This window comes from Escherichia marmotae (assembly GCF_002900365.1).
Lineage (GTDB): Bacteria > Pseudomonadota > Gammaproteobacteria > Enterobacterales > Enterobacteriaceae > Escherichia > Escherichia marmotae.
This window is the reverse complement of the sequence record NZ_CP025979.1, coordinates 2,698,963-2,756,097: the sequence shown is the minus strand read 5'-3', so window position 1 is coordinate 2,756,097 and position 57,135 is coordinate 2,698,963. Positions and strand designations below refer to the sequence as shown.

The window sequence follows — 57,135 nt, the reverse complement described above, 5'->3', positions numbered from 1 at the left end:
AATACCCACCAGTGCGCCCTGAATTTGCGACATCGATTTTTCCGTCGCTTCTTTTGGCGGGAGATTATCCTCCATCATCACGCGCTCGACGTTCTCTACCACCACTATCGCATCATCGACGAGCAGCCCGATGGCAAGCACCATTCCAAACATTGTTAGTGTGTTGATGGAGTAACCAAAAGCGGCGAGGATGGCAAACGTCCCTAACAGCACTACGGGCACAGCAATGGTGGGGATCAGCGTTGCTCGCATATTCTGCAAGAACAGATACATCACCAGAAACACCAGGATAATGGCTTCAACCAGCGTTTTTACCACTTCGTGAATAGAAAGCTGGACGAATGGCGTGGTGTCATAAGGGTAGAGAACCTTCATTCCCTGCGGGAAGAATGGCTGTAATTCTGCCAGTTTCGCCTTAATGGCTTTCGCCGTATCGAGGGCGTTCGCGCCAGTGGCTAGTTTAATACCCAGACCCGCTGCCGGTTTACCGTTGATACGGGCGATGACGTTATAGTTTTCACCACCAAGCTCAACACGGGCGACATCTTTCAGGCGAACCACTGAACCGTCGCTGTTCACGCGCAGGGTGACTTTGCTGAACTCTTCCGGATTTTTTAACCGGGTCTGAGCAATAATCGAGGCGTTCAACTGTTGCCCAGGCAACGCTGGTGTTCCGCCCAGTTGCCCGGCAGCTATCTGATCGTTCTGCACTTTCAACTGGTTAATCACATCAACCGGTGTCAGTTTATATTTGTTTAGCAGGTCGGCGTCCAGCCAGATACGCATCGCATACTGTGCGCCAAAGAGTTGCACGTCACCAACGCCATTCAGGCGGCTAAGCGTATCTTTAACGTTAGAGGCCACATAGTCCGAGATATCGTCCTGAGTGGTACTGGGATTATCAGAGACAAAACCTGCCACCATCAAATAACTGCTACTGGACTTTTCAACGCTAATCCCCTGTTGTTGAACTTCCTGCGGCAGCAACGGCGTGGCAAGTTGGAGTTTGTTCTGCACCTGGACTTGCGCGATATCTGGATCTGTCCCTGACTGGAAAGTGAGGGTAATTGTTACGCTACCAGCGGAATCGCTGGTGGAGGACATATACATCAGATTATCGATACCATTCATATTCTGTTCGATAATCTGCGTCACCGTATCCTGTACGGTCTGTGCATCAGCATCCGGATAGTTTGCCGAAACAGAAACCGCAGGCGGCGCAATGGTTGGGTATTGGGCGATAGGTAATTGTAGGATCGCCAGTACGCCTGCCATCATCAGAATAATGGCCAGCACCCATGCAAATATCGGTCGTCGAATAAAAAAGTTTGCCATGTCTGATTGCCTTACTTCGACGCAGTATCTGCGGGGGTATCGGTCGTGGCTTTAACCTGTTCTCCCGGACGCGCTTTTTGCAGACCGCTGACAATGACTTGATCGCCAGATTTCAGCCCTTCGCTAATTAACCATTTATCGCCAATCGCCTGGCTGGCAACGACTGGACGCGCTTCAACCTGACTTTTCTCATTCACAATCAGCACGGTTGCATCGCCACGCGGTGTGCGGCTGACGCCTTGTTGCGGAATAAGAATGGCATCAGGTTGTACACCTTCATCAATCCGGGCGCGCACAAACATACCCGGCAGAAGCGTATGCTGTGGGTTAGGGAAAACCGCACGTAGGGTTATGGAACCAGTGCTTTCATCCACGGTCACATCGGAGAATTGCAGTGTGCCTTTCAGGGGATAAGTTTGACCGTTTTCCATGACCAGCTCTACGTTGCTGGTGGTGTTTTCCTTATGTAAATTTCCTTGCTCTACGGACTGCTTCAGTCTCATGAAATCGTTGCTTGATTGGGTCACATCGACGTAGATAGGATCGAGTTGCTGGACAGTCGCCAGTTCAGTCGTTTGCCCGTTAGTGACGAGAGCACCTTCGGTCACAGTCGATTTGCCGATACGTCCGCTAATTGGCGCGGTTACTTTGGTATAAGCGAGATTGATGCGGGCGCTTTCGACCGTGGCTTTTGCGGCAATCACGGCGGCATCGGCCTGGCGGGCATCAGCAATGGCCTGATCGTACTCCTGCTGACTGATGTATTTTGTGCCCACGAGCGGAACGTAACGTTTTACCGTCAAATGCGCGATGGAAGCGGCGGCTTCACTTTTCGCCAGTTCACCTTTCGCACTGTCATAACTTGCCTGATAGGTCGCTGGATCAATCTGGTACAGGGACTGACCTGCTTGCACATCGCTGCCTTCAGTGAAATTACGATTTAGTACGATCCCGTTAACCTGTGGGCGAACTTCGGCAATACGGAAAGCGTTGGTACGGCCAGGTAATTCAGTTTTAACTTCTAACGGGGCAGTTTTCACAACATGAACGGTAACCTGCGGTTCACCGACGTGAACTTTCTCTTCTCCCTTATCGTTGCAACCCGCGATTAACGCTGCGGAGATCATGATAAAGGGGGGCAGGAGGAAAAACCTGGCATATTTCGTCATTACTATTCCTCAAAAAAACAAAAGCGCGTTATTTGCCAGAAAAAGGCAACGCGTTAACTCGCAGAAATAAAAATACAGTTCGCTATCCTACAAATTATCGTCCGGCGATGTAATAAATAGTTATGAATACTGGCCTCTCAAGGCACATAAACACAAAAATAGATTCATGTTCTAATGTTTTGTTTTGATGTGAATTGAAGGGAGAGGAATTGTTTTGACGCAAATTGAAACGTACATTCATTAAATAAATGTATTCTACGTCAATAATGGATTTTGTTTATTTGACGATTTATAGCAGGTGAATTTTAGCCTCTCGTATAAATAAATATTGGGTGATACATTACCTTTCATTATTTCCTTTATGTCTAATGTATTTATTTCCTGAATAATTAATCATGGCAAAAAGAACCAAAGCTGAAGCTCTGAAGACCCGGCAAGAACTGATTGAAACCGCCATCGCCCAGTTTGCGCAGCATGGTGTAAGCAAGACGACGCTCAATGATATCGCTGACGCTGCCAACGTCACGCGTGGCGCTATCTACTGGCATTTCGAAAACAAGACCCAACTGTTTAATGAGATGTGGCTGCAACAGCCTTCATTGCGGGAGTTAATTCAGGAGCGGTTGACGGCAGGGGCAGAGCATAACCCGTTTCAGCAATTGCGTGAAAAACTGATTGTTGGCTTGCAATATATTGCCGAAATTCCACGCCAACAAGCATTACTGCAAATTTTATATCACAAATGTGAATTTAATGATGAGATGCTGGCAGAGGCCGTAATACGCGAGAAGATGGGTTTTAATCCGCAGATTCTGCGCGAAATATTGCAGGCATGTCAGCAACAAGGCTGTGTGGAAAATAATCTCGATTTAGATGTAGTGATGATTATTATTGAGGGTGCTTTCTGCGGAATTGTCAAAAACTGGTTAATGAATATGGCGGGTTACGATCTTTATAAACACGCACCCGCCTTAGTCGATAACGTATTAAGAATGTTCATACCAAATAAAAATGTAGCAAAACTAATTCATAAAACAAATGAATTAGATATCGTATAAGCTTACATTCTGTTGTAGAAATCCAGTTCATCACAGTTAACCAGTTTTAGAGGGTTAACCGAATTCATATTGCGGCATTTGTCTGTTTCTGTAGCCAACAGCTCAATCCATTGCATCAGTAAAGTATCAAACAGAAAAACGGAGACAGCGAAAACGACGAGCCACCAATACTTGCGAATCATTACCTGAGCCTGTGCATGTTTAACCAAGTCTGGCAGGAAATATACACGAAATGAATAATCTGAAAACCAGGCTTACACTTCCTTTACTTTGCAATGAGATCGGGGTCAACTTCGCTGACCCGGCATCGTTTTGACAGGTTGCCGGTCTTTCTTTTTTTTACTTTCGCCAGCTCTTCCACGGAGTAATGTGACGCGATACCCAGTCGTCGGAGCCCCATCTTGATGTACTCGCTGTTAATCTCAATACCAATGAATTTTCGCCCGGTTGTGACGGCGACCGCGCCGGTGGTAAAACTGCCCGCAAACGGGTCGAGAACGATATCTCCAGGGTTTGAAGAGGCGAGAATAATGCGTTTCAGCAATGCTTCCGGCTTTTGCGTCGGATGGTTTTCATATTCATCCATCAAATAACGCACGCGCGGAAAATCCCAGACGTTGCCCGGTACTTTTTGATTATTGTAAGGCTGCGGAGGATTTTTACGATAATCGATCAACGCGCGCTGCGATCCGGTTTTGGCTTCTACCAGAATAGCATCGCTGTTAAATGTGTAGTTCTTTGCGTCTTTCACCATCATCAGGATAGGTTCGTACATGGAGCCGTAGTGTTTCTTCGCCTGTACCCCAGAACTGTCATATGACCAGACGATGCGACTTTTGATGGTAAAAAGTTTGCGACACTGGATATCGATAAAGGGCATGTTTTCGGTGCTGTTCATGATGTACATGCAGCCCTGTTTTTTAAGGATGCGGTGGCACTCTGCAATCACTTCAAATAGCCAGTTAATAAACAGCTCTTCTTTCCATGCTTCGATCAGACCATCAAAATTTTTGCCGATGTTATAAGGCGGGTCTGCAAAGATCAGATCGATGCTCCCGGTGGGGATTTTTTTTAGCTCGGCTAATGCATCACCCTGAATGATCGTTTTTGTTTCATCGCCAAACCGGGTGGGTTCACATCCTGTTCTCATGGTCACTCCCTTTGTGACGCCTATAAAAAAGGCGCTTCCCCATGCCGAGTAGCGCCTTTTTAATCAAGCATTTAGCTAACCTGAATTAGTTCATGCCGTACTTTTTCAGTTTTTTACGCAGTGTACCACGGTTGATGCCCATCATCAGCGCAGCACGGGTCTGATTACCACGGGTGTATTGCATCACCATGTCCAACAGGGGCTGTTCTACTTCAGCCAGTACCAGCTCATAGAGGTCATTAACATCCTGACCATTCAGTTGAGCAAAATAGTTCTTCAGTGCCTGTTTAACCGAGTCACGCAGGGGTTTTTGGGTTACCTGATCCTGAGAGTTAACGGTAGAAACGGTCAGTACGTCAGAATTTACGCGTTGTTCGAACATAGTTCTGTCAGCTCTTTATTTCTGTTTACGCAAAATTTTCGAAGTATGCCTCCAACGCCTCCAGCTGTTCGCTGGCATCCTCAATGGCGTTGAATGTGCGCCGAAACTGGTCATTTGGAGCGTGTTCCTGGAGATACCAGGAAACGTGTTTACGTGCAATTCGGTAACCTTTCGCCGGACCATAAAAGTCATGCAGTTCCCGAACATGCGCGCAAAGCAAGCGCTTAACCTCTGCCAAAGGCAGCGGGGGCAGCAACTCCCCAGTGTCCAGATAATGCTGGATTTCCCGAAAGATCCAGGGTCTTCCCTGAGCTGCGCGGCCTATCATCAGGGCATCCGCCCCTGTATAGTCGAGCACAGCTCTGGCTTTAAGCGGGTCAGTAATGTCGCCATTCGCGATAACCGGAATGGAAACTTTCTGCTTAACTGCCCGAATACTGTCGTATTCAGCTTCTCCATTGAACAAACAGGCGCGTGTACGACCATGAATGGTCAGAGCCTGAATGCCACAGTCTTCAGCCAGTTGGGCAATCTCTTCGCAGTTACGGTGTTCCGGCGCCCAACCGGTGCGAATCTTCAGAGTGACAGGAACGTCCACTGCATTGACGACCTCGGTAAGGATCGATTTAACGACATCCGGGTACTGCAAGAGGGCTGAGCCTGCGAGCTTGCGATTCACTTTTTTAGCCGGGCAACCCATATTGATATCAATAATTTGGGCACCGCTTTCCACGTTAATACGTGCAGCATCCGCCATTTCTTTCGGATCGCTACCGGCAATTTGCACGGTGCGAATACCGGGTTCATCAATGTGCACCATCCGTAAACGAGATTTGTCGCTTTCCCAAACCTGAGGGTTAGAAGACATCATCTCGGATACTGTCAATCCGGCTCCCATCTCGTAGCACAACGTCCGAAAAGGTCTGTCTGTAATGCCAGCCATGGGCGCTGCGATCAGGCGATTTCTGAGCTGATATTGTCCGATGCGCATGAGTTAAGAAATGACCATACTGTGACTGCAAGGCGGCGTATATTACGCATTTTTTGCACGAGATGAAAGGCCAAACTTTGACCAATCCTCTGAGATGGATCAAAGAATTGCATTTAAAATGAACGCCGAGGAATAATTAGTCATAAAAATCATCACATTAGAAACAAGTGGCTAAAATTTGCACTCAAAGAAATTTGAGTAAGTTCTCAATTTTTCTTTATGAATGAAAATTCAGGGACGTTAATTTGCTCAGATAATCAGCAAATTAACGTGCCTTTTGTGATGTTGCTCGCACTTCGCGCTACACCACTATGCCGCATTGTGAAGGTTAATTCTTACGACCGGTAATGCGACACCACTCTTCTTTTTCCACAACCGGGTCGAGCGTGAAGCTATCGGCATACGCTTCACAAACGCTCTCTGCCTGGCTTGCCAGGATACCGGAAAGGCCCAGTAAACCGCCTGAAACCGGCAGGACGCTGATTAACGGTGCCAGTTCACGTAACGGGCCTGCGAGAATGTTAGCGACCACCACGTCGGCCTTCATTGCTTCAGGCTGATCTTTCGGGAGATAGAGTTCCAGTCGATCAGAAACACCATTACGTTCAGCATTGTCGCGGCTGGCCTGAATGGCCTGTGGGTCGATATCAATACCAATAGCTTTTGCTGCGCCCAACTTCAGCGCCGCGATAGCCAGAATGCCGGAACCACAGCCAAAGTCGATGACCGTTTTACCGGTTAAATCGAGGCTGTCGAGCCATTGCAGGCACAGAGAGGTGGTTGGATGAGTGCCCGTACCAAACGCCAGACCCGGATCTAACATCACGTTGACAGCATTTTCGTCTGGTACATCGCGCCAGCTTGGACAGATCCACAGACGTTCGCCAAAGCGCATCGGGTGGAAATTATCCATCCACTCGCGTTCCCAGTCTTTATCCTCCAGTTGCTCGATTTTATGCGCGAAGCCCGCGCCGAGTAGCGGATGGTTTTCCAGAATCGCCACAACTTCATTCATGTCTGTTTCTGCGTCAAACAGACCAATCACATCGGTGTCGCCCCACAGGCGAGTTTCGCCCGGCAGTGGCTCAAACACTGGCGTATCGTGGGTATCCTGAAAAGTGATAGAAACGGCACCGGCTTCCATCAGCGCATCGCTAAGATCTTCTGCATTCGCGCCGGTGGTGTTCAGTTTCAGTTGGATCCAAGGCATGGCAAAACTCTTTATTTATCAGTAGTCAAAACGGTAGCTTGCGGGACGGATGTACCGAAACGGTTTCCGACCAGGAAAGCCAGCAAACTTAGCAGTAACGAGGGCACGATAGGGTGGAAGCCCAGGTACTGAATATTCAGGGTTGCAAGTACGGCATACAGCACGCCGCCGACGATCATCGCGCTTAGCGCGCCTTTGGCGTTAGCGTGTTCCCAGTAAAGGCCCAGCACCAATGGCCACAGGAAGACGGCTTCAAGACCACCGAAGGCCAGCAAATTTAACCAGATGATCATTTCTGGCGGCTTCCAGGCGGCAAGCAGCAGCAACGCGCCGAGAACCAACGTAATCACCGCCGACATCCGCTTCAGACGCGTCTCGTTTTGCATTTGTTCCGGACGGATATTCAGATAGAGATCTTTAATGATCGTAGCGGAACTTTGCAGCAATTGGGCATTGATCGTCGACATAATCGCGGCCATTGGGGCGGCAAGGAAGATCCCGGCAGCAAACGGCGGCAACACTTTTACCATCAACGTTGGGATCACCAGATCCGGCACGGTGAGATCAGGGGTCACCGCGCGGCCTAACGCGCCAGCCAGATGCATACCAAACATCAGGATCGCCACCACAATTGTACCGATGATGATCCCCCGATGTACCGCTTTGCTGTCTTTATAAGAGATACAGCGCACCGCGGTATGCGGCAGGCCAATCACCCCAAAGCACACCAGAACCCAGAACGAAGTCATGAAGGCAGGCGACAGAATATCATCAGCGCCTTGTGGTGTTACCAGTTGCGGATCAATGGATTGTAGCGTCTCTACTGCGTTGCTTAAGCCGCCAGCAGCATGGACCACGCCGACCAGTAGCACAATGGTGCCAATCAGCATCACCAGCCCTTGCATAGTGTCGTTCAGCACACTGGCGCGAAAGCCACCAAAGGCGGTATACAACGCAATGCTGATGCCGAAAATCAGCAGGCCGGTTTCATAAGGAATGCCAGCAGCGGTTTCCAGTAGACGCGCACCGCCGATAAACTGCACGGTCATTGCACCAACGAATGCTACCAGCAAACTCAAACTCGCCAGCCACACCAGCAAACGGCTCTGGTAGCGGGCAAACAGCATATCGTTCAGCGTTACCGCATTGTAGCGGCGCGCGAGAATAGCGAACTTCTTGCCGAGAATACCGAGCGAAAGCCAGACAGCAGGTAGCTGAATCATCGCCAGCAATACCCAGCCCAGCCCGTATTTATAAGCAGCGCCGGGTCCGCCGATAAACGAACTGGCGCTGATATAGGTTGCGGTGAGCGTCATCGCCAGCACAATACCGCCCATAGAGCGGCTGCCGAGGAAATACTCATTCAGGAAAGTGCCCGTGTTCCGTTTACGCATCGCATAAACCGAAATCCCGAACACCACCACCAGATAGGCGACCAGCGGTAGAATCACTTCAAGCTGCATCGTCATCCTCCAGCGGAATATCGCGATAGATAAATTTCACCATCGCCCAGCACAGTCCAATAAACAGCAGCGGCGTCAGGATGCAGGCCATCTCAAACCAGCGCGGAAAACCGGTAAAACCGGGGGCAACGCCAGGTAAGTAAGCAGCTACTAACCAAACAAGCAGATACAAAAGGGTCAGCCCCAGCGCCCAGCGCGCCTCTTTATGAGCCTGAACAAAACGAGTGTCCATTTTTTGTCCCTGATGGGTGAAGAAAGCGGGGATTGTACCTTATGGGGCTTGCCGATCCCCAGAAATAAAAAAGGCCGGAAAATCCGGCCTTTTGACGCTGTTGCAGTCTTATTTTTCCTGAAGACCGAGTTTTTTCTCCAGATAGTGGATGTTAGTGCCACCATGCTGGAAGTTCTCGTCGTTCATGATGCGGATCTGCAGATCAACGTTGGTTTTGATACCGTCGATGATTAGCTCCTGCAGCGCATTCTTCATGCGTGCAATCGCCACATCACGGTTTTCACCGTAGCAAATCAGTTTGCCGATCATTGAGTCATAGTACGGCGGCACGGTGTAGCCAGCGTAGATATGAGACTCCCAACGCACGCCAAAACCGCCAGGTGCGTGGAAACGGGTGATTTTGCCCGGGCTTGGCAGGAAGGTGTTTGGATCTTCGGCATTGATACGGCATTCCACCGCATGGCCGCGAACATGAACTTCTTCTTGCTTGATCGACAGCGGTTGACCGGCAGCGATACGCAACTGCTCTTTGATCAGGTCAACGCCGGTGATCATTTCAGTAACCGGGTGTTCTACCTGAATACGGGTGTTCATTTCGATGAAATAGAATTCGCCGTTTTCAAACAGGAATTCGAAAGTACCTGCTCCGCGATAGCCGATATCAACACACGCTTTGGCACAACGTTCGCCAATGTAGCGACGCAGTTCCGGGGTAATGCCCGGTGCTGGCGCTTCTTCGACCACTTTCTGGTGACGGCGCTGCATGGAGCAGTCACGTTCAGCCAGATAGATAGCGTTGCCCTGGCCGTCCGCCAGTACCTGAATCTCGACGTGGCGAGGATTTTCCAGGTATTTCTCCATGTAAACCATATCGTTGCTGAAAGCAGCTTTCGCTTCCGCACGCGTCATGGAGATGGATTGCGCCAGTTCAGCGTCGCTGCGCACTACGCGCATACCGCGACCGCCGCCGCCGCCGGAAGCTTTGATAATTACCGGGTAACCAATGCGTTTAGCAATGGCGCGGTTTTTATCCATATCGTCGCCCAGCGGGCCGTCAGACCCTGGTACACAAGGGACGCCAGCTTTTTTCATCGCGGCAATTGCCGACACTTTGTCACCCATCAGGCGAATGGTGTCTGCTTTCGGGCCGATGAAGATAAAGCCAGAGCGTTCAACCTGCTCAGCAAAATTGGCGTTTTCGGAAAGGAAGCCGTAACCCGGATGGATTGCTACTGCGCCAGTGATTTCAGCGGCGCTGATGATTGCCGGGATGTTCAGATAGCTTTTTACTGACGGAGCAGGGCCAATACAGACCGTTTCATCTGCCAGTAATACGTGTTTTAGGTCGCGATCCGCGCTGGAGTGCACTGCGACAGTCTTGATGCCCAGTTCTTTACAGGCACGAAGAATACGCAATGCAATCTCGCCACGGTTGGCAATAACAATTTTATCCAGCATGTTCGCCTCGTTACTCGATGACGACCAGCGGCTCGTCAAATTCTACCGGTTGTCCACTTTCGACCAGAATTGCTTTCACAGTACCGGATTTGTCTGCTTCGATCTGGTTCATCATTTTCATGGCTTCAACGATGCACAGGGTATCGCCCACGTTCACTTTCTGACCCACTTCGATGAACGCTTTCGCGTCCGGGCTTGGGGTGCGATAGAAAGTACCAACCATTGGGGAACGTACGATGTGACCACTGATTTCCGCTGCTGCTGGCGCTTCCATGGAAGGAACGGTCGCCGGAGCGGCTGCGTTAGACTGAGCTGGCTGCTGCATCATTGGTGCAGCGTAAGCTTGTTGCATCATCGGGAAACTTGCGGCAGGTGCTGCACGGCTGATGCGTACTGACTCTTCGCCTTCAGAAATTTCCAGTTCAGAGATGCCTGATTCTTCAACCAGCTCGATCAGTTTTTTAATCTTACGAATATCCATGAGTGGGTTCCGTACTCTTTGTTTAGTGTGATTGTGACAGGCGTTTCACCGCCGTCTGTAAAGCGTATGCCCCGACAGTAGCTGTATGCATAGCGATAAATTCCAGCCAGCCGGGACGCCGGTCTATTTTGCCCCAGAGTGTCAATGTGAGACTTGACGGACATTGTGCAGCGATCTGCTGCCATTCTCCGGCAAAAAACAAAATATACCTTCGTTTCGCCATTGTCACCTTTTCCGCAGCTCAAAAACTGCGTCAGGGAGAACGAGGTCGCACATTATAACGATTTCGTAGCAAATGGCAGCTAAATACTGGTCTTATCAGGGAAGATAATCAACAGCTAACATGTAAATAACTTTCAACGCCGCGTATTTTGCAACAAGCCGCACAGTTCATGAAATTAGCGCCACCATTGACGGAACTTCTTATAACGTAAGGCTAAAAGCAGTAAAGCCAGCCCAGCGTAGATGATTGGCTGTGGTGAGATAATCTTTACTGACCACAGATAATGTATGGGGGCCAGGATCGCGACAAGATAGACGAAGTTATGCAATTGTTGCCAGCGTTTGCCTAAGTTTCGCTGCATCGCCTGCGTGGAAGTGAATGTTAAAGCCAGTAAAATCAGCCAACTGATAATTCCGAGCGTTAAATAAGGTCGGGTGACTAATTCCTGACCCAATAACGTCAGATTATTCACTCCCAGCTCCAGCAAGGCATAACTGGTTAAGTGCAGCGTTGCCCAGGCGAAACACCATAAACCCAACAGGCGGCGAGTGCGAATCAATAATGGTTGTTTAGCGTAGCGCGCCAGCGGCGTAACCAACAAGGTCGCCAGCAAGAATTTCAGCGCAGTCCGACCGGTAAAATGCTGAATATCTTTCACCGGATCGGCACTTAATCCACCGTGGTTAATTGCCCACATCAGCCAGACAAACGGCAAAAATCCGGCAAGATGCAGGCAAACTTTCAGCCATGTCACTTGTTTTGCTGTCAGTCGCACTTAGAAATTCTCCCGTAAATCCAGTCCACGATAAAGCGACGCCACTTGATCGGCGTATCCGTTAAACAACAGCGTTGGCTGACGTTGTACATCAAGAATGCCACCTGAACCGATAAACCGTTCGGTAGCCTGCGACCAACGGGGATGATCAACATGCGGATTGACGTTGGCATAAAAGCCGTATTCATCGGGCGCGGCCAGATTCCAGGTGGTTGGCGGACGCTCCCGGGTCAGCTTAATACTGACAATCGATTTAATCCCTTTAAAGCCATATTTCCACGGCACAATCAGCCGTACCGGTGCGCCATTTTGCGGCGGTAACGCCTTGCCATAAACACCAACGGTCATCAGTGTGAGCGGATGCATCGCTTCGTCGAGACGTAATCCTTCTATATAAGGATATTTCAGGCCGCCGCCAATAAACCGGTCCTGCTGGCCTGGCATCTGTTCCGGCGCATAAATGGTTTCGAAGGCGACGTATTTCGCGTTACTGGTCGGTTCTGCCAGTGCCAGCAATTTGTGCAGCGGAAAACCAATCCACGGCACCACCATCGACCATGCTTCTACGCAACGCATACGATAAATCCGCTCTTCCAGCGGGAAACGACGGGTCAGTGCATCATGATCGAGGGTTAACGGTTTAGCGACTTCACCGCTGATTTTCAACGTCCACGGATCAGTTTTCAGACTGCCGGCATTTGCCGCTGGATCGGCTTTATCCAGTCCGAACTCATAGAAGTTGTTATAGCCGGAAACTTTATCTTCCGGCGTCAGTGGCAGGTTATTTTGCCAGGCGGCAGGCCTGCTGAATTCTAATGGCTTTCCGGCGGGTGCGGGCGGGCGATCGTTACCCTTAAACCAGCTAAGCAGGTCGGCATGAGTAGTGGTTGGTAGAGAAAGTGCAGCAGCGCTGATGCCTAACGTTTTCAGAATCTGCCGACGTTGCATAAAAAAAGCCGATTCGGCAGTGACATCGGCTTCTGTAAGTTGACGAATTTTTTTCATAACAGACTCCCGGTATGCTCCTGATTACTATGGCAGGGAGAATGTCAAAGTGCTGCTAAAATTCGTTAACGATATGTAAATTATTTTGTGCGAAATCTTAGCTTATTTTTACCAATGTGCGCCCTTGCACCTGGTTATTAATAATGGCTTCAGCAAACTTCGGAGCATCTGCCAGCGAAATTTCTTTTGCTGCCTGCGAATAGAATGATTCCGGTAGATCTGCGACCAGACGCTGCCAGGCTTGCGCGCGGCGTTCTGGTGGCGTCATGACTGAATCCACCCCTTGTAAACGGACATTACGCAGAATGAACGGCATTACCGTGGTTGGCAGGGCAAAGCCACCCGCCAGACCACAGGCTGCCACACAGCCACCGTAGTTCATTTGTGCCAGTACTTTCGCCAGCACTTTGTCGCCAACAGTATCAATCGCGCCAGCCCAAAGCTGTTTTTCCAGTGGACGGGATTCAGCAAACTCATCGCGCGGCAAAATACGGCTGGCACCTAACCTTTTCAGGTATTCATGGGTACTTTCACGACCAGAAACGGCAACGACCTGATAACCCAACTTATGCAACAGTGCTACGGCCGTACTGCCGACGCCGCCGCTGGCGCCCGTAACGACAATTTCGCCATCCTGCGGATGAATACCGGCATCTTCCAGCGCCATTACGCACAGCATGGCGGTAAACCCGGCAGTACCGATAACCATCGCTTTACGCGCGTCCAGACCTTGCGGCATGGCAACCAGCCAGTCACCTTTCACGCGCGCCTGCTGTGCCAGCCCGCCCCAGTGGTTTTCACCAACGCCCCAACCGGTGAGTAACACTTCCTGACCGGCATGAAAACGAGGATCTTCACTGGCGCGTACGATTCCTGCGAAGTCTATGCCAGGAATCATCGGAAAATTGCGGATGATTTTTCCTTTACCGGTAATCGCCAGCGCATCTTTATAATTCAGGCTCGACCAGTGGACATCGACCGTCACATCGCCTTCCGGCAGGCGACTTGCGTTCAGAGTCTGTACAGATGCGAGGGTTTTGCCGTCCTGCTGTTCTAAAAGTAACGCCTGCATAAGAGGTCCTCATGTGCATGATGGATTGGAAAATAATTTCTGAAGACTATACTCGCTAATGGAAAAGCAAAGCCGATGAAGCGCAATAAATTGCGAGATAAATCTGATTTGCTGGTATGCCCGCGTCCTCACTATCGGAGTTAACACAAGGATGAGATTAACGACGAAATTTTCGGCCTTTGTCACGCTGCTCACCGGGTTAACAATTTTTGTGACTCTGCTGGGCTGCTCGCTTAGTTTCTACAACGCCATTCAGTATAAGTTTAGTCATCGTGTTCAGGCAGTGGCGACGGCGATCGATACCCATCTTGTGTCGAATGACTTCAGCACATTGAGGCCACAAATCAGCGAACTGATGATGTCGGCGGATATCGTTCGCGTGGATCTTTTGCACGATAAAAAACAGGTTTATACCCAGTCCCGCAATGGCAGCTACCGTCCGGTTGGTACTAGCGATCTGTTTCGCGAGCTGACTGTACCGTTGATTAAACATCCGGGGATGTCTCTGCATTTGGTGTATCAGGACCCGATGGGCAACTATTTCCACTCGCTGATGACCACTGCACCGCTCACTGGTGCGATTGGATTTATCATTATTATGCTCTTCCTGGCTGTACGCTGGTTGCAACGGCAACTTGCCGGGCAAGAACTGCTGGAAACCCGTGCCACTCGTATCTTAAACGGTGAGCGCGGCACGAATGTGCTGGGCACCATCTATGAATGGCCGCCAGGGGCCAGCAGTGCACTGGATACGCTGCTTTGCGAAATTCAGAATGCGCGCGAACAGCACAGTCGTCTCGATACGCTGATTCGTTCCTATGCTGCGCAGGATATTAAAACTGGCCTCAATAACCGCCTCTTTTTCGACAACCAACTGGCAATGTTACTGGAAGATCAGGAGAAAGTAGGGACTCACGGGATCGTGATGATGATCCGCCTGCCGGATTTCAATATGTTGAGCGACACCTGGGGGCACAGTCAGGTTGAAGAACAACTCTTTACCCTGACAAATTTGTTATCGACATTTATGATGCGCTATCCGGGGGCGCTGCTGGCGCGTTATCACCGTAGCGATTTTGCCGTGCTGTTGCCACACCGGACATTAAAAGAGGCGGAGAGCATTGCCGGGCAATTGATCAAGGCGGTTGATACCTTACCGAGTAATAAAATGCTCGATCGTGATGATATGATTCACATCGGCATCTGTGCCTGGCGTAGTGGGCAGGATACCGAACAGGTGATGGAACATGCTGAATCCGCTACGCGCAATGCGGGATTACAAGGCGGCAACAGTTGGGCCATTTACGATGACTCGTTACCTGAAAAAGGGCGCGGTAACGTTCGTTGGCGTACGCTCATTGAGCAAATGCTTAGCCGCGGCGGCCCGCGTCTTTATCAGAAACCGGCGGTTACCCGTGAGGGGCAGGTTCATCACCGCGAGCTGATGTGCCGCATCTTTGATGGTAATGAAGAGGTCAGCTCGGCGGAATATATGCCGATGGTGTTGCAGTTTGGCTTATCGGAAGAGTATGACCGCCTGCAAGTCAGTCGCCTCATCCCGCTGCTACGCTATTGGCCGCAAGAAAATCTGGCGATTCAGGTCACCGTTGAGTCGTTGATTCGTCCACGTTTCCAGCGTTGGCTACGCGATACGTTGATGCAATGTGAAAAATCGCAACGAAAACGCATAATTATTGAACTTGCAGAGGCTGATGTTGGTCAACATATCGGTCGCTTGCAACCTGTTATTCGTTTAGTGAATGCTTTAGGGGTTCGGGTCGCCGTCAACCAGGCCGGATTGACGCTGGTAAGTACCCGTTGGATCAAAGAACTTAATGTTGAATTACTCAAGCTCCATCCGGGGCTGGTAAGAAACATTGAGAAGCGAACAGAGAATCAATTGTTGGTTCAGAGCATGGTAGAAGCGTGTTCCGGGACCAACACTCAGGTTTACGCTACGGGCGTACGTTCGCGAAGCGAGTGGCAGACCCTGATTCAGCGCGGGGTTTTAGGTGGACAGGGGGATTTTTTCGCGTCCTCACAGCCACTTGATACTAACGTGAAAAAATATTCACAAAGATACTCGGTTTAACCTGCCGTTTGATCCGTTTTCACGTAGAATAATGCGCGCTGCGTTTCACGGGAGCGTGCTTGTCTGTTCGCCAGATTGTTGCAGCACATATGCAGATGAATGACCTTACGCAGTTGCAAACAGGCGAGGAATGCTACTGATGCATTTAGCCTCTCTGGACTCAGGTAGAGATTTGTAACAAAGGAAACAAACTGCACTAATTTTCACCTCAGCAGATGATTTTTGCGCCTTGTCGCTGCTGCGTGTGGTTGGTAAAGTAAGCGGATTTTCTTTTCCGCCCCAGCTTTCAGGATTATCCCTTAGTATGTTGAAAAAATTTCGTGGCATGTTTTCCAATGACTTGTCCATTGACCTGGGTACTGCGAATACCCTTATTTATGTAAAAGGACAAGGCATCGTATTGAATGAGCCTTCCGTGGTGGCCATTCGTCAGGATCGTGCCGGTTCACCGAAAAGCGTAGCTGCAGTAGGTCATGACGCGAAGCAGATGCTGGGCCGCACGCCGGGCAATATCGCTGCCATTCGCCCAATGAAAGATGGCGTTATCGCTGACTTCTTTGTGACTGAAAAGATGCTCCAGCACTTTATCAAACAAGTGCACAGCAACAGCTTTATGCGTCCAAGCCCGCGTGTTCTGGTTTGTGTGCCGGTTGGTGCTACCCAGGTTGAGCGCCGTGCTATTCGTGAATCCGCGCAGGGCGCAGGTGCCCGCGAAGTCTTCCTGATTGAAGAACCGATGGCCGCAGCAATCGGTGCAGGCTTGCCGGTATCTGAAGCAACCGGTTCAATGGTGGTTGATATCGGTGGCGGTACTACTGAAGTTGCCGTTATTTCTCTGAACGGCGTGGTTTACTCCTCTTCTGTACGTATCGGTGGTGACCGCTTCGACGAAGCGATCATCAACTACGTTCGCCGTAACTATGGCTCTTTGATCGGTGAAGCGACCGCAGAACGTATCAAACACGAAATCGGTTCTGCTTATCCGGGCGATGAAGTCCGTGAAATCGAAGTTCGTGGCCGTAACCTGGCAGAAGGTGTGCCACGCGGCTTTACGCTGAACTCCAACGAAATCCTTGAAGCGCTGCAAGAGCCGCTGACCGGCATCGTTAGCGCGGTGATGGTTGCGCTGGAACAGTGTCCGCCGGAACTCGCTTCCGACATCTCCGAGCGCGGAATGGTGCTCACTGGCGGTGGTGCGTTGCTGCGTAACCTTGACCGTTTGTTAATGGAAGAAACCGGCATTCCAGTTGTTGTTGCTGAAGACCCGCTGACCTGTGTGGCGCGTGGTGGCGGCAAGGCGCTGGAAATGATCGACATGCACGGCGGCGACCTGTTCAGCGAAGAGTAATCGGATGCAGGCAGGGGAAGCGTCTGTTTACCCTGCCTGATCTGATACGAGAATACGCATAACTTATGAAGCCAATTTTTAGCCGTGGCCCGTCGCTACAGATTCGCCTTATTCTGGCGGTGCTGGTGGCGCTCGGCGTTATTATTGCCGACAGTCGCCTGGGGACGTTTAGTCAAATCCGTACTTATATGGATACCGCCGTCAGTCCTTTCTACTTTATTTCTAATGCTCCTCGAGAATTGCTGGATGGCGTATCGCAGACGCTGGCCTCGCGCGATCAACTAGAACTTGAAAACCGGGCGTTACGTCAAGAACTGCTGTTGAAAAACAGCGAGCTGCTGATGCTTGGACAATACAAACAGGAGAACGCGCGTCTGCGCGAGCTGCTGGGTTCTCCGCTGCGTCAGGATGAGCAGAAGATGGTGACCCAGGTTATCTCTACGGTTAACGATCCGTACAGCGATCAGGTTGTTATCGACAAAGGCAGCGTTAACGGGGTTTATGAAGGTCAGCCGGTCATCAGCGATAAAGGTGTTGTTGGTCAGGTGGTAGCGGTCGCAAAACTGACCAGCCGCGTGCTGCTGATCTGTGACGCGACCCATGCGCTGCCAATTCAGGTACTTCGTAACGATATCCGCGTAATTGCAGCGGGTAACGGTTGTACTGATGATTTACAACTTGAGCATCTGCCAGCGAATACTGATATTCGTGTTGGTGATGTATTGGTGACATCTGGTCTTGGTGGTCGTTTCCCGGAAGGTTATCCGGTGGCGGTCGTCTCTTCCGTGAAGCTCGATACCCAGCGCGCTTATACCGTGATTCAGGCTCGTCCGACTGCGGGTCTGCAACGTTTGCGTTATCTGTTGCTGCTGTGGGGCGCGGATCGTAACGGCGCTAATCCAATGACGCCGGAAGAAGTGCATCGCGTTGCTAATGAACGCCTGATGCAAATGATGCCGCAGGTGTTGCCTTCGCCAGATGCAATGGGACCAAAACTTCCGGAACCGGCAACGGGAATTACCCAGCCAGATCCGCAGCAACCAGCAACGGGTACTGCCACTAACCGCTCTCCACAAGGGGTTACGCCGCCGCAAAGTGGTGCTCAACCGCCTGCACGTGCGCCGGGAGGGCAATAGTGGCGAGATATCGTAGCCAGGGACGCTGGGTTATCTGGCTCTCTTTCCTCATCGCGTTGTTACTACAAATTATGCCCTGGCCGGATAACCTCATCGTTTTCCGGCCAAACTGGGTATTACTCATTTTATTGTATTGGATCCTGGCCTTGCCCCATCGCGTAAATGTGGGCACAGGTTTTGTGATGGGTGCCATACTGGATCTGATCAGCGGTTCTACGCTCGGTGTACGGGCGTTGTCGATGAGTATCATTGCTTATCTGGTAGCGCTGAAATTCCAGCTTTTCCGCAACCTGGCATTATGGCAGCAGGCGCTGGTCGTCATGTTGCTTTCGCTGGTAGTGGATATTATTGTTTTCTGGTCAGAGTTTTTGGTGATCAACGTCTCTTTCAGACCCGAAGTGTTCTGGAGTAGTGTAGTCAATGGTGTGCTCTGGCCGTGGATTTTCTTGCTGATGCGCAAAATCCGTCAGCAGTTTGCAGTGCAATAAAGGTTTCTATGACTTCTCTGTATTTAGCTTCCGGTTCTCCACGTCGTCAGGAGTTACTTGCGCAACTTGGCCTCACTTTCGAACGTATTGTTACGGGCATTGAGGAGCAGCGTCATCCGCAGGAGAGCGCGCAGCAGTATGTTGTGCGTCTGGCGCGCGAAAAAGCGCAAGCGGGCGTCGAGCAAGCAGCGCAGGATTTGCCTGTGCTGGGGGCGGATACTATCGTGATCCTGAACGGAGAAGTGTTAGAGAAACCGCGCGACGCAGAACATGCGGCGCAGATGTTACGCAAATTATCGGGACAGACCCATCAGGTAATGACAGCAGTGGCGCTGGCCGACAGCCAGCACATTCTCGATTGCCTGGTGGTTACCGATGTGACTTTCAGAATGTTAACAGGTGAAGACATCGCGGGCTATGTCGCCAGCGGTGAACCGTTAGATAAAGCAGGTGCATACGGTATTCAGGGGCTGGGTGGTTGTTTTGTCAGGAAGATAAATGGCAGCTATCACGCCGTAGTCGGCTTACCGCTGGTTGAAACGTATGAATTATTAAGTAATTTTAACGCACTGCGTGAGAAAAGGGATAAACATGACGGCTGAATTGTTGGTAAACGTAACGCCTTCGGAAACGCGAGTGGCGTATATTGATGGCGGCATTCTGCAGGAAATTCATATTGAACGTGAGGCGCGACGCGGAATCGTAGGCAATATCTACAAGGGTCGTGTAAGTCGTGTACTTCCGGGTATGCAGGCGGCTTTTGTAGATATTGGGCTGGAGAAAGCCGCGTTTCTACACGCTTCTGACATTATGCCGCACACTGAATGTGTGGCGGGCGAGGAACAAAAGCAGTTCACGGTACGCGACATTTCGGAACTGGTCCGCCAGGGGCAAGATCTGATGGTACAGGTGGTGAAAGACCCTCTGGGCACCAAAGGCGCGCGCCTGACCACGGATATCACGCTGCCGTCTCGCTATCTGGTGTTTATGCCTGGCGCATCCCACGTTGGGGTTTCCCAACGCATTGAAAGTGAATCCGAACGTGAACGCCTGAAAAAAGTGGTCGCAGAGTATTGTGACGAGCAGGGTGGGTTTATCATCCGTACCGCAGCGGAAGGTGTTGGCGAAGCAGAACTGGCTTCCGATGCCGCTTATTTGAAGCGCGTGTGGACTAAAGTGATGGAGCGTAAAAAGCGCCCACAGACTCGTTATCAACTGTATGGCGAACTGGCGCTGGCACAGCGTGTCCTGCGTGATTTTGCTGATGCCGAACTGGACCGTATTCGCGTTGACTCGCGTCTGACTTACGAAGCATTGCTGGAGTTTACCTCGGAATACATTCCTGAGATGACCAGCAAGCTGGAGCATTACACGGGCCGCCAGCCGATTTTCGATCTCTTTGATGTAGAAAATGAAATTCAGCGGGCGCTGGAGCGCAAAGTTGAGCTGAAGTCCGGTGGCTATCTGATTATCGATCAGACCGAAGCAATGACTACTGTGGATATTAATACCGGGGCGTTTGTCGGTCATCGCAATCTGGACGACACCATTTTCAATACCAATATTGAAGCGACGCAGGCTATTGCTCGCCAGTTACGGTTGCGTAACCTGGGCGGGATTATCATCATTGATTTCATTGACATGAATAATGAAGATCACCGTCGTCGCGTGCTTCATTCACTGGAACAGGCGTTGAGCAAAGACCGGGTAAAAACCAGCGTTAACGGTTTCTCGGCGCTGGGACTGGTGGAGATGACGCGTAAGCGAACCCGCGAAAGTATTGAGCACGTACTGTGTAATGAATGCCCAACCTGCCACGGTCGCGGAACGGTGAAAACGGTGGAAACCGTATGTTATGAAATCATGCGAGAAATCGTTCGTGTGCACCATGCTTACGACTCTGACCGTTTCCTGGTCTATGCTTCTCCGGCAGTAGCCGAAGCCTTGAAAGGCGAAGAGTCGCACTCACTGGCGGAAGTGGAAATTTTCGTTGGCAAACAGGTTAAAGTACAAATTGAACCGCTCTATAACCAGGAGCAGTTTGATGTCGTTATGATGTAAACAGATGCTGGGTCGCCATCCGGCAAAGGGTTTTTGAGTCACATTTTTAGCAGACAAGGAGTGACGGGTGAGGCGATTGCCGGGGATTTTACTGCTTACTGGAGCCGCGCTCGTTGTGATCGCTGCGCTGCTGGTCAGCGGCCTGCGTATTGCTTTACCGTACCTCGATGCCTGGCGTCCGGAAATCCTCAACAAAATAGAATCTGCTACCGGAATGCCGGTGGCTGCCAGTCAACTCTCTGCCAGTTGGCAGAATTTTGGTCCGACGCTTGAAGCACGCGACATTCGTGCAGAGCTAAAAGATGGCGGTGAGTTTTCGGTTAAACGCGTCACCCTGGCACTGGATGTCTGGCAGAGCCTGCTGCATATGCGCTGGCAGTTTCGCGATCTCACTTTCTGGCAACTGCGCTTTCGCACCAATACACCAATTTCCAGCGACAGCGGTAATGACAGCCTGGAAGCCAGCCACATCAGCGATCTTTTTCTACGCCAGTTCGATCACTTCGATCTCCGCGATAGCGAAGTCAGCTTTCTGACGCCATCAGGCCAGCGTGCTGAACTGGCGATCCCGCAACTTACCTGGCTTAACGATCCGCGTCGGCACCGTGCGGAAGGCCAGGTAAGTCTCTCCAGTCTTACCGGACAGCACGGCGTGATGCAGGTGCGGATGGATCTGCGTGATGACGAGGGGTTGTTAAGCAACGGTCGCGTATGGCTACAGGCTGATGATATCGACCTGAAACCGTGGCTGGGTAAATGGATGCAGGACAACATTGCGCTGGAAACGGCGCAGTTCTCGCTGGAAGGCTGGATGACGATCGACAAAGGCGATGTGACCGGTGGCGACGTCTGGCTGAAACAGGGCGGCGCAAGCTGGTTGGGTGAGAAGAAAACGCATTCGCTGTCGGTGGATAATCTGACCGCACATATTACGCGTGAAAATCCGGGCTGGCAGTTTTCTATTCCTGATACTCGTATCACTATGGACGGCAAACCCTGGCCAAGCGGGGCATTGACGCTGGCCTGGATACCGGAACAGGACGTTGGTGGGAAAAATAATAAACGCAGTGACGAACTACGTATTCGCGCCAGCAATCTGGAACTGGCAGGGCTGGAAGGCATACGCCCGTTGGCAGCGAAACTTTCACCTGCTTTGGGGGATATCTGGCGTTCCACGCAACCGAGCGGCAAGATCAACACGTTGGCGCTGGATATCCCGCTTCAGGCTGCAGAAAAGACCCGCTTTCAGGCATCGTGGAGCGATCTGGCCTGGAAGCAATGGAAATTACTACCGGGGGCGGAACATTTCTCCGGGACGCTTTCCGGTAGCGTAGAAAATGGTTTGCTTACCGCTTCCATGAAGCAGGCGAAAATGCCTTACGAAACGGTATTTCGTGCGCCGCTGGAAATTGTCGACGGCAAGGCGGCCTTAAGCTGGCTGAATAACGATAAGGGTTTTCAGCTCGATGGCCGCAATATTGATGTCAAAGCCAAAGCCGTCCATGCGCGTGGTGGTTTCCGTTACCTGCAACCGGCTAATGATGAACCCTGGCTGGGCATTCTGGCTGGCATCAGTACCGATGATGGTTCGCAAGCCTGGCGCTATTTCCCGGAAAACCTGATGGGTAAAGACCTGGTTGATTACTTAAGTGGGGCGATTCAGGGTGGTGAGGCGGAGAACGCGACGCTGGTTTATGGCGGCAATCCGCATCTTTTTCCATACAAACACAACGAAGGTCAGTTTGAGGTGTTGGTGCCGCTGCGTAATGCGAAGTTTGCTTTCCAGCCGGACTGGCCAGCATTAACTAATCTCGATATTGAACTGGACTTTATTAACGACGGTTTATGGATGAAAACCGATGGCGTTAATCTGGGTGGCGTGCGTGCCAGCAATCTCACCGCAGTGATCCCTGACTACTCGAAAGAAAAGTTGCTGATTGATGCTGACATAAAAGGTCCGGGCAAAGCTGTTGGTCCTTATTTTGATGAGACGCCGCTGAAGGATTCGCTGGGGGCGACCCTGCAAGAACTCCAGCTCGACGGCGATGTGAATGCTCGCTTACATCTCGATATCCCGCTGGACGGCGAGCTGGTTACAGCGAAAGGCGAAGTGACGCTGCGTAACAACAGTCTGTTTATCAAACCGCTTGATAGCACTCTGAAAAATTTGAGCGGCAAATTCAGCTTTATCAATGGCGATCTACAAAGCGAATCACTAACCGCAAACTGGTTTAACCAGCCACTGAACGTGGATTTTTCCACCAAAGAAGGGGCGAAAGCCTACCAGGTTGCGGTGAATCTCAACGGCAACTGGCAACCAGCGAAAACTGGTGTTCTGCCTGAAGCGCTGAATGAAGCGTTAAGCGGCAGTATGGCATGGGATGGTAAAGTGGGCATTGAGCTACCTTATCAAGCTGGCGCAACGTATAACGTTGAACTGAAGGGCGATCTGAAGAATGTGAGCAGTCACTTACCTTCACCGTTAGCCAAACCTGCTGGCGAACCGTTGCCAATTAACGTTAAGGTCAACGGCAATCTCAACAGCTTTGAATTAACCGGACAGGCAGGCGCGGATAACCATTTCAATAGCCGCTGGTTGCTCGGTCAAAAGCTGACGCTCGATCGCGCCATCTGGGCGGCAGACAGCAAAACGCTCCCTCCGTTACCGGAGCAAAGTGGTGTTGAACTCAATATGCCGCCGATGAACGGTGCCGAGTGGCTGGCCTTGTTCCAGAAAGGCGCAACGGAAAAAGTTGGCAGCGCAGCGAGTTTCCCTCAGCACATTACGCTACGTACACCGATGTTGTCGCTGGGAAATCAGCAATGGAATAACCTGAGCATTGTTTCGCAACCGATGGCAAATGGTACGCAGGTCGAGGCGCAAGGGCGTGAAATCAACGCTACGCTGGCGATGCGTAATAACGCACCGTGGTTAGCGAATATCAAATATCTCTATTACAACCCGAGCGTGGCAAAAACTCGTGGTGATTCAACGCCGTCATCACCTTTCCCGACAACGGAGCGTATCAGCTTCCGTGGCTGGCCGGATGCGCAAATACGTTGCGCAGAATGTTGGTTATGGGGGCAAAAATTCGGCCGCATCGACAGTGATATCACCATCTCCGGCGATACGTTAACCCTGACCAACGGGCTGATTGATACCGGTTTCTCGCGGCTCACTGCTGATGGTGAATGGGTTAATAATCCCGGAAATCAACGGACATCGCTGAAAGGAAAACTGCGCGGACAGAAAATTGATGCTGCCGCAGAATTTTTTGGTGTTACGACGCCAATACGCCAGTCATCATTTAATGTGGATTACGATTTGCACTGGCGTAAATCGCCGTGGCAGCCAGACGAGGCGACATTGAACGGCATCATTCATACACAACTGGGCAAAGGTGAAATTACCGAAATTAGCACCGGACATGCCGGACAGTTGCTGCGCTTATTGAGTGTTGATGCCCTGATGCGTAAGCTGCGCTTTGATTTCAGGGATACCTTTGGCGAAGGGTTCTATTTTGACTCCATTCGCAGCACCGCGTGGATTAAAGACGGCGTTATGCACACTGACGACACGCTGGTGGATGGCCTGGAAGCGGATATCGCCATGAAAGGATCGGTAAATCTGGTGCGTCGCGATCTCAATATGGAAGCGGTTGTCGCGCCAGAGATTTCTGCGACAGTGGGCGTGGCTGCGGCCTTTGCGGTTAACCCGATTGTCGGCGCGGCAGTGTTTGCCGCCAGTAAAGTGCTGGGGCCGCTGTGGAGTAAGGTCTCCATTTTGCGCTATCGCATTTCTGGTCCGCTGGATGCTCCGCAAATCAACGAAGTGTTGCGTCAGCCGCGTAAAGAAAAAGCGCAATGATTTGACGAGGGCATGTAATTGCCCCAATCTCATAAGATAATCGTTGTCATAAAACCAACGAACCGGAACAAACCGCAGGCCGGATAAGGTGTTTACGCCGCACCCGGCAGCCGTAAAAAATCCTCTACCGCAGTAACTAACGAGTAGCAAAAACGATGAGTCTGAACCTGGTAAGTGAACAATTGCTAGCGGCGAACGGCCTGAAACATCAGGACTTGTTCGCGATCCTCGGTCAACTGGCCGAACGTCGCCTTGATTATGGCGATCTCTATTTTCAGTCGAGCTATCACGAGTCCTGGGTTTTAGAAGACCGCATTATCAAAGATGGTTCTTACAACATCGATCAGGGTGTTGGTGTGCGTGCAATCAGCGGTGAAAAAACCGGGTTTGCTTACGCAGACCAAATCAGCCTGCTGGCGCTGGAGCAGAGCGCGCAAGCGGCGCGCACCATCGTCCGTGATAGTGGCGATGGCAAAGTACAAACACTGGGCGCGGTAGAGCATAGCCCGCTGTATACCTCGCTTGATCCGCTGCAAAGCATGAGCCGCGAAGAGAAGCTGGATATCCTGCGCCGCGTCGATAAAGTTGCCCGCGAAGCGGACAAGCGCGTACAGGAAGTGACTGCCAGCCTGAGCGGCGTCTATGAATTAATTTTGGTCGCGGCGACTGACGGAACCCTGGCGGCGGATGTCCGCCCTCTGGTGCGTCTTTCCGTGAGCGTTCTGGTCGAAGAAGGTGGTAAACGCGAACGTGGTGCCAGCGGCGGCGGCGGTCGTTTCGGTTATGAGTTCTTCCTTGCTGACCTCGATGGTGAAGTTCGCGCTGATGCATGGGCGAAAGAAGCAGTGCGTATGGCACTGGTCAATCTTTCCGCCGTTGCCGCGCCTGCGGGGACTATGCCGGTTGTTCTCGGCGCTGGCTGGCCGGGCGTGTTGTTGCATGAAGCGGTCGGTCACGGTCTGGAAGGCGACTTCAACCGCCGTGGTACATCGGTCTTTAGTGGCCAGCTCGGTGAGCTGGTGGCTTCTGAACTGTGTACCGTGGTTGATGACGGTACGATGGTTGATCGCCGTGGTTCGGTGGCGATTGATGACGAAGGCACACCAGGTCAATACAACGTGTTGATTGAGAACGGGATCCTGAAAGGTTACATGCAGGATAAACTCAATACACGTTTAATGGGTATGACGCCGACCGGCAATGGTCGCCGTGAATCTTACGCTCACCTGCCAATGCCGCGTATGACCAACACCTACATGCTGCCGGGTAAATCGACACCGCAGGAAATCATTGAATCCGTTGAGTATGGTATCTATGCGCCGAACTTTGGCGGCGGTCAGGTAGATATCACCTCTGGTAAATTTGTCTTCTCCACCTCAGAAGCGTATCTGATTGAAAACGGTAAAGTGACGAAGCCGGTGAAAGGCGCAACGTTGATTGGTTCCGGTATCGAAACCATGCAGCAGATTTCGATGGTGGGCAACGACCTGAAACTGGATAACGGCGTGGGTGTCTGCGGTAAAGAAGGGCAGAGCCTGCCGGTTGGCGTAGGTCAGCCGACGCTGAAAGTCGATAACCTGACTGTTGGTGGTACAGCGTAATCTGTCCAGGACGGTAAGCGTCGCATCAGGCATCGGTTGCCGGATGCGGCGTGAATGCCTTATTCGACCTGCGCTAAGGAATTACTTCTCTTTCCCACGCCCGTGCATCTCCTGAAAAAGTTTTCCTACCTCGACAAAATAATCCGTTAATGAGTTGATCACTACCTGCACCTTTAACGGCAACTTATCTTTTTCGGTATATAGCGCATAAACCGGGCGAGGATCTGACTGGTAACGCGGCAGCAGGATCTCCAGGTCCCCGCGATTGATCTCATTGATCACCCACATCAGCGGCACGTAGGCGATCCCCGCCCCAGCAGTTAGCCAGCGAACCAGCGTCATCGGATCGTTAGTGACAAATCGCCCTTGTGGGATGAGGCGCGTTGAGATCCCTTCCGGAGCGATCAGTTCAAATTCATTGTCCGGGCGCACACTGTATTCAAGCCATGAATGACTACTTAAATCGGCTGGTTTTTCCGGTACGCCATACTGTGTGAGATAGCTTTTGGCGGCGCACACCACCATTGGCATCGCGCCCAGGCGGCGGGAAAACAGGCTGGAATCTTGTAATGCGCCAACGCGGATCACCACGTCAAGGCCATCGGCAATCAGGTCAGGTGCAGGAATGCCCGTGACCAGATTTACGCTTAAGCCCGGGTACTCTTTCAGCATTTTTGCCGTCAGCCCCGCGAGAACATTTTGTGCCATAGTTGAAGAACAGCCAATACGTAGCGTGCCGATGGGCGTGTTATTGAAAGCATACAGTTGCTCATGAACATCCTGCACTTCATGGAGCATCCGGCGACAGCCTTGATAGTAAATTTTACCCGCTTCGGTCAGGCCAATGCTACGCGTGCTGCGGTTTAGTAGCTTAACCTGCAACTCATCTTCCAGTTTAGATACCGTCTGACTGATGGATGATACGCTCATCTGTAACTGCCTGGCGGCGGCGGTAAAAGAGCCAAATTCAACTACTTTGGCAAAAACCGACATGCGTTTTAGTCGTTCCATTATTCACTCTGACTTAAAAGTGATTTAGATCACATAATATAGATAACAGCATAACAGTTACGCTAATATATTAAATATTAATCTACAGCAATGTTGCTCTCGCCCGGCTTTCCATGCCCTTCTCTGCGGCGACAGATGCTGAAAATAATGACGCCTGCTCTCTCTATACAACCAAGGTCAACATGAGTCTGTTTCCCGTTATCGTGGTGTTTGGGCTGTCCTTCCCACCGATATTTTTCGAATTGCTTTTATCACTGGCGATTTTTTGGCTAGTGCGCCGGGTACTTGTGCCAACAGGTATCTACGACTTTGTCTGGCATCCGGCGTTGTTCAACACCGCGCTCTATTGCTGTTTGTTTTATTTGATATCGCGACTGTTCGTTTGAGGTTGAAGTGAAAACACTAATAAGAAAATTCTCCCGTACGGCCATTACGGTCGTATTAGTCATTCTGGCCTTCATCGCAATTTTTAATGCCTGGGTCTATTACACCGAATCTCCGTGGACGCGTGACGCGCGCTTTAGCGCCGACGTGGTGGCAATTGCGCCGGATGTCTCCGGTCTCATTACCCAAGTGAATGTTCATGATAACCAGTTGGTGAAAAAAGGGCAGGTACTGTTCACCATCGACCAGCCGCGCTATCAAAAGGCGCTCGAGGAAGCACAAGCCGACGTTGCTTATTATCAGGTGCTGGCACAGGAAAAGCGCCAGGAGGCCGGACGTCGTAACCGTCTCGGCATACAGGCGATGTCTCGCGAAGAGATCGACCAGGCCAACAACGTGCTGCAAACGGTCCTGCATCAGTTAGCGAAAGCGCAGGCGACCCGCGATCTGGCAAAACTGGATCTTGAACGCACAGTGATCCGCGCGCCAGCAGATGGCTGGGTGACCAACCTCAACGTCTATACCGGTGAATTTATCACGCGGGGATCAACGGCCGTTGCACTGGTGAAACAGAACTCCTTCTATGTGTTGGCCTATATGGAAGAAACCAAACTGGAAGGTGTACATCCGGGATATCGCGCAGAGATCACGCCGCTTGGTAGCAATAAAGTGCTGAAAGGTACGGTCGATAGCGTTGCTGCCGGAGTCACTAACGCCAGCAGCACGCGTGATGACAAAGGTATGGCGACTATCGACTCTAACCTAGAGTGGGTGCGTCTGGCGCAGCGTGTTCCGGTACGTATTCGTCTCGACAACCAGCAAGATAACATCTGGCCTGCCGGGACTACCGCCACTGTGGTGGTTACGGGTAAACAAGATCGCGACGAAAGTCAGGATTCGTTCTTCCGAAAAATGGCTCATCGCCTGCGCGAGTTTGGTTAATCACGATGGGTATTTTCTCCATTGCTAACCAACATATTCGCTTCGCGGTAAAACTGGCGACCGCCATTGTGCTGGCGCTGTTTGTTGGTTTTCATTTTCAGCTTGAAACGCCACGCTGGGCGGTACTGACAGCGGCGATTGTTGCCGCAGGTCCGGCCTTTGCAGCCGGTGGAGAACCGTACTCGGGCGCTATTCGCTATCGCGGCTTTTTGCGCATCATCGGCACATTTATAGGCTGTATTGCCGGGTTGGTGATCATTATTGCGATGATCCGCGCGCCATTGTTGATGATTCTGGTGTGCTGTATCTGGGCCGGTTTTTGTACCTGGATTTCTTCGCTGGTACGAGTAGAAAACTCCTATGCGTGGGGGCTGGCGGGTTACACCGCGCTGATCATTGTGATCACCATTCAGCCGGAACCGCTACTTACGCCGCAGTTTGCTGTTGAACGTTGCAGCGAAATCGTCATGGGTATTGTGTGCGCTATTGTGGCGGATCTGCTCTTTTCTCCGCGATCGATTAAGCAAGAGGTGGATCGTGAACTGGAAAGTTTGCTGGTGGCGCAATATCAGTTAATGCAACTGTGTATCAAACATGGCGATGGTGAAGTCGTCGATAAAGCCTGGGGTGACCTGGTTCGACGCACCACGGCGCTGCAAGGAATGCGCAGCAACCTGAATATGGAATCTTCCCGCTGGGCACGCGCCAATCGACGTTTAAAAGCGATCAATACGCTGTCGCTGACGCTGATCACTCAGTCTTGCGAAACCTGGCTGATTCAGAATTCGCGCCCGGAATTGATCACAGATACTTTCCGCGAATTTTTTGACACGCCGGTAGAAACTGCGCAGGACGTCCATAAGCAGCTAAAGCGCCTGCGGAGAGTTATTGCCTGGACCGGGGAGCGCGAAACGCCCATCACCATTTATAGCTGGGTCGCGGCGGCAACGCGCTATCAGTTGCTCAAGCGAGGCGTCATCAGCAACACCAAAATCAACGCGACCGAAGAAGAGATCCTGCAAGGCGAGCCGGAAGTAAAAGTAGAGTCAGCCGAGCGTCATCATGCGATGGTCAATTTCTGGCGCACAACACTTTCCTGCATTCTGGGGACGCTGTTCTGGCTGTGGACCGGATGGACCTCTGGCAGTGGTGCAATGGTAATGATCGCAGTAGTGACCTCGCTGGCAATGCGTTTGCCTAATCCACGCATGGTAGCGATCGACTTTATCTACGGGACGCTGGCGGCGCTGCCGTTAGGGCTGCTCTACTTTTTGGTGATTATCCCCAATACCCAACAGAGTATGTTGCTGCTTTGCCTTAGTCTGGCGGTGCTGGGATTCTTCCTCGGTATCGAAGTGCAGAAACGGCGGCTGGGATCGATGGGGGCGTTAGCCAGTACCATTAACATTATTGTGCTGGATAACCCGATGACCTTTCAGTTCAGCCAGTTTCTCGACAGCGCGTTGGGGCAAATTGTCGGCTGTGTGCTGGCGTTTATTGTCATTCTTTTAGTGCGGGATAAATCGCGTGATCGAACCGGACGCGTACTGCTTAATCAGTTTGTTTCTGCTGCTGTTTCCGCAATGACCACCAATGTTGCGCGTCGTAAAGAGAACCATCTGCCGGCGCTTTATCAGCAGTTGTTTTTGCTGATGAATAAATTTCCCGGCGATTTACCGAAATTTCGCCTGGCGTTGACGATGATTATCGCACACCAGCGCCTGCGCGATGCGCCGATCCCGGTTAACGATGATTTATCGGCATTCCACCGACAAATGCGACGTACTGCGGACCACGTTATTTCTGCCCGTAGCGATGACAAACGCCGTCGTTACTTCGGGCAGTTGCTGGAAGAACTGGAGATTTACCAGGAAAAGTTACGCATCTGGCAAGCACCGCCGCAGGTTACAGAACCGGTGTATCGGCTTACCAGTATGCTCCATAAGTATCAACATGCGCTGACCGATAGTTAAGTCAAAACCGACGGCAAAAGGTGTCAGTTGATATTGCTGATATACTCCAAATTGCCTGATGCGCTACGCTTATCAGGCCTACAAAATTGCATTATATTGAATTTGCACACCCTGGTAGGCCGGATAAAGCGTTCACGCCGCATCCGACATCAACAACGCGCACTTTGTCAATCATCTGAGCCGACGCCAAAAGCGTCGGTTTTTTCATGGCTATACTTAGCGATGATCGGCAGAACTCGCCGCGAAACGTGATGGTGGCAACAGATGAATATCTATAGCTTTGATTTTGATGAGATTGAGAGTCAGGAGGACTTTTATCGCGACTTTCGCCAAACCTTTGGTCTGGCGAAAGATAAGGTACGCGATCTCGACTCTCTGTGGGATGTGTTAATGAACGATGTCCTGCCGCTACCGCTGGAGATTGAGTTTGTTCATCTGGGAGAGAAAACGCGTCGCCGTTTTGGCGCGTTAATACTGTTGTTTGATGAGGCAGAAGAAGAGCTGGAAGGACATTTGCGTTTTAATGTTCGCCATTAGCGCAAAAAAAAGCCTCCGAACCGGAGGCAATCTCGTCGGACAAGACGATGAGGGTTTATTTGTACAGTTCAGCCGTGGCGTGCCAGGTATCACCGCTACGAGCTTCAGTAATCTGGTAGGCCGTTGCGCCCTTCTCTTCCGCTTTTTTGTTCAGCATTTCACGCATATCCATCGGTGAAGAGGCAACGCCACTTACGGATACAGTACCGATAGCTTCACGATTTTGTGCTTGTGCAGCATCAATGGAATCGGCAGCGAATGCACCGAAAGAGAGAACAGAAAGTACGCTTAATGCAGCAACAGTGGTTTTGATTTTCATGATTTTTACCTCGACATAATCTTTTAGTTGGGTCTTTGTTTCGTGACCCATATCACAAAATCAAGTATACACTAATTATTGAACTAATTAATACCACGCTAACTGTTTCTATTGAATGTAAATTGTTAAAAAATTTTAACCTTTATAACAAATTGGAATTAAAAATAGGGTGATTTATAGTAAATAGCATTAATTTCAATAAGATATGTTTTTTTTGCATAATGTGCGTTTTTTACTTTATGTATTCGATGTGTGAATTTTTTGTCTCAAGAAACGCACTATTCGTTAAATAAATGGCAGGGAAAACAAGGGGGACAGGGGACTGCAACATTTTCCCCGCCGCCAGAAGCGACGGGGCAAGAGATTAAAGCTCCTGATCGAACAGCTCTAAGATCGCTTCATACAGGTCTTTGACGGTGAAACCTTTGGCAGGGGTGGTAAAGATGGTGTCATCACCAGCAATGGTGCCAAGAATACCTTCTGCTTTGCCCAAAGAGTCCAGCAGACGCGCAATTAACTGTGCCGCGCCGGGGCTGGTATGAATCACCACAACAGCGTCGTTGTAGTCGATATCCAGCACCAGATTTTTCAGCGGGCTGGACGTGGTTGGTACGCCCAGTTCAGCAGGTAGGCAGTAAACCATTTCCATTTTGGCATTGCGGGTACGTACAGCACCAAACTTGGTCAACATCCGCGAGACTTTAGACTGATTAATATTGTCAAAGCCTTGCTCCTGCAATGCGGCGACGATTTCGCCCTGGGAGCTAAATTTCTCTTCTTTAAGTAACGCTTTAAACGCTTTAACTAATTCTTCTTGCTTAGCCGAGCTTCGCATAAGTCACCCGATATGGTGGTTGATACAACATTATTGTGCATACAGATGAATTTTTATGCAAACAGTCTGCCCTGGAGAAGGCTGAAATAATGTTATGAAAGAGCGGGATTTTATCAAATTTCGTTATTGAGAAACATGCCTGTGTCACGGCGCGTAAATTTCGCTTAAAAGTAAATTAATTGTTATCAAATTGATATTGTTTTGGCTGAACGGTAGGGTATATTGTCACCACCTGTTGGAATGTAGCTCTGATGCATAAGCGGCTGTTAATTACGTAAGTTAGCTCCCTGATTACGTCAATTAAATGCATAAACGCCAAATTTGCGTGACTACACATTCTTGAGAAGTGGTCATTGTAAACTGTGAATTTGTGGATTAAGGTCGCGGCAGCGGAGCAACATATCTTAGTTTATCAATATAATAAGGAGTTTAGGATGAAAGTCGCAGTCCTCGGCGCTGCTGGTGGTATCGGCCAGGCGCTTGCATTACTGTTAAAAACCCAACTGCCTTCAGGTTCAGAACTCTCCCTGTATGATATCGCTCCAGTCACTCCCGGTGTGGCCGTCGATCTGAGCCATATCCCTACTGCTGTGAAAATCAAAGGTTTTTCTGGTGAAGATGCGACTCCGGCGCTGGAAGGTGCGGATGTTGTTCTTATTTCCGCTGGCGTAGCGCGTAAACCGGGTATGGATCGTTCCGACCTGTTTAACGTTAACGCTGGGATCGTGAAAAACCTGGTACAGCAAGTCGCGAAAACCTGCCCGAAAGCGTGCATTGGTATTATCACTAACCCGGTTAATACCACTGTGGCTATCGCTGCAGAAGTGCTGAAAAAAGCCGGTGTTTATGACAAAAACAAGCTGTTTGGCGTCACTACGCTGGATATCATTCGTTCCAACACCTTTGTTGCGGAACTGAAAGGCAAACAACCGGGTGATGTAGAAGTGCCGGTTATTGGCGGTCACTCTGGCGTTACCATTCTGCCGTTGCTGTCGCAGGTTCCTGGCGTCAGCTTTACCGAGCAAGAAGTGGTTGATCTGACCAAACGTATCCAGAACGCGGGTACTGAAGTGGTTGAAGCGAAAGCCGGTGGCGGGTCTGCAACTCTGTCTATGGGCCAGGCGGCTGCACGTTTTGGTCTGTCTCTGGTTCGTGCGCTGCAGGGCGAAAAAGGCGTAGTAGAGTGTGCCTATGTTGAAGGTGACGGTCAGTACGCACGTTTCTTCTCTCAACCGCTGCTGCTGGGTAAAAACGGCGTGGAAGAGCGTAAATCTATCGGCACTCTGAGTGCATTTGAACAGAACGCGCTGGAAGGTATGCTCGATACGCTGAAGAAAGATATCGCTCTGGGCGAAGAGTTCGTTAATAAGTAATTGATTAGTAGATAATAAAAAACCGGAGCAACGTCTCTAATGCCGATCAGTTAAGGATCAGTTGACCGATCCAGTGGCTGTGTAAGAATCCGGAAACGCTCACTCGTTTCCGGATTTTTTTATGCACATTGGACAGGCTCTTGATCTGGTATCCCGTTACGATTCTCTGCGTAACTCACTGACTTCTCTGGGGGATTACCTCGACCCCGAACTCATCTCTCGTTGCCTTGCCGAATCAGGTACTGTAACGCTACGCAAGCGCCGTCTTCCCCTCGAAATGATGGTCTGGTGTATTGTTGGCATGGCGCTTGAGCGTAAAGAACCTCTTCACCAGATTGTGAATCGCCTGGACATCATGCTACCGGGCAATCGCCCCTTCGTTGCCCCCAGTGCCGTTATTCAGGCCCGCCAGCGCCTGGGAAGTGAGGCTGTCCGCCGCGTGTTCACGAAAACAGCGCAGCTCTGGCATAACACCACGCCGCATCCGCACTGGTGCGGCCTGACCCTGCTGGCCATCGATGGTGTGTTCTGGCGCACACCGGATACACCAGAGAACGATGCAGCCTTCCCCCGCCAGACACATGCCGGGAACCCGGCGCTCTACCCGCAGGTCAAAATGGTCTGCCAGATGGAACTGACCAGCCATCTGCTGACGGCTGCAGCCTTCGGCACGATGAAGAACAGCGAAAATGAGCTTGCTGAGCAACTTATAGAACAAACCGGCGATAACACCCTGACGTTAATGGATAAAGGTTATTACTCACTGGGACTGTTAAATGCCTGGAGCCAGGCGGGAGAACACCGCCACTGGATGATCCCTCTCAGAAAGGGAGCGCAATATGAAGAGATCAGAAAACTGGGTAAAGGCGATCATCTGGTGAAGCTGAAAACCAGCCCGCAGGCACGAAAAAAGTGGCCGGGGCTGGGAAATGAGGTGACAGCCCGCCTGCTGACCGTGACGCGCAAAGGAAAAGTCTGCCATCTGCTGACGTCGATGACGGACGCCATGCGCTTCCCCGGAGGAGAAATGGCGGATCTGTACAGTCATCGCTGGGAAATCGAACTGGGATACAGGGAGATAAAACAGACGATGCAACTGAGCAGGCTGACGCTGAGAAGTAAAAAGCCGGAGCTTGTGGAGCAAGAGCTGTGGGGTGTCTTACTGGCTTATAATCTGGTGAGATATCAGATGATTAAAATGGCAGAACATCTGAAAGGTTACTGGCCGAATCAACTGAGTTTCTCAGAATCATGCGGAATGGTGATGAGAATGCTGATGACATTGCAGGGCGCTTCACCGGGACGTATACCGGAGCTGATGCGCGATCTTGCAAGTATGGGACAACTTGTGAAATTACCGACAAGAAGGGAAAGGGCCTTCCCGAGAGTGGTAAAGGAGAGGCCCTGGAAATACCCCACAGCCCCGAAAAAGAGCCAGTCAGTTGCTTAACTGACTGGCATTAGGGCCGCCGGGGACGTTTTTTTACCACGGGGGCTTCGGATATAACGGTGCTTTCAGGACGTACGACTGGTACCGTGGAAAATTGTCCGTAAAGGCAGGCATCAAGTTCCTGCTCCGACATGCCTGCGGGCAAAGGCCACGAAAGGCCAGCTCTCCGAAAGCGCACGAACATACTACAAACTGTTGATTTTGGTACACCCAGGCGACGCCCGGCCACAACCCGGGGTAAATGTTCTTCAAAGTGAAGACGTAAAGCTTCAGTGATCCAGGTCCGGTGTTTCATACGATAGTGTCCATTAAAAATGATGGACATTATTTTTGTAGAGCCGGAGGAAACAGACCAGACGGTTTAAATGAGCCGGTTACGAAAAGCCTGCTTTTATTCCGATCTCTTTCAGTGCCTGTAATGAAGTGACAAACTCACCTTCGCGCAAGATAAATCCGTCTGTCACTCGACCATCCACAAAATTAATTAACGCAGCCCCATTCTTTCGCAAACACATAATGCGGTAATGACTAACAAGATTTCCATTTTCAACGCACACAGCATAGAGGCCATCTTCACAAAAAATTTTACGCAGTTCTTCGATGTTCATCATCAGAATCCTTCCGGATAATTAGCTCTCCCCTTTAAGGGACCATCCCTCTTATCCCTGCGCGCTACTTAAGTATTTTTGATTCTATTCCGGCACCGTCCAGAACTTCAAACGCGTTGAAAATAAAAACAAAAACCCGCCGAAGCGGGTTAAGTGCGGGTGCGTTGAGGATGCCTGCCACATCAGAGGTGGCGAGGGATTTCTCCCTCGCCGGGTCTCTTACTCCTCAGGTTCGTAAGCTGTGAAGACAGCGACCTCCGTCTGGCCGGTTCGGATTCGTACCTCGCAGAGGTCTTTCCTCGTTACCAGTGCCGTCACTATGACGGTTAAACAGATGACGATCAGGGCGATTAACATCGCCTTTTGCTGCTTCATAGCCTGCTTCTCCTTGCCTTTCGGCACGTAAGAGGCTAACCTACATGTGTCTAGCATGAAATTGGCCTCAGATTAATGTTAAGCGTCTTGCAGGACGCGTAATGTTAACTGGGGCTTTTCTCTATCTGCCGTTGGTGTTCATGCCCGAGGCAGATAGCCTCAAGCACCCGCAGCCATTCTACTTAACTACCGTTACCTCGCCAATATGAAATCAATCAGAAAGGTGATCCATAAGAACAATAACAAGACAATAAATTGCCATTACAGCCACAATAGCCAGCGTGCATTTGAGAACCAGCACATAAATCTCCTGCTCTTGACGTATACAGGCACTGATAAATATGTGTCTTCGTGCTCGTTACTTCAATACGTAAGCGTCAGTTGCGCGTAATCAAATCAGACAACCGACTTTAAACCAGGGACAAACAGCAGGTAAAATAATCAAACGTTATTTTAAGCCATATCATGGCTGCAAGATTTCCTCTAATTTCAACAAGATGAGCAGGTCATTGCTTGCACTGATGACCTGCTCATTAATCATGATTATTTGAAAATTAAGGTAGGCGTACTATATATAGAAACACTGCTACGCTCCGTTGGCATAATATAAAATCATTCCTGTCCTTCTTTACCGTAGTGCAGTTGACCAATTTTGATTAGAGGGCGTCCCTGAGATTTGCGGTGTAGATTGGTATCGCGCAGTGAATACACGCAGCCACAATATTCCTGCTGATAGAATTGTTCGCGCTTGCTGATTTCAATCATGCGGGAAGAGCCGCCCTGTTTTCGCCAGTTATAATCCCAGTACACCATGCCCGGATAATGCGCGACGGCTCGCCGTCCACAGTCGTTAACCTGCTGCATATTTTTCCAGCGTGAAATGCCCAGTGAGCTACTGATCACACTGAAACCATTTTCAGCGGCATACAGTGCAGTCCGCTCAAAACGCATGTCAAAACACATGGTACAACGGATCCCTCGTTCAGGCTCCCATTCCATTCCTTTGGCTCGCTCAAACCAGTTGTCTGTGTCGTAATCAGCATCAATAAATGGCACGCCGTGTTGTTTAGCAAAGCGAATATTCTCATCCTTACGAATTAAATACTCTTTCTGAGGATGAATGTTCGGGTTGTAGAAAAAGATGGTGTAGTCGATTCCCGAGGCCTGAAGCGCCTCCATCACTTCACCGGAACATGGAGCACAGCAAGAGTGCAGTAATAGTTTTTTTGCCCCGTTTGGGAGCTCCAATTTGGGGCGTTTGAAATCAGCAACAGTCATAAATGTGTTTATGAGGTTCATGAAAATAGCAAAAAGTGTAGCATCAGAACGGGCTATCGGAAACAGATGTCTAAATCTGGTAATGTCTGCTTTTGATGCAAAGCAGACAACCACGGCAGCGCACGAAAATCAGCGATAATGTCGGGATTAATAATCGGGTGACGTCCATCACATAGCGAATGTTCCTCTTTCCTGATATCGCTAAATATCGACCATTCGTCATTCTTATCGAACCAGAGCATGCGACTGCCACAGCACATGTCGAGAATGGTAGCCGATGTACTCACAGCATCACCTCCCGATAATTCCCCTGATAAAACGTCAGAACACGCTGCATAACTTCGCTCTTCCGGCACTCGCGACAGATTATGTTTAGACGACTGTCGTAGCGGCGTATTTCTCCGTCAGGTAATGACCAGATAAGGTCCGGATCAACCACAGCAGGTTTCTTCACCTTTGCCCTCGAGAGTTTTTTGCGGGCGTTTTGCCAGTCCTTACGCGCCTGTTCAGACGGGAATAACCCGTAGCCGGAGTTGTATACATCGCCACTGGCTACCAGCTCTCTGGCAAGAACGCTCATCAGATATCTAGTCGCACCTGTTTTAGCTTCCAGTTGCCGTAACGTCTCACGACCGCTCTGGCGCACGAGTTCCACCACCTGCCCTTTAATTTTTTCCCGCTCTTCTTGTGTAAAAACTTTTGCCACAAGTCCCCCTTAAAATTACCTCATGACCTGAAATCAACACTTATCCTCTGAAACCAGGCGGAATTTCTGTATCCGGTTCAGAAATATGATTAACACAACGCTGTACAGGTGAACGTCCCAGGCGGATGACCAGTTCGTCCCATTTTTCGCGGAGCTTTGACGGGCTCATGATGTTTTTTACCCAGAATGGATCTCGCTGAACCCGACCAAACATTTCGCAAATTTGTCTGTGGCTTCTGCCATCCAGCATCCGCATTGTGCGCACGTCATTGGCCCAGGCAGTCCAGTTAGGCTCTTTTGGTCGCATGATCTCGCCATCATCACTGGCTGCCTGTTCGTAGAGACCCACGATCCGCCCCCAGATCCACTGCGCACACGCCAAATCCTCCCTGCTACCCCACTGGCGTTTTTTCGCACTAAACACAACCGCGTCGGAGTTCCGGGTTAAAAAATCCTGTTCAGTCGTCTGCGGGTCCGGTTGCGAAGCTTCCGGACGAAAAGTGTTTTTATTCTCTGTAGTAATCTCTGTTGTATTCTCTGTAAGATCATCAGGCCATTTTGACCCGATGACATTGGGTCGTTTTGAACCAATGGAGCGTTTCATTTTGACCTCTTCCATCGTATCATTTAGACCTGATGGAGCAGCGCATTTTGAACCGATGGATACGCTCAATTTACCACCATCTAAAAGCTCGCACCCATAGTTGATCGTGTAGAAATTGGTCATGTCGCGCTTTGATTTATTGAGCTTTTCGCAACGCAAAAGCCCCAGCGTTTTCAGACTTGCAAACGCGCGCTTTAACGTTGACTCTGACCAGAATGGGAACTGTTCCAGCCATTGTTCCGTTGTGTTATAAATCCAGCGGACACCATCACATTCCATACCGGAATTAGTATCTCTCAACCAGTAATGCAACTGCTGCAACACAATGGCCTCGTTTAAGCCAATCTTCATCGCAAGCTGTGTGTTTATAACCAGTGGGCGTTCAGCAAAAAGAAGACTCATAATTCCATCCAGCTTTTTGTTGGTATTGCTGTCGATACGCAAGCTTGAAAGCAATTGCTTTTTCTATAAGTTCGTCAGTTTCACGATCCACTACGGCAGGATCAGCAAAAAGCAGTCCGGACTCCACCACATCGCCATATTCTTTGTTTAACCCGGCGATCATATACGTGATGCTTTTTCCGTCACTAATTTCACGATATAACCTGAAATCATTAATCCGGATAGCCTCCATAATTGCAGGCACTAGCGCCATGAACTTTTCACGCTTATCCCTGGTGTCGATAGCCTTCCAGCGTTCGAATATCTTCACTCGATTAACGCCAAGCGCTCGCTGATCAACCGCGCCACCTTCATCTGTGACACGCTTAACATCGATGTTCGGGCGCTCTTTCAAAGCCCAGAATGCTTCAGTGATTAATATCGTCGCCTGCTCCTGTGTCATTCCTGGTCGACATATCCAGGCATCCAGAGCCTCACGAGCCTGTTCAGGAGTGATTTTCATTGTTCAACCGCCCCGCCCGCTTCGTCTTACGATATTCGTCATAAACTTTGGGGTCATACTGAAGCTCCCCGCCAGATGCCTCCTGTAGACGCATCGCGCGACCTTCGGGAACTAAATCCCCTTTCCAGCTATAAAGCGAAGCCAAACGAATACCAGCTGCTTGTGCAAGTTTTGTTTTTGAACCGAAATACAAAAGAGCGTCAGTTTTAAGCATTTAAAACACCTTGATTGTTAGTTATAACTAACAAAATAGATGTTAACAAAAACATAGTCAATACGATTTAGCATTAGCTAACTATGGATACAAAAAATTTAACTATCGGCGAACGCATTAGGTATCGTCGGAAAAACCTCAAACACACCCAAAGGTCTCTTGCTAAAGCCCTGAAAATCTCCCATGTGTCTGTATCACAATGGGAACGGGATGATAGTGAACCTACAGGGAAGAACCTTTTTGCCCTCAGCAAAGTATTGCAATGCTCACCAACATGGATTCTATTTGGCGATGAAGACAAGCAACCAACACCACCTGTTGAGAAGCCAGTTGCCTTATCTCCCAAAGAACTAGAGCTCCTTGAGCTGTTTAATGCACTGCCAGAATCAGAACAGGATACCCAGCTCGCCGAAATGCGAGCTCGAGTAAAAAACTTCAATAAACTCTTTGAAGAATTACTAAAAGCCCGTCAGCGGACAAATAAAAGATAACATCATCAATGAGTTATCTTTTACTACATTAATTATGTTAGTCATAACATACAAAATCACTTGACCAATATGTTAGTCATAGCTAATCTTGTTTGCATCAACACACCGCACGGTGTTCTCAGCAAACAGTTCCGCTACCCCGGCGTTAAGGGGAAATGAGGTCAGCATGGATACTATCGATCTTGGCAACAGCGAATCTCTGGTATGTGGCGTGTTCCCCAACCAGGACGGTACGTTCACCGCGATGACATATACCAAAAGCAAAACGTTTAAAACCGAATCTGGCGCGCGTTGCTGGTTAGCCAGAAACACTGACTGATGAGGCTGACGATGGAATTTAAAGATTTACCGTCTGATGTACAGAAAACAGCAGCTCATACATTGCATTCTGTGCTGCGAGAAATCGGGAAAGATATTGCAAGCGAGCCAGCAAAAGATCTGGCCCGGAAAATCAAGACCGCTTTCGTTGAGCTTTATAATGTTGGCACTGACTCTGAAACTGTCGAGACCAAGAGCGTAAGTTCACCAATATTCTCACTTGAGCCAGGCGTATTATCAGGTGAAATATCACCGAGATTTCCAGCGAACTGCTTCCGGTAATACGAGAAGCAATTTGCCGTCGCGGTTTGGATGGAAGTTACGATCATGACGTCCTGCAAGTTCTCAGGACAATGGTGACTTCACTGGGGATTTGATCCCTGCGTCCTCTAACCTTTTGATATAGCGGTCCTCCAAGAAGCGGTAAATTTTGTCGAAATCATCTTTCCCCTCTGGTTTATTCAGAGGATTACAGGACCCGTAAGTAGCGGCATACATTTCAACCGTTTTATCAAAAATATAAGAGACAAATTCTTCTTTAGTCATATAGATTTCCTTCTTGGTTATTCGGGATAAGAAGGATACCACCTCGCCTGACGTGGTTAAAAGCAGGCACACAACACGAAAGCGCACGGCGAAGTTCGTCTCACTGTACGGTGTCGTTAAATTTAATTCGACCGTGCGCTTCCGGTTGTGGCAACCCGCGAAATGGCGCGGCGGTAAGTATGGCGGGGTTATTCCTTCCCCGTTGAGGACACCGAGTTGTCAGGTTGACCATACGCTTAAGTGACAACCCCGCTGCAACGCCCTCTGTTATCAATTTTCTGGTGACGTTTGGCGGTATCAGTTTTACTCCGTGACTGCTCTGCCGCCGTTTTTAAAGTGAATTTTGTGATGCGGTGAATGCGGCTAAGCGCACGCGGAACAGTTAAAACCAAAAACAGTGTTATGGGTGGATTCTCTGTATCCGGCGTTAATTGTTAACTGGTTAACGTCACCTGGAGGCACCAGGCACTGCATCACAAAATTCATTGTTGAGGACGCGATAATGAAAACGTTATTACCAAACGTTAATACGTCTGAAGGTTGTTTTGAAATTGGTGTCACTATCAGTAACCCTGTATTTACTGAAGATGCCATTAACAAGAGAAAACAAGAACGGGAGCTATTAAATAAAATATGCATTGTTTCAATGCTGGCTCGTTTACGTCTGATGCCAAAAGGATGTGCACAATGAATTCAGCATTTGCGCTTGTTCTGACAGTTTTTCTTGTTTCCGGAGAGCCAGTTGATATTGCAGTCAGTGTTCACAGGACAATGCAGGAGTGTATGACTGCAGCAACCGAACAGAAAATTCCCGGTAACTGTTACCCGGTCGATAAAGTTATTCACCTGGATAATATCGAAATCCCGGCAGGTCTTTAAAACAGTTCCGTAATAAATATCCGGTTTCATTCTTATATGCCAGCAATGGCAGGGATTTGTTCATCCTTAAATCTGTCATGAGGTTAAAACAAAATGAGTAAAGTCTTTATTTGCGCCGCTATTCCTGACGAACTGGCAACAAGGGAAGAAGGCGCTGTGGCTGTAGCCACAGCCATTGAAGCTGGCGACGAACGCCGTGCTCGAGCAAAATTTCACTGGCAGTTCCTGGAACATTATCCGGCTGCTCAGGACTGCGCTTATAAATTTATTGTCTGCGAGGATAAACCTGGCATACCCCGCCCTGCCCTCGATTCATGGGATGCTGAATATATGCAGGAAAACCGCTGGGATGAGGAGTCTGCTTCTTTTGTCCCGGTTGAGACTGAATCCGATCCGATGAACGTCACTTTTGACAAGCTGGCCCCTGAAGTACAGAACGCTGTCATGGTTAAGTTCGACACATGTGAAAACATCACCGTTGATATGGTTATTAGCGCACAGGAATTGTTGCAGGAAGACATGGCAACATTCGACGGACATATCGTTGAAGCGTTGATGAAAATGCCAGAAGTTAACGCCATGTATCCGGAGCTTAAGTTGCACGCCATTGGGTGGGTTAAGCATAAATGTATTCCTGGTGCTAAATGGCCCGAAATTCAGGCAGAGATGCGCATCTGGAAAAAACGTCGCGAAGGTGAACGCAAGGAAACCGGAAAATACACGTCTGTTGTTGATCTCGCCCGCGCCAGAGCCAATCAACAGTACACTGAAAATTCAACAGGAAAAATCAGCCCGGTCATTGCTGCCATTCATCGCGAATACAAGCAGACATGGAAAACACTGGATGACGAACTGGCCTACGCTCTCTGGCCTGGTGATGTGGATGCCGGAAACATTGACGGCAGCATCCATCGCTGGGCAAAAAAAGAAGTTATCGACAACGACCGCGAAGACTGGAAGCGTATCTCGGCATCAATGCGCAAACAGCCTGATGCCCTTCGCTACGACCGCCAAACTATTTTTGGCCTTGTCCGTGAGCGTCCGATCGACATTCACAAAGATCCCGTAGCACTGAACAAATATATCTGCGAATACCTGACGACAAAGGGCGTGTTTGAGAATGAAGAAACAGACCTAGGCACTGTTGATGTTCTCCAGTCATCAGAAACACAAACTGATGCAGTGGAAACTGAGGTATCTGATATCCCAAAAAATGAAACCGCGCCGGAAGCTGAACCATCTGTAGAGCGTGAGGGGCCGTTCTATTTCCTCTTCGCAGATAAGGACGGAGAAAAATACGGTCGCGCAAACAAACTTTCTGGTCTGGATAAGGCACTGGCTGCTGGCGCCACTGAAATCACAAAAGAAGAATATTTTGCCCGAAAAAATGGCACATACACGGGCTTACCGCAAAATGTAGATACCGCTGAAGATTCAGAACAACCAGAGCCGATAAAAGTTACCGCTGACGAAGTAAACAAAATTATGCAGGCAGCCAATATCAGCCAGCCTGACGCCGATAAGTTGCTTGCTGCATCACGTGGTGAATTTGTTGAAGGGATTAGTGACCCGAATGATCCGAAATGGGTTAAGGGGATCCAGACCCGCGATTCTGTGAACCAGAACCAGCATGAATCGGAACGGAACTACCAAAAAGCGGAACAAAACAGCCCAAATGCGTTACAAAACGAGCCAGAAACGAAACAGCCTGAACCAGTGGCGCAACAGGAAGTGGAAAAAGTCTGCACCGCCTGCGGTCAGACCGGCGGCGGCAACTGCCCTGATTGTGGCGCGGTGATGGGCGACGCAACATACCAAGAAACATTCGATGAAGAGTATCAGGTTGAAGTTCAGGAAGATGATCCGGAGGAAATGGAAGGCGCTGAACATCCACACAAGGAGAACACTGGCGGCAATCAGCATCACAATAGCGATAATGAAACTGGCGAGACGGCAGATCACTCAATTAAGGTGAACGGTCATCACGAAATCACATCCACCAGCAGGACGTGTGACCATCTAATGATCGACCTTGAAACCATGGGAAAAAATCCTGATGCCCCGATCATCTCAATAGGTGCAATATTTTTCGATCCGCAAACCGGAGATATGGGACCCGAATTTAGTAAGACTATCGATCTGGAAACTGCTGGCGGAGTCATTGATCGGGACACCATTAAATGGTGGCTTAAGCAATCACGCGAAGCGCAATCTGCCATTATGACCGATGAAATCCCGTTAGATGATGCACTGTTACAATTGCGGGAATTTATCGACGAAAACTCCGGTGAATTTTTTGTTCAGGTCTGGGGAAATGGAGCCAACTTCGACAACACGATTTTGCGCCGTTCATACGAACGGCAGGGGATCCCCTGCCCGTGGCGTTACTACAACGATCGCGATGTACGCACAATCGTTGAGCTGGGGAAAGCCATAGACTTCGATGCCAGAACGGCTATTCCATTCGAAGGTGAGCGCCATAATGCACTTGATGACGCCCGTTACCAGGCAAAATACGTTTCAGTTATCTGGCAAAAACTGATCCCGAGTCAGGCTGATTCTTAATGTTCAACTGTCGCCGGTTGTGACTGGTATTCTGCAACCGGCGCTCGTCTGATGTAAGAGATAAAGAAATCGATGAGCGAAGTAATCATGATTGTCTCTCCCGGCAAATGGGTATCCGAAGAGCAGTTAATTGCGCTGAAAGGAATAAAAAAAGGTACGTTAAAAAAGGCCCGGGAAAAATCGTTTATGGAAGGAAGGGAATATAAGCATGTCGCTCATGACGGTATGCCATGGGATAACAGTCCATGCTTTTACAACCTGGAAGAAATTGATCGCTGGATTGAGCGCCAGGCATCAGCAAGACCAAGACGTCATCTTACTTGACTAAAAGCCACACTAACTAATGAGAGAAGTTGAAATGAAATATCCGACAGGCGTGGAAAACCATGGAGGGAAATTACGTATCTGGTTTGTTTATAAAGGCGTAAGAGTCAGGGAAAACCTGGGGGTTCCTGACACAGCAAAAAACAGGCGCGTTGCAGGTGAGCTACGCGCCTCTGTTTGTTACGCAATAAAAACTGGTGTTTTCGACTATGCAAAACAGTTTCCCTCCTCACGCAATCTGGAAAAATTTGGTGAGACCCGACAAGATTTAACCATAAAAGAACTGGCTGAAAAATTTCTGGCACTGAAAGAAACTGAAGTCGCAAAAACATCACTCAACACATACCGTGCCGTCATCAAAAATATCCTGAGCATAATCGGTGAAAAAAATCTTGCCTCATCGATTAATAAAGAAAAATTACTGGAGGTTCGTAAAGAGCTACTGACTGGATACCAGATCCCCAAAAGTAACTATATTGTTACACAACCAGGGAGATCGGCTGTAACTGTAAATAATTACATGACAAATCTTAACGCCGTGTTCCAGTTTGGTGTTGATAACGGTTACCTGGCAGATAACCCGTTTAAGGGGATCTCGCCATTAAAGGAATCAAGAACCATTCCGGATCCTCTTTCGCGGGAGGAATTCATCCGTCTTATCGATGCGTGCAGAAATCAGCAAGCCAAAAATTTATGGTGTGTTTCTGTTTATACTGGCGTTCGCCCTGGTGAGCTGTGTGCACTTGGATGGGAGGACATAGATCTGAAAAATGGAACAATGATGATCAGGAGAAATTTAGCAAAAGACCGTTTCACGGTACCAAAAACACAGGCGGGAACCAATCGGGTCATTCATCTTATTAAGCCAGCAATCGACGCTCTCCGGAGTCAGATGACATTAACGAGACTGAGCAAAGAGCATATCATTGATGTTCACCTCAGAGAGTATGGCAGAACAGAAAAACATAAATGCACCTTTGTTTTTCAACCTGAAGTGTCAGCGAGAGTAAAAAATTATGGTGACCATTTTACCGTTGACTCAATAAGGCAGATGTGGGACGCAGCGATAAAACGTGCCGGACTCCGCCATCGAAAATCATATCAGTCGAGACATACTTATGCCTGCTGGTCGCTGACAGCTGGTGCTAACCCGGCATTTATAGCAAACCAGATGGGCCATGCAGATGCGCAAATGGTATTTCAGGTATACGGAAAATGGATGTCTGAAAACAATAATGCACAGGTAGCTTTGTTAAATACACAGTTAAGCGAGTTTGCCCCAACCATGCCCCATAACGAAGCAATGAAAAATTAATTTAATATTTATCAAATAGTTAACACGCATGGCTCTTGAAATCCATAAATTCAAGTGCCGTACCTAACCATCCTGATACCGCTGCCTTCACTAAATCCTTAGTGCTTCTTTCATGTTTTTCTATTGTCATAATTATTATCTCTAAATAAGAGGTAAGATGCGTACTGCTTATCCGCTGTTATTGATATTATTCAGAAAAAGTGAGTAAAACTTTGCAGCAATGCTTTTGATCATTTTCAAATAATGAAATAGCATCAGCGACATGTTGATAATCAAAGGTATGAATAATTAATTTATCAGGGTTAATTAAACCTTTGCTTAGCCAGTCGATAACCACCGGAAATTTATTGGCATTTAACCGAGAAGAAAAAATAGAGAGTTCCTTGCCGGTAATTCCCTGTTGAATAACTTCAGACGGCTCACTGGAGAATCCCATTAACACAATTCGTGCCGCAGGAGATGCCAGCATAACCGCTTCTTTCAGAATTGATGGATGACAAGCGGCATCAATAATTAATGTTGGTTTAATACCCTTTTCAGCGAATATTTCGCCAAGCGGTGTCTGGCTGTTATTAATCGCCCAATCTGCTCCGCTCTCTTTCGCTTTGTCCAGTCGTTCATCAATGCGATCGGCAACAATCACATTTTTAACGTTATAGACCCCCTTTAATACCTGAACAATAGTCAGACCAATTGGACCTGCGCCATAAACCAGCACGGTGTCATCTTCAGTCGGTTGACCGTGTCCGGTAACGTTCGCCGCAATGGTAAAGGGTTCGATCATTACCGCGAATTTATCAGCCACTGCATCGGGAATTTTCCACGCGTTTTTTGCCGGAACTACCGCATATTCGCTAAAACCGCCGTCGGTGTGAACACCTAATACTGCTAGCGTTGTGCAGACGTTCGGCTTACCAATTGAACACGGATAACAATGTCCGCAACTGACTACCGGATCTACCGCAACACGTTCGCCAACTCTGGTGTTCACTACGCCTTCACCTACGGCATCAATCACGCCAAAAAACTCGTGCCCAATGACGCGCGGATATTTCGCAAATGGATTATGACCGCGATAAATATGACTATCCGATCCACAAATCCCGGCGAGTTTCACTTTTACTCGCACTTCACCCGCTGATGGGGTAGGTATTTCCCGTTCGATAATCGCCAGTTGATTCGGTTTTTCAATTAAGATGCTTTTCATTATTTTACTCCTTACCAGTTCCATAACGTGCCATCTTCCAGACGTGCGACTGGCAGATAAGCAGGTTCGTAGGGATATTTCGCCGCCAGCTTTTCATCGAACTCGATGCCAATACCTGGCTTGTCACCCGGATGCATATAGCCGTTATCGAAGCTCCAGTTGTGCGGGAACACTTCGAGCATTTGTTCTGAGTAGCCCATGTATTCTTGTACGCCAAAATTCGGCACCCACAGGTCAAAGTGCAAAGCCGCAGCCATGCAGACTGGTGACAAATCGGAAGGGCCGTGTGAGCATGTGCGCACCTGATAAAGCGAAGCAAAATCCGCAATCCGACGCATACCGGTAATGCCGCCTGCATGGGTCAGCGTGGTACGGATATAGTCGATAAGTTGCTCTTCAATGAGCTGTTTACAGTCCCAAATGCTATTGAAGACTTCACCCACCGCAATTGGCGTGACGGTATGTTGGCGAATCAGACGGAAACACTCCTGGTTTTCTGCGGGGGTCGGATCTTCCATCCAGAACATGCGAAAATCTTCAATGCTTTTACCAAAGCGCGCCGCTTCAATAGGCGTTAAGCGATGATGCATGTCATGCAGCAAATGTTCATCAAAACCAAACTTGTTACGTACCGCGTCGAACAGTTTTGGCATGAAGTCGAGATATTTTTCCGTTGACCACAACTGCTCTTCTGGCCACTGCCCTTTGGTCGCAGGTTCATAGGCCTGCCCTTTTCCTTTGGACATACCGTAAGTCGTTTTCATGCCAGGAATACCGCACTGCACGCGGATGGCCTTGAATCCCAGTTCCTGATGACGGGCATAATCATCCAGTGCCTCATCAATACTGTGACCGGTGGTATGGCAATAGACCATCACCCCTTCGCGAGACGCGCCGCCGAGTAACTGGTAAAGCGGCATGTTGGCAGCTTTGGCTTTAATGTCCCATAGCGCCATATCAACGGCTGAAATGGCCGACATAGTCACCGGGCCGCGACGCCAGTAAGCACCTTTATAGAAAAACTGCCAGATATCTTCGATACGGTGGGCATCGCGGCCTATAAGTTGCGGACACAGGTGATCCTGCAAATAGGACGCAACGGAAAGCTCGCGTCCGTTGAGAGTGGCATCACCAAGACCGGTAATACCGTCCTCGGTGGTGATTTTTAAGGTGACGAAATTACGCCCCGGACAGGTAACAAAAACTTCAGCCCCTACAATCTTCATGTTCTATTCCTTGCATCGCTTATCGTGATGCATGAAATCTACGCAACTGAGCTACTACCATACAAGTATGAAGATCAAAAAAAGCCAGAACGATCACAAAAAAAAGCGCATATTTGCGCCATGAATAGTTCTAAAAATAGTCAAAGCTTATTGTTTTTCAGTGCCCTGAAAACGCGTATGTCATTGATAATAAAATATCTTATAGACCAGAAAAATCAGGCACGTCCCCAGCCAGCAACAATAATCAACATACCGCAAAGCGCAATTATCGCGCCTGTCCAGTCGTAGAGACTGAGCTTCACCCCATCCACCACACGCAGCCAAATCAACGCCGTACAGACATAAACGCCACCATAAGCCGCATAAACTCGCCCACTTGCTGCGGGATGTAACGTTAACAGCCAGACAAACAGCGCCAGGGAAATCCCCGCCGGAACCAACAGCCAGACGCTGGCATTTCGTTTCAGCCATAACCAGGGTAAAAAGCAACCCATGATTTCACACAGGGCAGTAACAAAAAACAGTAATGTTGTTTTAATCATCTTTGTCACTTATTGACATCATGTATATTTATAGGGCGACATAATATCATCAACATATACATCCTTCTGTTACGTTTCGTGTTCACAGTGGATCGTGTAAAATCGCCTTTAATCATTCATACAAGGAATGAATCATGAATATCACTCTCTGCAAAAAACTCAGCCTGCTCGCTTTTCTGCTGCCTTGCGCACTGGCATTTAGCGCAACTACTCATGCAGAAACTAACAAACTGGTGATTGAATCTGGCGACAGCGCACAGAGTCGCCAGCAGGCGGCGATGGAAAAAGAGCAATGGAATGACACGCGTAATCTGCGTCAGAAAGTCAACAAACGCACCGAGAAAGAATGGGATAAAGCTGACGCCGCATTCGATAACCGCGATAAATGTGAGCAGAGTGCCAACATTAATGCCTACTGGGAGCCGAATACTTTACGCTGTCTGGACCGTCGTACTGGCCGCGTAATCATCCCCTAACCTGTTATTGATATAAGGAATGTAAGGACACGTTATGACAAGCGCCCACAGTGTTAAGCTACGTCCGCTGGAGCGTGAAGATTTACGCTATGTGCATCAACTCGACAATAACGCCAGCGTAATGCGTTACTGGTTTGAGGAACCCTACGAAGCCTTCGTTGAACTCTCTGATCTGTACGATAAACATATTCACGATCAGAGTGAACGCCGTTTCGTCGTGGAATGTGATGGCGAAAAAGCCGGTCTGGTAGAGCTGGTGGAAATTAACCACGTCCATCGCCGCGCTGAATTTCAGATAATCATCTCCCCGGAATACCAGGGTAAAGGTCTGGCAACCCGCGCCGCGACATTAGCGATGGATTATGGCTTCACTGTTCTTAATCTCTATAAACTTTATCTGATCGTCGATAAAGAGAATGAAAAAGCGATTCATATTTACCGTAAGCTCGGTTTTACGGTCGAAGGTGAACTGATGCATGAATTCTTTATTAACGGTCAATATCGCAATGCCATTCGCATGTGCATATTCCAGCATCAGTATCTGGCGGAACATAAAACGCAGGGGCAGACTCTACTGAAACCGACCGCGCAATAGCATTAATAATAATCAATGGTATTTTTGAGAGCCTGTTTAAGATTCTGTGTAAATGCCTTTTCTCAGAAGTGACCGTCCAGGCGGTCACCGAACTCGATAATAAAGCGGCTCATTGCCATTCGCCAGTCCTTCAACGGCATCGTCCATTTCTGGGACGCAGACTGGATTGCCAGCCACACCACTTTTTTCACCGAGTCGTCTGTCGGGAACACTTTACGCTTTTTGAGCGCATGGCGGATCACGCTGTTTAGCGACTCGATGGCATTCGTCGTATAGATCACTTTGCGGATGTCCGTTGGATAAGCGAAGAACGTGGCAAGATTCGGCCAGTTAGCCTGCCAGCTTCGGCTTATCTGAGGATAGCGACAGTCCCAGGCCGCAGCGAACGCTTCCAGTGCCTGCTGGCCTGCCTCTTCCGTGGGAGCCTGATAAATCGCTTTCAGGTCGCGAGTGACGGCTTTGTAGTCCTTCCATGACACGAAGCGCAGGCTGTTGCGCACCATATGCACGATGCATAACTGGATGCGGGCCTTCGGATATACTGTGTTGATGGCATCCGGGAAGCCTTTCAGGCCATCCACACAGGCGATGAGGATATCGTTCAGACCGCGGTTTTTCAGTTCAGTCAGCACATTGAGCCAGAACTTCGCCCCTTCATTTTCGGCCAGCCACATACCCAGCAGTTCTTTCTGACCTTCGATATTGATGCCCAGTGCCAGGAACACCGATTTGTTGATGACGCGACTGTCCTGCCGAACTTTCAGGACGATACAGTCAAGATAAACAATGGGGTAAACAGCATCCAGTGGTCGGTTTTGCCATTCTACAACCTGCTCCATCACGGCATCGGTAACCTTTGATATCAGTGCCGGTGAAACATCTGCGTCATACAGTTCTTTGAACGCAGCAGCTATCTCACGGGTGGTCATCCCTTTGGCATACAACGAGAGGATCTGGTTATCCATCCCGGTAATACGGGTCTGATTTTTCTTTACCAGTTGTGGTTCGAAGGTACCGTCACGATCGCGCGGAGTACGCAGTTCCAGTGGACCGTCGCCTGTGATAACGGTCTTTGTGGAAAAACCGTTGCGGGAGTTAGCTCCTGGTCTGGACTGATTTTTCTCATACCCAGGATGGTGTGTCATCTCTGCATTGAGAGCGGCTTCAACGCTGAGCTTTTTCAGCAGCCGATCAAACTGACTGAGGTCTTCAGGGGTTTTGAGGTTTTTGGCCAGTTCGTTAGCCAGAGCCTGTAACTGTTTTTCGTCCATAAATTAACCTTCATTTGATGCTGGATTGAACATATCAAAATCAGGCAATTACACAAATCTATGTACAGGCTCAACGTCTCCGGTTTTTTGTGCTTAACTCCGGCCTTAATTGGTCGCCGGATATTCCTGAATCGTAACCTGCAACGTTAACTGCTTATCGTCACGCATCACTACAACCGGGATCACCGAACCAGGGCGAATTTCTGCTACCTGATCCATCGTCTCCAGAGCAGAGATGGCCGGTTTGTTATCCACAGAGATAATCAGATCGTTGACCTGGATACCCGCGTTAGCTGCCGGGCCATCAGGTGACACTTCATTAACCACGATCCCTTGCAGTTGATCGATGCCGCCACCCTGGGCGTGCAGAGGAGCAATCTCGCGTCCACCGATACCAATGTAGCCACGGATCACGCGACCATCGCGGATCAACTTATCCATAATTTTGGTCGCTAACTGGAAGGGAATTGCAAAGCCGATACCTTCCGGCGTTGCGCCATCGTTACTCTTATCAAACGACAGCGTGTTGATGCCCATCAATTCGCCCAGCGAGTTAACCAGCGCGCCGCCGGAGTTACCGTGGTTAATGGAGGCATCGGTTTGCAGGAAGTTTTGCCGTCCGGTTGGGTTCAGGCCGATTCGACCCGTGGCGCTGATAATCCCCTGAGTAATGGTTTGTCCGAGGTTGTACGGGTTACCGATCGCCAGCACCACATCGCCAATGTGCGGTACGCGACGAGCATTAATTGGGATAGTGGGTAAACCGCCAGTGGCATTAATTTTAAGCACTGCCAGATCGGTCAGAGAGTCAGATCCCACCAGTAACGCTTCAAAAACACGACCATCCTGTAAGGCGACGATGATCTGATCGGCGTCGTTGATCACGTGTTTGTTGGTGATGATATAACCGCGTTGATCCATGATCACACCAGATCCCAGCGTGCGGATCTCAAGCTGATTGTGTGAGGTCGTATTTAAACCACGGTTATAGACGTTGACTACTGCTGGCGCAGCGCGGCGAACCGCCAGATTATAGCTGGCAGGCGTCTCATCGGTACTGTCGAATTGCGGCGTGGAAAGCGGGTTAATGCTGCGCAGCGAAGGCATGGCAACCAGCAGAATAGCGCCGACAATTAATCCAATCGCAACGGAACGTAAGAGCTTCACAAACATGATGGAGGCGTCGTTAATAAAGGGAACGGCAGCAGCATACCACGAGTTAACCGGACATCACACGTCAGCCTGATGCCCGGTTTGCGACATTAACGCATTAGTAAGTAGATGCTTTCATTGCCGCGTACAATCTGCAGGGCGATGATGGCCGGTTTGGTTGCCAGCACTTTGCGCATTTCAGCAATTGAGTTCACCCGATCGCGGTTTACGCCAATGATCACATCGTCTTTTTGCAAACCAGCCTGGGCGGCAGGGCTACCCTTAACTACTTCATCGATCTTAATGCCTTTGCTGCCATCTTTTAGCTGACCATCGCTCAACGTTGCGCCTTCCAGCGCTGGTGTGATCATCTCAGCACTGGCGGATGATGACGAGCTGGTATCGAGGGTCACTTCCACTTCCAGCGGCTTGCCGTTACGCAGCAGACCGAGCTTCACTTTCGTGCCCGGCTCGGTGGTCGCGATGCGCGAACGCAACTCGGCAAAGCTATTAAGTGGTTTGCCATTGAGGCTGGTAATAATATCTCCCGCTTTCACGCCCGCTTTTGCTGAGCCAGAACCTGGTAGCACTTCGCTGACAAATGCTCCGCGTTGTACGTCAAGGTTGAAGGCTTTAGCGATATCGGCACTCATCTCTGTACCTTTGATACCTAACAGGCCGCGTTTGATTTCACCGAAGTCGATAAGTTGCTGTGCCAGGGTGCGGGCCATATTACTCGGAATGGCAAAACCAATCCCGACGCTACCACCGCCAGGAGCAAGGATTGCTGTGTTGATACCAATTAATTCACCGTTAAGGTTTAACAGCGCACCGCCGGAGTTACCACGGTTAATGGAGGCATCGGTCTGGATAAAGTTTTCCAGACCTTCAAGATTCAACCCGCTGCGACCTAATGCGGAAACAATCCCGGAGGTAGCGGTTTGCCCGAGTCCAAACGGGTTACCGACCGCGACAGCAAAATCACCGACGCGCAGTTTATCGGAGTCGGCAATGGCGATCTGCGTTAACTTGCCAGGATTCTGGATTTGCAGCAGGGCAATGTCGCTCTGGTCATCGCCGCCAATCAGCTTCGCATCAAACTCACGCCCGTCATTGAGCTGAATACTGATTTTCTGCGCCTGATTAATGACATGGTTGTTGGTCAGCACATAACCTTTACTGGCATTGATAATGACGCCGGAGCCTAAACCTTCGAAGGGTTGCGCTGGTTGATCCGGTAAATCATCACCAAAAAACTTTTTGAATTCTTCCGGAATTTTCTGCTCCTGGCTGGCGGTTCCTTCGACTCGAACGCTTACTACCGCGGGAAGCACTTTTTCCAGCATCGGGGCCAGACTGGGCAGTGGCGCTTGACCGGCAACCTGAGCGGGAATCGATGCGATGGTCTGAAACGGCGCCGAGAGAGTTAACCCGACACTTAACGCTAATGCACTCAACAGCTGGGTTTGTTTTTTCATTTATTCCTGCTCTCGTACCTGAATGATAAGAAAAAAAGATTCAAAACAGTTTGATGTTATTGAATTTTCAGATGGCTAACAATGAGACATCAAATTAAATGATAGTCGGAGGCGGGAGAAGAGGAGGGCGCAATGGCTGCGCCCGAAAAATAAATTAGTCGCGCTTCGCGCCAGTACGCAGCAGACCGGATGCGCCTTCAGAATAGTCACGCGGCATCTGCACTGGAGCCTGATCGTTGCCGGCTTCAGACTCGGCCAGACGATTGCGGAACGGGTTGGCTTCTGCGGACAGTTCCGGTAGCAGGCTGCTGGAGCTTTTCGCCATGTGTTGATATAGCTGGCGATAGTCGTGCGCCATGGTATCCAGCAATTCCGCACTGCGGGCAAAGTGGTTAACCAGCTCTTCGCGATACTCGTCCAGTTCAGCTTTATTTTTTTCCAGTTCGTACTGTAACGCCTGTTGCTGGCGTAACTTGCGATTACCAAAACGCATGGCCACAGCACCAATAATGATGCCGACGACTAACCCAATTAGCGCATATTCCCAGGTCATGAACATCTCCCGTTGTCTTTTGTTTCCGTAGGGTGTTGGCTTCAGGCTCCATGCCTGCGGCTGATTATGCCACTATAACCGTTAATTCCACAGAAGTGGAATCCCGACTGCATATCGCGTAGTGTAGAACGGCCTTTTTTTCGTCAACCGTGAACAACGGTACACCGATTATTCAAGGAATAACAATAACATCATGCAAAGCGTTACCCCGACATCGCAATACCTGAAGGCGCTCAATGAAGGCAGCCATCAACCCGACGACGTACAAAAAGAGGCTGTCAGTCGCCTGGAAATTATTTATCAGGAACTCATCAGTAGCACGCCGCCAGCCGCCAGGGTGAGCGGGATAATGGCGCGGGTCGGTAAGCTGTGGGGTAAACGTGAAGATACAAGCAACGCGCCGGTGCGTGGCTTATATATGTGGGGCGGTGTAGGACGTGGAAAAACCTGGTTGATGGATCTGTTCTATCAAAGTTTGCCGGGAGAGCGAAAACAGCGCCTGCACTTTCACCGTTTTATGCTACGTGTGCATGAAGAATTAACCACATTGCAGGGGCAGAGCGATCCGCTGGAAATTATTGCTGATCGTTTCAAAGCTGAAACCGATGTGCTCTGTTTTGACGAATTTTTTGTCTCGGATATTACCGATGCTATGCTGCTGGGCGGCCTGATGAAAGCGTTGTTTGCTCGCGGTATAACGCTGGTGGCGACGTCAAATATTCCGCCGGATGAACTTTATCGAAATGGTTTACAACGTGCGCGTTTTCTTCCGGCTATCGACGCCATTAAACAGCATTGTGATGTGATGAACGTCGATGCTGGCGTTGATTATCGGCTGCGCACGCTCACTCAGGCGCATCTGTGGCTGTCGCCGCTCAATGATGAAACGCGTGAACAGATGGATAAGCTGTGGCTGGCACTGGCAGGTGCAAAACGAGAACAATCCCCCACACTGGAAATCAATCATCGACCGCTGGCGACAATGGGCGTAGAAAACCAGACACTGGCAGTGTCATTTACCACGCTGTGCGTCGATGCCCGTAGCCAGCATGACTATATTGCGCTCTCACGTCTGTTTCACACGGTGATGTTGTTTGATGTGCCTGTCATGACGCGGTTGATGGAGAGCGAAGCGCGGCGTTTTATTGCGCTGGTGGATGAGTTTTACGAGCGCCACGTCAAGCTGGTGGTGAGCGCGGAAGTCCCTTTGTACGAAATTTATCAGGGCGAGCGACTAAAGTTTGAGTTTCAGCGCTGTCTGTCACGTTTGCAGGAAATGCAAAGCGAAGAGTATTTGACGCGTGAGCATTTGGCGTAATTTATGCCATACGTCTTATCCTGACAGCGTACAAACAACCGCGTCATTGCTGATAAAACCTGCCACAAATCACAAAAAGGGGTCGATCTTTGACCCCGACTTCTCTATAATCCTGCGACCCCACGTTACAAGAAAGTTTTTTTCCCAAAACTTTTTGTGTGCTGGCATAGGCTATTCGAAGGGGTAGGTTTGCCGGACTTTGTCGTGTGAACCTCAACAATTGAAGACGTTTGGGTGTTCACCAACGTGTAACTATTTATTGGGTAAGCTTTTAATGAAAACTTTTACAGCTAAACCAGAAACCGTAAAACGCGACTGGTATGTTGTTGACGCGACCGGTAAAACTCTGGGCCGTCTGGCTTCCGAACTGGCTCTGCGCCTGCGCGGTAAGCATAAAGCGGAATACACTCCGCACGTAGATACTGGTGATTACATCATCGTTCTGAACGCTGACAAAGTTGCTGTAACCGGCAACAAGCGTACTGACAAAGTGTACTATCACCACACCGGTCACATCGGTGGTATCAAACAAGCGACCTTTGAAGAGATGATTGCTCGCCGTCCTGAGCGTGTGATTGAAATCGCGGTTAAAGGCATGTTGCCAAAAGGCCCGCTGGGTCGTGCTATGTTCCGTAAACTGAAAGTTTACGCGGGTAACGAGCACAACCACGCGGCACAGCAACCGCAAGTTCTTGACATCTAATCGGGATTATAGGCAATGGCTGAAAATCAATACTACGGCACTGGTCGCCGCAAAAGTTCCGCAGC

General features: G+C 49.6%; 60 protein-coding genes and 2 pseudogenes (2 of these 62 cut by a window edge). 28 read left to right on the top strand and 34 right to left on the bottom strand.

The features are described from left to right. Positions 1-1,335: the 5' end (the start) of a multidrug efflux RND transporter permease subunit AcrF gene (gene acrF, locus C1192_RS14245; RefSeq protein ID WP_038355787.1), read on the bottom strand. Its footprint begins 1,770 nt before the window's first position; 1,335 of the gene's 3,105 nt are visible here — the first part of the coding sequence; the start codon lies at positions 1,333-1,335; the stop codon falls past the left edge of the window. An 11-nt stretch (positions 1,336-1,346) separates the two neighbouring features. Next, positions 1,347-2,504 carry a multidrug efflux RND transporter periplasmic adaptor subunit AcrE gene (gene acrE / locus C1192_RS14240; RefSeq protein WP_001517194.1) on the bottom strand — a complete coding sequence of 386 codons (1,158 nt, stop codon included), beginning with the start codon at positions 2,502-2,504 and terminating at the stop codon, positions 1,347-1,349. A 395-nt stretch (positions 2,505-2,899) separates the two neighbouring features. Here acrE and envR point away from each other — a divergent pair, with 395 nt between their 5' ends. Continuing rightward, positions 2,900-3,562: an acrEF/envCD operon transcriptional regulator gene (gene envR / locus C1192_RS14230; RefSeq protein WP_038355788.1), complete on the top strand. Its 663-nt coding sequence runs from the start codon at positions 2,900-2,902 to the stop codon at positions 3,560-3,562. Between the two features lie 2 nt (positions 3,563-3,564). Here envR and C1192_RS14225 read toward each other — a convergent pair whose 3' ends face one another. The 12 genes from C1192_RS14225 to acuI form a co-directional block, all read right to left on the bottom strand. Continuing rightward, complete coding sequence (locus tag C1192_RS14225; RefSeq protein WP_001517193.1) at positions 3,565-3,744, bottom strand: DUF2556 family protein; 180 nt, start codon at positions 3,742-3,744, stop codon at positions 3,565-3,567. An 83-nt stretch (positions 3,745-3,827) separates the two neighbouring features. Continuing rightward, positions 3,828-4,712 (bottom strand): adenine-specific DNA-methyltransferase, encoded by an 885-nt coding sequence (gene yhdJ, locus C1192_RS14220; RefSeq protein ID WP_038355789.1) that lies wholly within the window; start codon positions 4,710-4,712, stop codon positions 3,828-3,830. An 85-nt stretch (positions 4,713-4,797) separates the two neighbouring features. Next, positions 4,798-5,094 carry a DNA-binding transcriptional regulator Fis gene (fis, locus tag C1192_RS14215; RefSeq protein WP_000462905.1) on the bottom strand — a complete coding sequence of 99 codons (297 nt, stop codon included), beginning with the start codon at positions 5,092-5,094 and terminating at the stop codon, positions 4,798-4,800. Between the two features lie 25 nt (positions 5,095-5,119). After that, entirely contained in the window at positions 5,120-6,085 is a 966-nt protein-coding gene (dusB, locus tag C1192_RS14210) for a tRNA dihydrouridine synthase DusB (protein WP_001219652.1), read from the bottom strand. Positions 6,086-6,413: 328 nt separating this feature from the next. After that, positions 6,414-7,295 carry a 50S ribosomal protein L11 methyltransferase gene (prmA, locus tag C1192_RS14205; protein ID WP_001145839.1) on the bottom strand — a complete coding sequence of 294 codons (882 nt, stop codon included), beginning with the start codon at positions 7,293-7,295 and terminating at the stop codon, positions 6,414-6,416. A gap of 11 nt (positions 7,296-7,306) precedes the next feature. Beyond that, a complete protein-coding gene (gene panF / locus C1192_RS14200) occupies positions 7,307-8,758 on the bottom strand; it encodes a sodium/pantothenate symporter (RefSeq protein WP_038355790.1) in 1,452 nt (483 codons plus the stop codon). Continuing rightward, a complete protein-coding gene (locus tag C1192_RS14195) occupies positions 8,748-8,990 on the bottom strand; it encodes a YhdT family protein (protein WP_000381177.1) in 243 nt (80 codons plus the stop codon). The genes panF and C1192_RS14195 overlap by 11 nt, the downstream gene beginning before the upstream one ends. 108 nt (positions 8,991-9,098) lie before the next feature. Then, the gene (accC, locus tag C1192_RS14190; protein WP_000884623.1) at positions 9,099-10,448 is read right to left on the bottom strand and encodes an acetyl-CoA carboxylase biotin carboxylase subunit; all 1,350 of its coding nucleotides are present in this window, start codon (positions 10,446-10,448) and stop codon (positions 9,099-9,101) included. Between the two features lie 10 nt (positions 10,449-10,458). Further along, entirely contained in the window at positions 10,459-10,929 is a 471-nt protein-coding gene (gene accB / locus C1192_RS14185; protein WP_000354618.1) for an acetyl-CoA carboxylase biotin carboxyl carrier protein, read from the bottom strand. A gap of 398 nt (positions 10,930-11,327) precedes the next feature. Then, entirely contained in the window at positions 11,328-11,927 is a 600-nt protein-coding gene (gene msrQ / locus C1192_RS14175) for a protein-methionine-sulfoxide reductase heme-binding subunit MsrQ (protein ID WP_001240070.1), read from the bottom strand. Further along, positions 11,928-12,932 (bottom strand): protein-methionine-sulfoxide reductase catalytic subunit MsrP, encoded by a 1,005-nt coding sequence (msrP, locus tag C1192_RS14170; protein ID WP_000723884.1) that lies wholly within the window; start codon positions 12,930-12,932, stop codon positions 11,928-11,930. It abuts the gene before it with no gap. Between the two features lie 97 nt (positions 12,933-13,029). Then, positions 13,030-14,004, bottom strand: a complete 975-nt coding sequence (gene acuI, locus C1192_RS14165; RefSeq protein WP_038355791.1) for an acrylyl-CoA reductase (NADPH) — start codon at positions 14,002-14,004, stop codon at positions 13,030-13,032. A gap of 151 nt (positions 14,005-14,155) precedes the next feature. Between acuI and csrD the strand changes: the two genes are divergently transcribed. The 8 genes from csrD to tldD all read left to right on the top strand — a co-directional run bounded on the left by csrD (position 14,156) and on the right by tldD (position 26,598). Further along, a complete protein-coding gene (gene csrD, locus C1192_RS14160; RefSeq protein ID WP_038355792.1) occupies positions 14,156-16,096 on the top strand; it encodes an RNase E specificity factor CsrD in 1,941 nt (646 codons plus the stop codon). A 304-nt stretch (positions 16,097-16,400) separates the two neighbouring features. Further along, positions 16,401-17,444, top strand: a complete 1,044-nt coding sequence (gene mreB, locus C1192_RS14145; RefSeq protein ID WP_000913396.1) for a rod shape-determining protein MreB — start codon at positions 16,401-16,403, stop codon at positions 17,442-17,444. Positions 17,445-17,509: 65 nt separating this feature from the next. Then, complete coding sequence (gene mreC, locus C1192_RS14140) at positions 17,510-18,580, top strand: rod shape-determining protein MreC (RefSeq protein WP_000802529.1); 1,071 nt, start codon at positions 17,510-17,512, stop codon at positions 18,578-18,580. Continuing rightward, positions 18,580-19,068: a rod shape-determining protein MreD gene (mreD, locus tag C1192_RS14135; protein WP_000135266.1), complete on the top strand. Its 489-nt coding sequence runs from the start codon at positions 18,580-18,582 to the stop codon at positions 19,066-19,068. The genes mreC and mreD overlap by 1 nt, the downstream gene beginning before the upstream one ends. 8 nt (positions 19,069-19,076) lie before the next feature. Continuing rightward, positions 19,077-19,670 (top strand): nucleoside triphosphate pyrophosphatase YhdE, encoded by a 594-nt coding sequence (gene yhdE / locus C1192_RS14130; RefSeq protein WP_001517187.1) that lies wholly within the window; start codon positions 19,077-19,079, stop codon positions 19,668-19,670. Beyond that, entirely contained in the window at positions 19,660-21,129 is a 1,470-nt protein-coding gene (rng, locus tag C1192_RS14125; RefSeq protein ID WP_000123205.1) for a ribonuclease G, read from the top strand. The genes yhdE and rng overlap by 11 nt, the downstream gene beginning before the upstream one ends. Before the next feature lie 67 nt (positions 21,130-21,196). Further along, positions 21,197-24,997, top strand: a complete 3,801-nt coding sequence (gene yhdP / locus C1192_RS14120) for an AsmA2 domain-containing protein YhdP (RefSeq protein ID WP_038355793.1) — start codon at positions 21,197-21,199, stop codon at positions 24,995-24,997. Between the two features lie 155 nt (positions 24,998-25,152). Further along, complete coding sequence (tldD, locus tag C1192_RS14115; RefSeq protein ID WP_038355794.1) at positions 25,153-26,598, top strand: metalloprotease TldD; 1,446 nt, start codon at positions 25,153-25,155, stop codon at positions 26,596-26,598. An 81-nt stretch (positions 26,599-26,679) separates the two neighbouring features. Here tldD and aaeR read toward each other — a convergent pair whose 3' ends face one another. Then, positions 26,680-27,609: an HTH-type transcriptional activator AaeR gene (gene aaeR / locus C1192_RS14110; protein WP_000440306.1), complete on the bottom strand. Its 930-nt coding sequence runs from the start codon at positions 27,607-27,609 to the stop codon at positions 26,680-26,682. A 182-nt stretch (positions 27,610-27,791) separates the two neighbouring features. Between aaeR and aaeX the strand changes: the two genes are divergently transcribed. From aaeX to C1192_RS14090, 4 genes are all read left to right on the top strand, one after another. After that, positions 27,792-27,995, top strand: coding sequence for a p-hydroxybenzoic acid efflux pump operon protein AaeX (aaeX, locus tag C1192_RS14105; RefSeq protein WP_000051841.1), 204 nt, complete (start codon positions 27,792-27,794; stop codon positions 27,993-27,995). A gap of 7 nt (positions 27,996-28,002) precedes the next feature. Further along, positions 28,003-28,935, top strand: a complete 933-nt coding sequence (aaeA, locus tag C1192_RS14100) for a p-hydroxybenzoic acid efflux pump subunit AaeA (protein WP_000854025.1) — start codon at positions 28,003-28,005, stop codon at positions 28,933-28,935. A gap of 5 nt (positions 28,936-28,940) precedes the next feature. Further along, complete coding sequence (aaeB, locus tag C1192_RS14095; protein ID WP_000510989.1) at positions 28,941-30,908, top strand: p-hydroxybenzoic acid efflux pump subunit AaeB; 1,968 nt, start codon at positions 28,941-28,943, stop codon at positions 30,906-30,908. A 264-nt stretch (positions 30,909-31,172) separates the two neighbouring features. Further along, on the top strand, positions 31,173-31,445 hold the full coding sequence (locus C1192_RS14090; protein ID WP_001028998.1) for a barstar family protein: 273 nt from the start codon (positions 31,173-31,175) through the stop codon (positions 31,443-31,445). A 55-nt stretch (positions 31,446-31,500) separates the two neighbouring features. On the opposite strand, the gene yhcN is transcribed toward C1192_RS14090, so the two are convergent. Together yhcN and argR are read right to left on the bottom strand one after the other, a co-directional pair. Continuing rightward, entirely contained in the window at positions 31,501-31,764 is a 264-nt protein-coding gene (gene yhcN / locus C1192_RS14085) for a peroxide/acid stress response protein YhcN (protein ID WP_000695690.1), read from the bottom strand. A gap of 364 nt (positions 31,765-32,128) precedes the next feature. Next, positions 32,129-32,599, bottom strand: a complete 471-nt coding sequence (gene argR / locus C1192_RS14080) for a transcriptional regulator ArgR (protein WP_001257843.1) — start codon at positions 32,597-32,599, stop codon at positions 32,129-32,131. 434 nt (positions 32,600-33,033) lie between these two features. On the opposite strand from argR, the gene mdh reads away from it, so the two are divergent. Together mdh and C1192_RS14070 are read left to right on the top strand one after the other, a co-directional pair. Continuing rightward, positions 33,034-33,972: a malate dehydrogenase gene (gene mdh / locus C1192_RS14075; RefSeq protein ID WP_010377442.1), complete on the top strand. Its 939-nt coding sequence runs from the start codon at positions 33,034-33,036 to the stop codon at positions 33,970-33,972. A gap of 121 nt (positions 33,973-34,093) precedes the next feature. Further along, entirely contained in the window at positions 34,094-35,422 is a 1,329-nt protein-coding gene (locus C1192_RS14070) for an IS4-like element IS4 family transposase (protein WP_103194807.1), read from the top strand. A gap of 13 nt (positions 35,423-35,435) precedes the next feature. Here C1192_RS14070 and C1192_RS14065 read toward each other — a convergent pair. From C1192_RS14065 to dicC, 9 genes and pseudogenes are all read right to left on the bottom strand, one after another. Then, positions 35,436-35,747 (bottom strand): annotated as a pseudogene (locus tag C1192_RS14065) (IS66-like element accessory protein TnpA); the annotation flags it as partial. Between the two features lie 49 nt (positions 35,748-35,796). Beyond that, positions 35,797-36,033, bottom strand: coding sequence for a protein Rem (rem, locus tag C1192_RS14055; RefSeq protein ID WP_000980998.1), 237 nt, complete (start codon positions 36,031-36,033; stop codon positions 35,797-35,799). Between the two features lie 216 nt (positions 36,034-36,249). Continuing rightward, positions 36,250-36,405, bottom strand: a complete 156-nt coding sequence (gene hokD, locus C1192_RS14050) for a type I toxin-antitoxin system toxin HokD (protein WP_000813254.1) — start codon at positions 36,403-36,405, stop codon at positions 36,250-36,252. 612 nt (positions 36,406-37,017) lie between these two features. Continuing rightward, entirely contained in the window at positions 37,018-37,683 is a 666-nt protein-coding gene (locus tag C1192_RS14045; protein WP_001595803.1) for an epoxyqueuosine reductase QueH, read from the bottom strand. Positions 37,684-37,784: 101 nt separating this feature from the next. Then, positions 37,785-37,970, bottom strand: a pseudogene (locus tag C1192_RS14040) (methyltransferase); the annotation flags it as partial. Further along, positions 37,967-38,389 (bottom strand): DUF977 family protein, encoded by a 423-nt coding sequence (locus C1192_RS14035; RefSeq protein ID WP_001151183.1) that lies wholly within the window; start codon positions 38,387-38,389, stop codon positions 37,967-37,969. The pseudogene C1192_RS14040 and the gene C1192_RS14035, both read right to left, overlap by 4 nt. Positions 38,390-38,429: 40 nt before the next feature. Beyond that, positions 38,430-39,395 (bottom strand): phage replication protein O, encoded by a 966-nt coding sequence (locus C1192_RS14030; RefSeq protein ID WP_038354781.1) that lies wholly within the window; start codon positions 39,393-39,395, stop codon positions 38,430-38,432. Next, positions 39,376-39,897 carry a toxin YdaT family protein gene (locus tag C1192_RS14025; protein ID WP_038354782.1) on the bottom strand — a complete coding sequence of 174 codons (522 nt, stop codon included), beginning with the start codon at positions 39,895-39,897 and terminating at the stop codon, positions 39,376-39,378. The genes C1192_RS14030 and C1192_RS14025 overlap by 20 nt, the downstream gene beginning before the upstream one ends. Next, positions 39,881-40,111, bottom strand: a complete 231-nt coding sequence (dicC, locus tag C1192_RS14020; protein ID WP_000920568.1) for a dicB transcriptional regulator DicC — start codon at positions 40,109-40,111, stop codon at positions 39,881-39,883. The genes C1192_RS14025 and dicC overlap by 17 nt, the downstream gene beginning before the upstream one ends. Positions 40,112-40,194: 83 nt before the next feature. Between dicC and dicA the strand changes: the two genes are divergently transcribed. The 3 genes from dicA to C1192_RS14005 all read left to right on the top strand — a co-directional run bounded on the left by dicA (position 40,195) and on the right by C1192_RS14005 (position 41,202). Continuing rightward, on the top strand, positions 40,195-40,602 hold the full coding sequence (gene dicA / locus C1192_RS14015) for a DNA-binding transcriptional dual regulator DicA (RefSeq protein WP_038354783.1): 408 nt from the start codon (positions 40,195-40,197) through the stop codon (positions 40,600-40,602). A gap of 166 nt (positions 40,603-40,768) precedes the next feature. Next, entirely contained in the window at positions 40,769-40,921 is a 153-nt protein-coding gene (locus C1192_RS14010) for a DUF1391 family protein (RefSeq protein ID WP_000379591.1), read from the top strand. Positions 40,922-40,932: 11 nt separating this feature from the next. Then, positions 40,933-41,202 carry a hypothetical protein gene (locus C1192_RS14005; RefSeq protein WP_241482947.1) on the top strand — a complete coding sequence of 90 codons (270 nt, stop codon included), beginning with the start codon at positions 40,933-40,935 and terminating at the stop codon, positions 41,200-41,202. 63 nt (positions 41,203-41,265) lie between these two features. Here C1192_RS14005 and C1192_RS14000 read toward each other — a convergent pair whose 3' ends face one another. After that, positions 41,266-41,466 carry a hypothetical protein gene (locus C1192_RS14000; protein ID WP_000159335.1) on the bottom strand — a complete coding sequence of 67 codons (201 nt, stop codon included), beginning with the start codon at positions 41,464-41,466 and terminating at the stop codon, positions 41,266-41,268. 502 nt (positions 41,467-41,968) lie between these two features. Between C1192_RS14000 and dicB the strand changes: the two genes are divergently transcribed. The 5 genes from dicB to C1192_RS13975 all read left to right on the top strand — a co-directional run bounded on the left by dicB (position 41,969) and on the right by C1192_RS13975 (position 46,549). Beyond that, on the top strand, positions 41,969-42,157 hold the full coding sequence (dicB, locus tag C1192_RS13995) for a cell division inhibition protein DicB (protein WP_000854559.1): 189 nt from the start codon (positions 41,969-41,971) through the stop codon (positions 42,155-42,157). Continuing rightward, the gene (gene ydfD / locus C1192_RS13990; protein ID WP_038354784.1) at positions 42,154-42,345 is read left to right on the top strand and encodes a lysis protein YdfD; all 192 of its coding nucleotides are present in this window, start codon (positions 42,154-42,156) and stop codon (positions 42,343-42,345) included. Before dicB ends, ydfD begins: the two co-directional genes overlap by 4 nt. A gap of 93 nt (positions 42,346-42,438) precedes the next feature. Then, positions 42,439-44,910, top strand: a complete 2,472-nt coding sequence (locus C1192_RS13985; RefSeq protein WP_038354785.1) for a 3'-5' exonuclease — start codon at positions 42,439-42,441, stop codon at positions 44,908-44,910. Between the two features lie 72 nt (positions 44,911-44,982). After that, positions 44,983-45,234: an excisionase family protein gene (locus C1192_RS13980; RefSeq protein WP_000005552.1), complete on the top strand. Its 252-nt coding sequence runs from the start codon at positions 44,983-44,985 to the stop codon at positions 45,232-45,234. A gap of 34 nt (positions 45,235-45,268) precedes the next feature. Beyond that, positions 45,269-46,549 carry a tyrosine-type recombinase/integrase gene (locus tag C1192_RS13975; protein ID WP_000876986.1) on the top strand — a complete coding sequence of 427 codons (1,281 nt, stop codon included), beginning with the start codon at positions 45,269-45,271 and terminating at the stop codon, positions 46,547-46,549. Between the two features lie 187 nt (positions 46,550-46,736). Here the strand turns inward: C1192_RS13975 and C1192_RS13965 are convergent, their stop codons facing one another. The 3 genes from C1192_RS13965 to C1192_RS13955 form a co-directional block, all read right to left on the bottom strand. Then, entirely contained in the window at positions 46,737-47,756 is a 1,020-nt protein-coding gene (locus C1192_RS13965) for a Zn-dependent oxidoreductase (RefSeq protein ID WP_038354786.1), read from the bottom strand. Positions 47,757-47,767: 11 nt separating this feature from the next. Further along, complete coding sequence (gene rspA / locus C1192_RS13960; protein WP_038354787.1) at positions 47,768-48,982, bottom strand: starvation-sensing protein RspA; 1,215 nt, start codon at positions 48,980-48,982, stop codon at positions 47,768-47,770. Positions 48,983-49,197: 215 nt separating this feature from the next. Continuing rightward, positions 49,198-49,524: a YnfA family protein gene (locus C1192_RS13955; RefSeq protein ID WP_001516354.1), complete on the bottom strand. Its 327-nt coding sequence runs from the start codon at positions 49,522-49,524 to the stop codon at positions 49,198-49,200. 134 nt (positions 49,525-49,658) lie between these two features. On the opposite strand from C1192_RS13955, the gene C1192_RS13950 reads away from it, so the two are divergent. Next, the gene (locus tag C1192_RS13950) at positions 49,659-50,000 is read left to right on the top strand and encodes a DUF1283 family protein (protein WP_001027860.1); all 342 of its coding nucleotides are present in this window, start codon (positions 49,659-49,661) and stop codon (positions 49,998-50,000) included. A gap of 34 nt (positions 50,001-50,034) precedes the next feature. Continuing rightward, a complete protein-coding gene (gene speG / locus C1192_RS13945) occupies positions 50,035-50,595 on the top strand; it encodes a spermidine N1-acetyltransferase (protein WP_000199502.1) in 561 nt (186 codons plus the stop codon). A gap of 62 nt (positions 50,596-50,657) precedes the next feature. On the opposite strand, the gene C1192_RS13940 is transcribed toward speG, so the two are convergent. From C1192_RS13940 to zapG, 4 genes are all read right to left on the bottom strand, one after another. Continuing rightward, the gene (locus C1192_RS13940; RefSeq protein WP_103194764.1) at positions 50,658-51,866 is read right to left on the bottom strand and encodes an IS256-like element IS1414 family transposase; all 1,209 of its coding nucleotides are present in this window, start codon (positions 51,864-51,866) and stop codon (positions 50,658-50,660) included. A 105-nt stretch (positions 51,867-51,971) separates the two neighbouring features. Beyond that, positions 51,972-53,039 (bottom strand): outer membrane-stress sensor serine endopeptidase DegS, encoded by a 1,068-nt coding sequence (gene degS / locus C1192_RS13935; RefSeq protein ID WP_038354557.1) that lies wholly within the window; start codon positions 53,037-53,039, stop codon positions 51,972-51,974. A gap of 89 nt (positions 53,040-53,128) precedes the next feature. Next, the gene (gene degQ, locus C1192_RS13930; protein ID WP_038354556.1) at positions 53,129-54,496 is read right to left on the bottom strand and encodes a serine endoprotease DegQ; all 1,368 of its coding nucleotides are present in this window, start codon (positions 54,494-54,496) and stop codon (positions 53,129-53,131) included. Positions 54,497-54,650: 154 nt separating this feature from the next. Beyond that, positions 54,651-55,049, bottom strand: a complete 399-nt coding sequence (gene zapG, locus C1192_RS13925) for a Z-ring associated protein ZapG (protein WP_001517182.1) — start codon at positions 55,047-55,049, stop codon at positions 54,651-54,653. Between the two features lie 193 nt (positions 55,050-55,242). Here zapG and zapE point away from each other — a divergent pair, with 193 nt between their 5' ends. From zapE to rpsI, 3 genes are all read left to right on the top strand, one after another. After that, entirely contained in the window at positions 55,243-56,367 is a 1,125-nt protein-coding gene (gene zapE, locus C1192_RS13920) for a cell division protein ZapE (RefSeq protein ID WP_001517181.1), read from the top strand. Between the two features lie 274 nt (positions 56,368-56,641). Then, positions 56,642-57,070: a 50S ribosomal protein L13 gene (gene rplM / locus C1192_RS13915; RefSeq protein ID WP_001517180.1), complete on the top strand. Its 429-nt coding sequence runs from the start codon at positions 56,642-56,644 to the stop codon at positions 57,068-57,070. Positions 57,071-57,085: 15 nt separating this feature from the next. Further along, positions 57,086-57,135, top strand: the start of a protein-coding gene (rpsI, locus tag C1192_RS13910) for a 30S ribosomal protein S9 (protein ID WP_000829818.1). It continues 343 nt past the right edge of the window; the window shows 50 of its 393 coding nt (coding positions 1-50); the start codon lies at positions 57,086-57,088; its stop codon lies beyond the right edge, outside the window.

Bases quoted from the DNA above. Each gene is read 5' to 3' on its own strand.
- acuI (WP_038355791.1), bottom strand. From the start codon at position 14,004: ATGCAGGCGTTACTTTTAGAACAGCAGGACGGCAAAACCCTCGCATCT.
- C1192_RS14045 (WP_001595803.1), bottom strand. From the start codon at position 37,683: ATGACTGTTGCTGATTTCAAACGCCCCAAATTGGAGCTCCCAAACGGG.
- C1192_RS13965 (WP_038354786.1), bottom strand. From the start codon at position 47,756: ATGAAAAGCATCTTAATTGAAAAACCGAATCAACTGGCGATTATCGAA.
- C1192_RS14195 (WP_000381177.1), bottom strand. From the start codon at position 8,990: ATGGACACTCGTTTTGTTCAGGCTCATAAAGAGGCGCGCTGGGCGCTG.
- C1192_RS13975 (WP_000876986.1), top strand. From the start codon at position 45,269: ATGAAATATCCGACAGGCGTGGAAAACCATGGAGGGAAATTACGTATC.
- rplM (WP_001517180.1), top strand. From the start codon at position 56,642: ATGAAAACTTTTACAGCTAAACCAGAAACCGTAAAACGCGACTGGTAT.
- aaeB (WP_000510989.1), top strand. From the start codon at position 28,941: ATGGGTATTTTCTCCATTGCTAACCAACATATTCGCTTCGCGGTAAAA.
- accC (WP_000884623.1), bottom strand. From the start codon at position 10,448: ATGCTGGATAAAATTGTTATTGCCAACCGTGGCGAGATTGCATTGCGT.
- zapE (WP_001517181.1), top strand. From the start codon at position 55,243: ATGCAAAGCGTTACCCCGACATCGCAATACCTGAAGGCGCTCAATGAA.
- acrE (WP_001517194.1), bottom strand. From the start codon at position 2,504: ATGACGAAATATGCCAGGTTTTTCCTCCTGCCCCCCTTTATCATGATC.
- hokD (WP_000813254.1), bottom strand. From the start codon at position 36,405: ATGAAGCAGCAAAAGGCGATGTTAATCGCCCTGATCGTCATCTGTTTA.
- mreC (WP_000802529.1), top strand. From the start codon at position 17,510: ATGAAGCCAATTTTTAGCCGTGGCCCGTCGCTACAGATTCGCCTTATT.
- msrP (WP_000723884.1), bottom strand. From the start codon at position 12,932: ATGAAAAAAATTCGTCAACTTACAGAAGCCGATGTCACTGCCGAATCG.
- C1192_RS14225 (WP_001517193.1), bottom strand. From the start codon at position 3,744: ATGATTCGCAAGTATTGGTGGCTCGTCGTTTTCGCTGTCTCCGTTTTT.
- panF (WP_038355790.1), bottom strand. From the start codon at position 8,758: ATGCAGCTTGAAGTGATTCTACCGCTGGTCGCCTATCTGGTGGTGGTG.
- accB (WP_000354618.1), bottom strand. From the start codon at position 10,929: ATGGATATTCGTAAGATTAAAAAACTGATCGAGCTGGTTGAAGAATCA.
- tldD (WP_038355794.1), top strand. From the start codon at position 25,153: ATGAGTCTGAACCTGGTAAGTGAACAATTGCTAGCGGCGAACGGCCTG.
- speG (WP_000199502.1), top strand. From the start codon at position 50,035: ATGACAAGCGCCCACAGTGTTAAGCTACGTCCGCTGGAGCGTGAAGAT.
- dicB (WP_000854559.1), top strand. From the start codon at position 41,969: ATGAAAACGTTATTACCAAACGTTAATACGTCTGAAGGTTGTTTTGAA.
- C1192_RS14000 (WP_000159335.1), bottom strand. From the start codon at position 41,466: ATGACTAAAGAAGAATTTGTCTCTTATATTTTTGATAAAACGGTTGAA.
- rem (WP_000980998.1), bottom strand. From the start codon at position 36,033: ATGATGAACATCGAAGAACTGCGTAAAATTTTTTGTGAAGATGGCCTC.
- degQ (WP_038354556.1), bottom strand. From the start codon at position 54,496: ATGAAAAAACAAACCCAGCTGTTGAGTGCATTAGCGTTAAGTGTCGGG.
- yhcN (WP_000695690.1), bottom strand. From the start codon at position 31,764: ATGAAAATCAAAACCACTGTTGCTGCATTAAGCGTACTTTCTGTTCTC.
- dicA (WP_038354783.1), top strand. From the start codon at position 40,195: ATGGATACAAAAAATTTAACTATCGGCGAACGCATTAGGTATCGTCGG.
- zapG (WP_001517182.1), bottom strand. From the start codon at position 55,049: ATGACCTGGGAATATGCGCTAATTGGGTTAGTCGTCGGCATCATTATT.
- C1192_RS13955 (WP_001516354.1), bottom strand. From the start codon at position 49,524: ATGATTAAAACAACATTACTGTTTTTTGTTACTGCCCTGTGTGAAATC.
- dusB (WP_001219652.1), bottom strand. From the start codon at position 6,085: ATGCGCATCGGACAATATCAGCTCAGAAATCGCCTGATCGCAGCGCCC.
- aaeX (WP_000051841.1), top strand. From the start codon at position 27,792: ATGAGTCTGTTTCCCGTTATCGTGGTGTTTGGGCTGTCCTTCCCACCG.
- mdh (WP_010377442.1), top strand. From the start codon at position 33,034: ATGAAAGTCGCAGTCCTCGGCGCTGCTGGTGGTATCGGCCAGGCGCTT.
- C1192_RS13950 (WP_001027860.1), top strand. From the start codon at position 49,659: ATGAATATCACTCTCTGCAAAAAACTCAGCCTGCTCGCTTTTCTGCTG.
- C1192_RS14025 (WP_038354782.1), bottom strand. From the start codon at position 39,897: ATGAAAATCACTCCTGAACAGGCTCGTGAGGCTCTGGATGCCTGGATA.
- C1192_RS14010 (WP_000379591.1), top strand. From the start codon at position 40,769: ATGGATACTATCGATCTTGGCAACAGCGAATCTCTGGTATGTGGCGTG.
- argR (WP_001257843.1), bottom strand. From the start codon at position 32,599: ATGCGAAGCTCGGCTAAGCAAGAAGAATTAGTTAAAGCGTTTAAAGCG.
- C1192_RS14090 (WP_001028998.1), top strand. From the start codon at position 31,173: ATGAATATCTATAGCTTTGATTTTGATGAGATTGAGAGTCAGGAGGAC.
- C1192_RS13940 (WP_103194764.1), bottom strand. From the start codon at position 51,866: ATGGACGAAAAACAGTTACAGGCTCTGGCTAACGAACTGGCCAAAAAC.
- degS (WP_038354557.1), bottom strand. From the start codon at position 53,039: ATGTTTGTGAAGCTCTTACGTTCCGTTGCGATTGGATTAATTGTCGGC.
- C1192_RS14070 (WP_103194807.1), top strand. From the start codon at position 34,094: ATGCACATTGGACAGGCTCTTGATCTGGTATCCCGTTACGATTCTCTG.
- mreB (WP_000913396.1), top strand. From the start codon at position 16,401: ATGTTGAAAAAATTTCGTGGCATGTTTTCCAATGACTTGTCCATTGAC.
- rspA (WP_038354787.1), bottom strand. From the start codon at position 48,982: ATGAAGATTGTAGGGGCTGAAGTTTTTGTTACCTGTCCGGGGCGTAAT.
- yhdJ (WP_038355789.1), bottom strand. From the start codon at position 4,712: ATGAGAACAGGATGTGAACCCACCCGGTTTGGCGATGAAACAAAAACG.
- rng (WP_000123205.1), top strand. From the start codon at position 19,660: ATGACGGCTGAATTGTTGGTAAACGTAACGCCTTCGGAAACGCGAGTG.
- envR (WP_038355788.1), top strand. From the start codon at position 2,900: ATGGCAAAAAGAACCAAAGCTGAAGCTCTGAAGACCCGGCAAGAACTG.
- ydfD (WP_038354784.1), top strand. From the start codon at position 42,154: ATGAATTCAGCATTTGCGCTTGTTCTGACAGTTTTTCTTGTTTCCGGA.
- C1192_RS14005 (WP_241482947.1), top strand. From the start codon at position 40,933: ATGGAATTTAAAGATTTACCGTCTGATGTACAGAAAACAGCAGCTCAT.
- yhdE (WP_001517187.1), top strand. From the start codon at position 19,077: ATGACTTCTCTGTATTTAGCTTCCGGTTCTCCACGTCGTCAGGAGTTA.
- prmA (WP_001145839.1), bottom strand. From the start codon at position 7,295: ATGCCTTGGATCCAACTGAAACTGAACACCACCGGCGCGAATGCAGAA.
- csrD (WP_038355792.1), top strand. From the start codon at position 14,156: ATGAGATTAACGACGAAATTTTCGGCCTTTGTCACGCTGCTCACCGGG.
- aaeR (WP_000440306.1), bottom strand. From the start codon at position 27,609: ATGGAACGACTAAAACGCATGTCGGTTTTTGCCAAAGTAGTTGAATTT.
- C1192_RS14030 (WP_038354781.1), bottom strand. From the start codon at position 39,395: ATGAGTCTTCTTTTTGCTGAACGCCCACTGGTTATAAACACACAGCTT.
- C1192_RS13980 (WP_000005552.1), top strand. From the start codon at position 44,983: ATGAGCGAAGTAATCATGATTGTCTCTCCCGGCAAATGGGTATCCGAA.
- dicC (WP_000920568.1), bottom strand. From the start codon at position 40,111: ATGCTTAAAACTGACGCTCTTTTGTATTTCGGTTCAAAAACAAAACTT.
- fis (WP_000462905.1), bottom strand. From the start codon at position 5,094: ATGTTCGAACAACGCGTAAATTCTGACGTACTGACCGTTTCTACCGTT.
- C1192_RS13985 (WP_038354785.1), top strand. From the start codon at position 42,439: ATGAGTAAAGTCTTTATTTGCGCCGCTATTCCTGACGAACTGGCAACA.